The organism is Hydrogenophaga sp. T2 (genome assembly GCF_049843535.1).
GTDB classification, from domain to species: domain Bacteria; phylum Pseudomonadota; class Gammaproteobacteria; order Burkholderiales; family Burkholderiaceae_C; genus Hydrogenophaga; species Hydrogenophaga crocea.
Genome location: NZ_JBBHZJ010000004.1, coordinates 331169 through 385692, shown reverse-complemented (window position 1 = coordinate 385692; position 54524 = coordinate 331169). Strand labels below are relative to the sequence as shown.

Here is a 54524-nt window from a genome sequence, read left to right as displayed (position 1 = left end):
TGCGCCGCCGCCGATCACGGTGCAGGCGGGCAGCACGGTGGCGGTGACGGTGAAGGTGGCGCTGCTCTGGGCCCAGGCGGGCAGGGCGAGCAGGACCAGCAGGGGCGGCAGTGCCAGGCGGCGGGCCAGGCGGTGGGTGGGGCGAACGGTGCGCTTGAACATCGGATCCTCCGTGTGGGTCGGCGGCCGGGCCATGCGTGGCCTGGTGCTGCCGTCACTGTCGGCGATCCGTGAGCGTTTGTTGAGGGCGTTCGGCCCCCCTGCGGGCGCTCCCCGCGGGCGGTGTCCAGCATTCCCCGCAGGGCCGTGGCCGGGGTTTCCTCAGCCCGCCTGCCGCAGTGCCTCGGTGCGCGCCGCGTAGTCCTGGCGCAGCTGCTTGCGCACCAGGGCCGCGTCGTGGCGGCGGCGCTCGTCGGGGGTGAAGGGGCGCAGCGGCGGCACGGCCACGGGCTTGCCGTCGTCGTCCACCGCGACCATGGTGAAGAAGCAGCTGTTGGCGTGCCGCACCACCTGCGTGCGGATGTTCTCGGCCACCACCTTGATGCCGATCTCCATCGAGCTGCGGCCGGTGTGGTTCACCGAGGCGAGGAAGGTCACGAGCTCGCCCACGTGGATGGGCTGGCGGAACATCACCTGGTCGACCGACAGCGTGACCACGTAGCGCCCGGCGTAGCGGCTGGCGCAGGCGTACGCCACCTGGTCGAGCAGCTTGAGCACGGTGCCGCCGTGCACGTTGCCCGAGAAGTTGGCCATGTCGGGCGTCATGAGCACGGTCATGCTCAGTTGGTGGGCGGGGAGGTCCATGGGGGCGTTGGCGGGCTGCGAAGGGCTGGGACTGTACACGCGGCCCGCTCAGCGCGGCCCGCGCAGCGGCGGCGGCAGCGCATCGCCGGCCTGGCGGCGGCGAAACAGCGCGGCGCGCGCGAGCACGATGGTGGTCACCGGCGCGGTGATGGACAGCACGATGATGATCAGCCACACGTGCAGCGACAGCCCGTGGCCGCGCGTGCTGAAGTGCAGGATGGATGCGAGCGTGACGATCCACGCGCCCAGCGTGGACGCCAGCGCCGGCGCGTGCATGCGCGAGAAGAAATCGGGCAGTCGGCGCAGACCCAGCGCGGCCAGCAGCACCACGACTCCGCTGGCCAGCAGCAGCAGGCCCACGGCGATTTCGGACCAGGGCGGCAGCGTCATTCGATCACCTCGCCGCGCAGCAGGAACTTGGCCAGGGCCACCGAGCCGATGAAGCCGAACAGCACCATCAGCAGCGCGCCCTCGAAGTACATCTCGCTGTCGTAGCGGATGGCGAGCACGAGCATGACCAGCATGCCCACGATGTACATGAAGTCGACCGCGAGCACGCGGTCCTGCGCGCTCGGGCCCTTGAAGAGGCGCATCAGGCCGATGCCCATGGCGACGAGGTAGAGCACCAGCGTCGCGCCGATCGCGATCGAGAGGAAAGGGCTCATCCGAAGATCTCCTGGAGCGGCCGCTCGTAGTCGGCCTTGAAATGGGCGATGAAGGCGGCTTCGTCGTCGAGGTCGAACACGTGCAGCAGCAGCGCGCCGTTGTCGGGTGCGATCTCGGTCCACACCGTGCCCGGCACCACCGCGGTGATCATGGCCAGTGCGGCCAGGCCGTGCGTGTCGCGCAGGTCGAGCGGCACCACCACAAAGCGGCCGCGCGGCGGCTCGCGGCGCAGGCGCACCACGCCCGCGGCGACCTGGATCGCCGACACCACCACGTCGCGGCCCACGCGCGCGATCAGTTGCGCCAGCGTGAGCCAGCGGCTCAGCGGGCCGGGCGTGGGCCGCAGCGGCGCCATCAGCAGCGGCGCCACGATGGCCACGACCAGGCCCAGCAGCAGCTGACCCGCGCTGGTGCTGCGGTTGAGCATGAGCCAGCCCAGGAACAGGCCGAAGGACAGCCAGGGCGAAGGGATCAGGCGCTTCATGGCTGCGCTCCTTTGACCGGGTTGGGCACGGTGCGCGTGCCCAGCACGGCGTCGATGTACAGGCGCGGCGCGTGCAGCACCTCGGCGGTGGCGCGGGTGTAGCCCAGCACCGCCTCGGCCTGCGCCACCAGCAGCAGCGCGGCGGCCAGCAGCGCCGCGATCGGCAGCGTCTCGACCACGCGCAGGCGCGGCGCGGGCCGGTCCTGCGCGGTCCAGAAGTGGCGCACGCCCACGCGCATGAGCGCGATGGCCGCGAACAGGCCCGAGCCGATCAGCAGCGTGAACAGCCACCAGGCCGGCGCGCTGCCCAGATCGAGCAGGGCCTGCAGCATGCTGAGCTTGCTCACGAAGCCCGAGAGCGGCGGCAGGCCTGCGATCACCATGGCGCAGACCGTGAAGGCCACGCCCAGGAAGGCCAGCGCCGCGGGGATGGCGCGGCCGATCAGCGCCTCTTCGTTGTCGTCGAGGTTGATGCCCTTGGGCGGCTCGGCGTCGAGGAAGGCCGGCAGCGCGTAGTTGCCATCGTCGAGGTCCTCGGGGCCTTCTTCGACCTCGCGCGCGCGCTCGATCAGCTCGACCAGCAGGAACAGCGCACAGCCCGCGAGCGTGGAGCTCGCGAGGTAGAACAGCGCGCCGCTGGTGAGCGCGGGCGCGTCGAAGCCGATGGCCGCGATCAGCGTGCCCGAGGACGCGATCACGCTGTAGCCCGCGAGCCGCCCGAGCTGCTGCGAGGCCAGCATGCCGATGGCGCCGAAGGCCAGCGTGGCCAGGCCGCCCCAGACCAGCACCGGGCCGCCGAAGCCCGCCGACGCGCCGCCCGCGTCGGCCGGGAAGCACAGCGTCCACAGGCGCAGGATGGCGTACGCGCCCACCTTGGTGAGGATGGCGAACACCGCGGCCGAGGGCGCGCTGGCCGCGCCATAGGCGGGCGGCAGCCAGAAGTTGAGTGGCCACAGCGCGGCCTTGGCCAGGAAGGCGACCGCCAGGATGGCTGCGCCCGCGTGCAGCAGGCCGCGGTCGCCCGGTGCGATCAGCGCGATCTTGGCCGCGATGTCGGCCATGTTCAGCGTGCCCGTGACGCCGTAGATCACCGCCACCCCGATCAGGAACAGCAGCGAGGCCAGCAGGTTGATCGAGATGTAGTGCAGGCCCGCGCGCACCCGCGCCAGCCCGCCGCCGTGCAGCAGCAGGCCGTAGCTGGCGGCCAGCAGCACCTCGAAGAACACGAACAGGTTGAACAGGTCGCCGGTGAGGAAGGCGCCGTACAGGCCCATGAGCTGCAGCTGGAACAGCACGTGGAAGTACACGCCCGCGTGCTGCCAGCGCGCGAGCGCGAACAGCAGCGCGGCCAGGCCCACGGCGCCCGCGAGCACGGCCATGAACACGGCGAGGGGGTCGGCCACGAGCACGATGCCGAAGGGCACGGGCCAGTTGCCGGGCAGGTACACGCCGAGCGCGGCGGTGCCGTCGGCCTGCACGCGCAGCAGCAGCCACACGGCCAGCAGCAGGCCGGTCAGCGTGGACGCGGTGTTGATCACCGCCTTCAGGCGGCGGTTGCCCTCGCCCAGCATGAGCATGAGCGCGGCCGTGCCCATGGGCAGCAGCACCGGGGCCACGAGGAGGTGTGCGGTGGCGGGGATCATCAGCGTTCCTCCACACCGTCGACGTGGTCGCCGCCCGACAGGCCGCGCAGCGCCAGCAGCACCACCAGGTACAGGGCCGTGGTGGCGAAGCCGATCACGATGGCGGTGAGCACCAGGGCCTGCGGCAGTGGGTCGGTGTAGTTCGTGAGGTCGGCCGGCACGCCGGCGCGCACGATGGGCTCGGCGTCGACCGACAGGCTGCCGACGCTGAAGATGAACAGGTTGACCGCGTAGGACAACAGGGCCAGGCCGATCAGCACCTGGAAGGTGCGGGGGCGCAGCACCAGCCACACGCCCGCGCCGGCCATGACGCCGATGGCGATCGAAACGACGACTTCCATCAGACGGCTCCTTTCACGGTGGGGGTGGGCAGGGCCGGCGGTTCGGGCGCCTGGGCGTCGTCCTCCTGCGCCGCCTGCTGGCGGCGCGCGCGCAGCGACTGGTGCGCGATCGCCGTGAGCAGCAGCAGCGTCGATCCCACCACCACCGCGAACACGCCCACGTCGAACAGCGCGGCCGTGGGCAGGTGCACCTCGCCCACCAGCGGCCAGGTGACGTGCGCCGTGTGCGTGGTGAGGAAGGGGTAGCCCAGCGCCAGCGAGCCCAGGCCGGTGGCCAGCGCGATGGCCATGCCGTAGGCGATCCAGCGCGGTGGCAGCAGGCGCATGCGGTCTTCGACCCAGCGCGTGCCGCTCACCATGTACTGCGCTATGAAGGCGATGGCCACCACCAGGCCGGCCACGAAGCCGCCGCCGGGCTCGTTGTGGCCGCGCATGAACAGGTGGAAGGCGAACACCGCGGCCACCGGCAGCAGCAGGCGCACCAGCACCGCGGGCACCTCGAGGTAGCGCTGCGGGGTGTCGCCGTCTTCGCGCGTGACGAGGTCGCTCTCCACGTTCTGGGGCACCGCGCGCTGCTGCGCGGGCTGGTCGATCACCTCCATGGGCGGGCGAAAGCGCCGCAGCAGCGCGTACACCGTGATGCCCACGATGCCCAGCACCGTGATCTCGCCCAGCGTGTCGAAGGCGCGGAAGTCGACCAGCATCACGTTGACGATGTTGGTGCCGCCGCCCTCGGGCAGGGCCTTTTCGATGAAGAAGGGCGAGATCGACAGCGGCGCTTTGCGCGTGAGCAGCGCATACGACAGCGCGGCCAGGCCCACGCCGATCAGCACCGCGATCAGCAGGTCGCGGCGGCGGCGCCAGTAGGTGCGCGCCATGGCGCCGGGCTCGTCCTCGAGCCGCTTGGGCATCCAGCGCAGGCCGAGCAGGAACAGCACCAGGGTCACCACCTCGACCGCGAGCTGCGTGAGCGCGAGATCGGGCGCCGAGAACCAGGCGAAGGTGATGCACACCGCCAGACCCACCACGCCGAGCATGATCAGCGCGGCCAGCCGGTGGAACTTGGCCTGCACCGCCGCGCCCAGCGCGCAGGCGCCGCCGATCACCCACAGCAGCACGAACTCGGGCGCCAGCGGCACGCGCGGACGGTCGCCCCAGGCCAGCGGCACGATCAGCGCCGAGCCCAGGCCCGCGAGGCCGGCGATCACGATCATGGCCGCGAGCTGCGGCTGCAGCCGCCGCGTGCCGAGCCAGCGCACGCCGCGGCGCGCACCGTCCGACAGCAGGGCGATGAGGCCCTCGAACACGCGCTTGCCATCGAGCCCGAACAGGCCGGGCGCGCGGCTGCTGTCGCGGTTTTTGAAGCGCTGCCCGAACAGCAGGTACACCAGCAGGCCACCCGCGGTGGCGATCAGGCTCATCACCAGCGGCGTGTTGAAACCGTGCCAGACCGCCAGGCTGTAGGCGGGCAGGTCGCCGCCCACCACGGGCGTGGCCGCGGTGGCCAGCAGCGGCCCGATGGACCAGGCCGGCAGCGTGCCCACCACCACGCAGGCCAGCACCAGCAGCTCCACGGGCACGCGCATCCAGTGCACGGGCTCGTGGGGCTGGCGCGGGCAGTCGGGCGGGGCGCCGAAGAACACGTCGTGCCCGAAGCGCAGCGAATAGACCACCGCGAACAGGCCCGCGAGCGTGGCCAGCAGCGGCAGGCCGTGTTCGATCAGCGGGCTCGCGCTCACGAACACGGTCTCGGCGAAGAACATCTCCTTGGACAGGAAGCCATTGAGCAGCGGCACGCCCGCCATGGCCGCGCAGGCCACGATGGCCAGCGTGCCGGTGATGGGCATGCTGCGGTACAGGCCGTCGAGGCGGCGCATGTCGCGCGTGCCGGTCTCGTGGTCGATGATGCCCACCGACATGAAGAGCGAGGCCTTGAAGGTCGCGTGGTTCATCATGTGGAAGACCGCGGCCACCGCGGCCAGCGGGCTGTTCAGGCCCAGCAGCAGCGTGATCAGGCCCAGGTGGCTGATGGTGGAGTACGCGAGCAGGCCCTTGAGGTCGTTCTGGAACATGGCCGCGTACGCACCGAGCAGCAGCGTGGCCAGGCCCGCGCCGCCCACGATCCAGAACCACTCGGGCGTGCCCGCGAGCACCGGCCACAGCCGCGCCAGCAGGAACACGCCGGCCTTCACCATGGTGGCCGAGTGCAGGTAGGCCGACACCGGCGTGGGCGCGGCCATCGCATGCGGCAGCCAGAAGTGGAACGGGAACTGCGCGCTCTTGCTCAGCGCGCCCAGCAGGATGAGCAGCAGCGCGGGGGTGTACAGCGCGTGCTCGCGCACCGCCGCGCCGGCCTTGAGCACGGCGTCGAGCTCCAGGCTGCCCACGATGTGGCCCAGCAGCAGCACACCGGCCAGCAGGCACAGCCCGCCGGTGGCGGTGACGGTGAAGGCCATGCGCGCGCCGCGGCGCGCGTCCTTGCGGTGCGTCCAGTAGCCGATCAGCAGGAACGAGAACACGCTGGTGAGCTCCCAGAACACCACCAGCTGCACCAGGTTGCCCGAGAGCACCACGCCCAGCATGGCGCCCATGAAGCCCAGCAGCAGCGAATAGAAGCGCGCGGCCGGGTCGTCGGGCGAGAGGTAGTAGCGCGCGTACACGATCACCAGCAGGCCCATGGCGCTGACCAGCATCGCGAACATCCAGGCGAAGCCGTCGATGCGCACGACCAGGTCCATGCCCAGCGAGGGCAGCCAGGCCAGGCGCTCGGTCAGCACGGCGCCGTCGCGTATCTCGGGATAGAGCAGGGCGAGGGGAACGGCCACCCCGAGGGCCACCAGCGCGGCCCACAGGGACTCGAGGTTGCGCGCGTTCGTGGGCAGCAGGGCCGCCACGCCGCAACCCACGAAGGGGAGCAACAGCAACAGAAAGAGGGAAAAGGGCATCCCCCGAGTCTAAGCGGCGATGGGCCAAGCCCCTTCAAATGCCCGGCATGTGCCCTGCAAGTGCCTTGAACCTGCTTTCAGATGTCTTCATCTGACTTCAACCTGACTGCCGCGCCCCCTCGCCGAGCAGCTTCTTGCGGCGCTTCCAGAGCGTGGTGCGCGACACGCCCAGGCGCTGCGCGGCCTCGGCCAGCCGTCCGCCCGAGAGTTCGAGCGCGCGCTCGATCTGCGCCAGCTCGGCCTGCTCGCGCGCGCTGGCCAGCGTGGCGGGCGCGCCGGCGGGCTCGTCGAGCGCGCGTTCGGGGAACAGGTCGGCGCTGCCCAGGGTGTCGCCCTCGGCCAGCGCCAGCGCGCGTTCGACGCGGTTGCGCAGCTCGCGCACATTGCCCGGCCAGTCGTGGGCCAGCAGCGCGGCCTGGGCCTCGGCGGCCAGCGCGGGCGCGGCCAGGCCCTGGCGCTGCGCGGCCTGCTGCGCAAAGCCCTGCGCGAGCGCCAGCACCTCGGCCGGCCGCTCGCGCAGCGGCGGTACCCAGAGCTCGACCACCGCGAGCCGGTAGTACAGGTCTTCGCGGAATTCGCGCGCCGCGATGCGCGCACCGAGGTCGGCGTTGGTGGCGGCCACGAGGCGGCCGCGAAAGTGCAGGTCCTGGCGGCCGCCGAGCCGGCGAAAGGCGCCGTCCTGCAGCACGCGCAGCAGCGCGGCCTGCAACCGCGGATCGAGCTCGCCGATCTCGTCGAGGAACAGCGTGCCCGCGCCGGCCTCTTCGAACCAGCCCGCGTGCGCGCCCGTGGCGCCCGTGAAGGCGCCGCGTTCGTGGCCGAAGAACTGGCTTTCCATGAGCTCGCGCGGCACCGCGGCGCAGTTCACGGCCACGAAGGGCTCGGCGGCGCGCGCCGAGCGCTCGTGCAGCACGCGCGCCGCCACCTCCTTGCCCACGCCGGTCTCGCCGCGCAGCAGCACGGGCACGTCGCGGCCGGCCAGGCGATCGAGATCGGCCGCGAGCCGCGCGGTGGCCGGCGACAGGCCGAAGCCCTGGGTGGCCGCACCGGGCTCGCGCCGCGCGGGCACCAGCTCGCGGATGCGCTGCACCAGGCGTTCGACGTCGAAGGGCTTGGTCAGGTAGTCGTCGGCGCCAGCGCGCATCAGGCGCACCGCCTGGCCCACCTCGGCGAAGGCGGTGGCGAACACGATGGGCGTGTCGCCCAGGTGGGGCAGCGCGCGCCGGTACAGGTCTTCACCCGAGCCGTCGGGCAGGCGGATGTCGCTGAGCACGAAATCGGGTCGGGCCTGGCGCAGCGCGGCCAGGGCCTGCGCGGCGTTCACCGCGTGCTCGACGCGAAAGCCTTCGAGCCGCAGGCGCTGCGCGAGCGCGCCGCCGAGCACGGCGTCGTCCTCGATCAGCAGCACGTGGAGGGGGGCGTCGGTGGGGGTCATGGGCGGTCGGTGTCGGCGGCGGGGCCGTCGTCGAAGGGCAGTTCGAGCCGGATGTGCGTGCCGCGGCCCGAGTGTGCATCCACGGCCACGCGGCCGCGCAGGCGCTGCACCAGCCGCACCACCACGGCCACGCCCAGGCCCGCGGCCTGCTCGGGCGGCTGCCCGCGCTCCAGGCTGTCGGCCAGTGGCGCGGGCAGGCCCGGGCCCTCGTCGGTCACGCGCAGCAGCAGCCGGTCGGGCAGCGGCTCGCAGTGCAGGCTCACGCGGCTGCCGGGCGCCGAGGCCTCGATGGCGTTGAGCATGAGGTTGAGCAGCACCTGGCGCACCTCGCCGCCGGCCAGCGGCAGCTCGTGCGCGAGCGCGCCGTCGATCTCCAGCACCACGCCGGCGCGCTGCGCGTGCGGCTGCAGCAGGCGCTGCAGGTCGCTCAGGTCCTGCGGACCGAAGGCGCGCGGCTCGCTCGCGGGGCGGTGCGTGGCCAGCGTGGCGTCGACCACGCCGCCGAGCACGCGCAGTCCGCGCTCCATGAAATCGAGCGCTTCTTCGCGGGTGTCGGGCCGGTCGCCGAACTTGCGCAGCGTGTCCACCGCGGTGATCACGCCCGCGAGCGGGTTGCGCACCTCGTGCGCGAGCGTGGCCGCGAGGCGGCCGAGCACGGCCTCGCGTTCCTGCTCGGCCATGCGCGCGATCAGTGCCTCGCGCTCGCGCGCGGCCAGGGCCATGCGGTTGTAGGCGCGCAGCAGCCGCGCGGTTTCGCCGTCACCCGCGGGCACCTGGTCGGCCGGCACCGGCGCGGGGCCGGCCTCGCCGGCCTGCTGCAGGTGGCGCGTGAGCAGGTCCAGCGGGCGCTGCAGCCGGCGCAGCACCCACAGGCCCAGGCCGGCGCAGCCCAGGCCGATGGCGAGGTTGAACGCGGCCACGCGCCACCACAGCGCGCGCCGCTCGGCCACGTAGTCGGTGAGGTCGAGGTTGGCCACCACGGTCAGCGCGCCGGGCTGGCCGTCGCGAGCCAGTCGCTCGTCGGCCAGCGGCCGCCACACCCAGTAGCTGCTGTCGGCGGTGTCGATGCGCGCGCCCCGCGGCCGCTGAACCACCTCGGCGGGCAGCGGCGCGTCGGGCAGGCCGGCGCGGTCGGCGCGGGCCAGGATGCGGCCCTGCGCGTCGAGCAGGAACAGGTGGCGGTCCACCAGGCCCTGGTGCATGCGCAGCGATTCGTCGAGCGCGCGCCGCATGCCTTCGGTGTCTGCGCGCATCACCGGCGGCAGCAGGCCCGCGGCCATGCCGTCGAGGTAGACCTGCCCGGTGCGCCCGATCTGCGCCTCGACCTGGTTGAGCAGGCCCTGCAGCGCGATCTGCGTGGTGCCCAGCGCCGTCACGAGCACCACCGCCACCAGCGCCAGGGGCAGGCGGGCGGTCATGGGCAGGCGTTGCAGCCAGCGCATCAGGGCATGTCGGGGCATGCCCCGATCGTAGACGCCGTGGCCCTACGGCTCAGCCCAGCACCCGCAAGGGCCGTGGCAGCGCGAGGTCCAGGCGCTGCGCCACGTCCACGCGCAGGCCGAGCACGCCCTGGTCGAACCAGGCCCCTGCCGCCAGCACGAGCTGGGTGTGGGCGTCGCAGTGCTCGCGCAGCAGCGCGCGCGGCGCGCCCTCGTCGAGGCGGGCGCTCCAGCGCAGCCCGCTGGCGCGCGCCGCGGCCTCGAAGCGCTGCAGCACGTCGGCCGCCGCGCGGCGCGCCTGGGCGATGCGGTGCTCGCGCATGCGCTGCGCGTGCCAGCCGGCGCCGATCGGCACCGGGCCCACGTTCTGCAGCCGCGGCACATCGATCACGGCCACACCGTGCAGCTCGGCGCCGTGCCGCTGCGCCAGCAGCACCGCCTGCGCGATCGCGGCGTCGATGAAGGGGCCGTGCGCGAGCGCGAGCACCACGCGCCGCACCGGCGGGCCGTCCGCGTGGCCATCCCCATGCGCTTCGGCGTCCGGCTCGCCGGCGCGCGGCAGCACACCGGCCAGCGCGTCCTCGTGCGTGCCGCGCCACAGCGGCACGCCGCTCACGTAGCCCGCACGGCCGATCAGGTGGCCCGCCACCGGCGTGGTGAGCAGCAGGAACAGCACCGCCAGCGCGGCCTTGAGCAACACGCCGGGCTCGCCCAGCAGCGCGGCCACGCCCAGCAGCACCAGGCCGCTGCCGGCCACGCCGGCCTTGGTGGCGGCGTGCGTGCGCAGGAAAAAATCGGGCAGGCGCAACACGCCCACGGCGGCCAGCAGGCACAGCAGCGCGCCGGCCAGCAGCAGCAGCGCGCCCAGGGTTTCGACCAGCGCATTCATGGCATGTCTCCGGGCGCCTGCTGCGGCCCCTCGGCCAGCCGGCCGCGCGCGATGAAGCCCGCAAATGCCACCGTGGCCAGGAAGCCCACCAGCGCCACGCCGAGCGCCACGTCCACGAAGGCCGGCGCGTCGGACACCAGCGCGGCCAGGCCCGCGGCGGCCACGCCGAGCAGGCCCAGCATGTCGAGCGCGATCACGCGGTCGGCCGCGGCCGGGCCGCGCACGATGCGCACGCCCGCCGCCAGCGCGGCTGCGGCCAGCAGCAGCGCGCTCAGGGCGATCACCGCCTGCAACAGGGTGTCGTTCATTCCACGCACTCCTTCACGCGCCGCTCGAAGCCGCGCTGGATCTGGGCCACCGTGTCCTCGCCCAGGTGCAGGGCGTGCACGTAGAGCACGCGCCGGCGCGGGCACACGTGCAGGCTGGTGGTGCCGGGCGTGAGCGTGACCAGGTTGGCCAGCAAGGCCACGCCGAACTCGCTCTGCAGCGACAGCGGCACGGCCACGATGCCGCTGCGCTGCACCCGCTGCGGCCGCAGCACCGCCTGCACCACGTCGCGCACCGAGAACAGCAGCTCGCGCGCGAACAGGGCGGCCAGCACGCACCAGGCGCGCGCGCGTCCAAGCAGGGGTCTCATGGCAGCAGCTCCTCAGGCGGCGCAGGTGGGGCGGTCACGGGCGCCGCGTTCCCGAGCACCGCCTGCGTGTAGGCCTCGTGGCCCAGCAACTGGTCGGCCGAGCGCAGCGCGAAGTCCACGAAGGGCTCGCTCCACAGGCCGATGGTGAGCGTGATCCCGGCCAGCGCCGCCACCGGCGCGAGCAGCAGCACGCGCTCGCGGCCGCGGGCGTGCCAAGCGGCGGCGGCCTGCTGCGAGAGCGTCGTGGGCGCCTTCCAGAAGGCCTCGTTCCAGATCTTGAGCATCGAATACAGCGTGAGCGCGCCCACCGCCAGCGCGGTCACCGCCAGTGCCACGTGCCCGGCCTCCAGGCTCGAGCGGATCACCACGAACTTGGCCCAGAAGCCCGACAGCGGCGGCAGGCCCGCGAGCGAGAGCGCGGGCACCACGAACAGCAGCGCGAGCAGTGGCGCGCTGCGGTGCAGGCCGCCGATGCGCTTGAGGTCGTGGGAGCCACCGGCCACGCGCAGCACGCCCGCGATCAGGAACAGGTTGGCCTTGACCACGATGTGGTGCAGCACGTAGAGCACCGCGCCCGCGATGGCCAGCGGCGTGGCCACGGCCAGGCCCACGAGCATGTAGCCGATCTGGCTCACGATATGGAACGACAGGATGCGCCGCACGTCATAGTGCGCGGCCGCGCCCAGCACGCCCGTGACCATGGTGAGCGCGGCCAGCACGCCCACCACCGGGCCGATCAGGCCATGCACGCCCGCGAACACCAGGGTGAAGCAGCGCAGCAGCGCGTACACGCCGACCTTGGTGAGCAGCGCCGCGAAGATCGCCACCACCGGTGCGCTCGCCGTGTGGTACGCCGCGGGCAGCCAGAAGAACAGCGGGAACACCGCGGCCTTGGCGCCGAAGGCCAGCAGGAACAGCACCGCCAGCGTGGCCACCAGGCCCTGGTTCTGCACCTGCGGCAGGCTGCGCGCGAGGTCGGCCATGTTGAGCGTGCCCGTGAGGCCGTAGAGCAGGCCCACGCCGAGCAGGAACAGCGTGGTCACCAGCAGGTTGAGCACCACGTACTTCACGCCCGCGTCGAGCTGCGCGCGCGTGCCGCCCTGCACCAGCAGGCCGAACGAGGCGATCAGCATGATCTCGAACCACACGTAGAGGTTGAACAGGTCGCCCGTGAGGAAGGCGCCCGTGACGCCCAGCAGCAGGCCGTGGTAGAGCGCATGAAAACCCGCGCGCTCGCGTTCGCGCGCGCCGTCGGCCAGCGCGTAGACCGACACCGCCACCGCCATCAGCCCGGTGATGACCACCATGGCCGCGCTCAGCAGGTCGGCTGCGAAGCTGATGCCGAAGGGCGCGGCCCAGTCGCCGAACTGGGTGGCGATCACCGCGCCGTCGAACACGGCGCCCAGCAGCAGCAGGCTCGCGAGCAGCAGGCCCGCGCTGCCCATCAGGCTCACCGCGCGCTGCGCACGCGGCCGGCTGTGCAGCAGCGCGCACAGCGCGAGCGTGGCCAGCGGCACGGCCACGGGCAGCGTGAGCAGCAGGTGCGGCGACAACGGCGTCATGCTGTCCCCCCCTGGGCGGGCTCGGCCTCGCGCATGGCGTCGGGGTCGGTGGTGCCGAGCGCGTGGTGGGCGCGCTCGAACAGCACCACGGTGAAGGCCACGAGCGAGAACGAGATGACGATGGCCGTGAGGATCAGCGCCTGCGGCAGCGGGTTGGCGCTGACGGCCAGGCCGCTCGCGCCTTCGGGCACCAGCGGCGGCACGGCCGAACCCAGGCGGCCCGCCACGAAGATGGCCAGGTTCACCGCGTTGCCCAGCAGCAGCAGGCCCAGCACCATGCGCAGCAGGTGGCGCGACATCAGCAGGTAGAGCGCGGCCGCCAGCAGCACGCCGAAGGCCAGGGCGTAGAGGGTTTCCATGGTCAGGGGGCGGCGTCGTCGCCGAGGTAGAAGCCCACGAAGGCACAGACCGCGCCGAGCACCGCGAGGTACACGCCGATGTCGAACAGCAGCGTGGTGCCTAGGCCGAAGCCGTTGGGCCAGAAGTGCCACTGGTGCGTGAGGAAGGCGCTGTCACCCAGCAGCCCGGGCAGGCCCGAGAGCAGCGCGAGCACCAGGCCCGCGGCGGCAATGCCGGTGGGCGGCCAGCGCAGCGCGCGCAGCAGTGCCTCGCGCCCGCGCGGCAGCGCGTGCACCGTGAAGCCCGCCGCGGCCACCAGGCCGCCCACGAAGCCGCCGCCGGGCTCGTTGTGGCCGCGCCAGAGCAGGTAGAGCGAGAACAGCAGGGCCAGCGGCAGCAGCACGCGGCCGGCCACGGCCAGGATGGGCGAGTTCATTCGGTGTCCTCCGGGCGGTCGGTGGTGCGGCGGCGCGTGCCCGCGAGCACCGCGGCCGCGGCCAGCGCCGCGAGCGCGAGCACCGTGATCTCGCCCAGCGTGTCGAGCGCGCGGAAGTCCACGATGATCACGTTCACCAGGTTGCGGCCGTGGGCCTCGGGCACGCTCGCGGCGCGGAAGAAGTCGGACAGGCGCGCGTCGAAGGGCGTGGCCAGCACCGACAGCAGCACCAGCGTGGCCACCGCGGCGAAGCCGATCGCAATCAGCGCGTCGCGGCGGCGCTGGCCGGCCGGGCGCCGGTCGGGCGTGGCAAAGGGCATGCGCGCCACCACCGCGAGCAGCACCACGATGGCCACGGCCTCGACCGAGAACTGGGTGAAGGCGAGGTCGGGCGCGCCGTGGAACAGGAACACCAGCGCCAGCCCGAAGCCCACCATGCCCGCGGCCACGATGCCGCGCACGAAGCCCTCGGCGCGCACCACCGCCAGCGCGGCCAGCACCAGCAGCGCGGGCAGCAGCGCGTGCAGCGAGGCCGCGCCGGCCAGCGACGGCCAGGCCAGCGCGCCCTGCGTGAACAGCGTGGCGCCCAGGGCCAGGCCCACCACCGCGAGCGTGGCCCCCACGTAGCGGCGCAGGCTGCCGCTCTGGATGCGCTGCGTCTGCCAGGTGGCCAGGCGCGCAAGGCCGTTCATGGCGCGGTCGTAGGCGGCGTCGGGCCCGTGGCGGCGGATCGCCTCGCGCGCCACCAGCACGCGGTGCAGCCGGTCCCAGCCGCGCAGGATCGCCAGGCCCAGTGCGAAGGTCAACGCGCTCAGCGCAAGCATGGGCGTGAGCCCGTGCCACAGCGACAGCGTGGCGCCGGTGGCGTGGCCGGCCACCGCGCTGGCGGCGCTGGCCACCAGCGCGCCCGCCAGGCCCGGGGCCAGGCCGAGCACCAGGCCGAGCGCGGCCAGCAGCGCGGGGCCCAGCCACAGCGCCAGCGGCGGGTCGTGCGGCGTCTGCGGCGTGGGCCGCAGCGGGCCCCAGAAGGTGCGCACCGTGACCACGCCGGCCACGGCCACCATCACCGCGTTGGCCGCGATGGCGATGGCCACCGGCAGCCACGAAGCGGTGGCGGTGAGCTGGGCCTCGTACACCAGTTCCTTGGCCACGAAGCCCACGAAGGGCGGCAGGCCCGCCATGGACAGGCCCGCGAGCAGCGCGATGCCCGCGGTCAGCGGCATGCGTCGCGCCAGGCCGCGCAGCTGCGTGCTGTCGCGCGTGCCGGCCTCGTGGTCGACGATGCCGGCCACCATGAACAGGCAGGCCTTGTAGAGCGCGTGCACGATGAGGAAGGCCACCAGCGCGGACGCGGCCAGCGGGTGCGGCAGGGCGATCAGCGTGACCAGCGTGCCCAGCGACACCACGGTGGAGTAGGCGAGCACGCGCTTGAGGTCGGTCTCGCGCAGCGAGAGCAGCGCGCCGGTGAGCATGGTGGCCAGGCCCGCGGTGAGCAGCAGGCCGGTCCACAGGGCGTGTTCGCCGAAGGCCGGGTTGAGCCGCGCGAGCAGGTACACGCCGAGCTTGACCATGGTGGCCGAGTGCAGGAAGGCCGACACCGGCGTGGGCGCGACCATGGCGTTGGGCAGCCAGGCGTGCAGCGGCACCTGGGCCGACTTGGCGAACGCGCCCAGCGCCACCAGAACGATGATCCAGGGCGCGGCGGGCAGTTCGGCCAGGCTGCCCATGGCCAGCAGCTCGGACACGCGCAGCGTGCCCGTGGCCTGGCCCAGCAGCACCACGCCCGCGAGCAGCGCGAGCCCGCCGCCCACGGTGATCAGCAGGCCCTGCTGGGCCGAGCGGCGCGAGGCCGCCTGCTCGGGCGTGAAGCCGATCAGCAGGAAGGACGCGAGGCTGGTGAGCTCCCAGAACACCAGCAGCGCGATCAGGTCGTCGGCCAGCACCGCACCCAGCATGGCGCCCATGAACAGCGTGAGCCGCGCGAAGAAGCGCGCGAGGTCGGCGTGGCCGTGCAGGTAGCGCGCGGCGTACAGGAAGATGAACGTGCCGATGCCGGTGATCAGCAGCGCGAACAGCAGCGACAGGCCGTCGGCGCGCAGCGCGAGCGAAATGCCCAGGCTCGGGATCCAGGGCCAGAGCTCGACCACGGCGCCGGCGTCGCGCACCGGCGCCCATAGCGTGGCGAAGACCACGAACAGCGCGGCGGGCAGCAGCCAGGCCAGGCCGGCGAGCGCGGCGCGCCAGCGCAGCAGCGCCCACATCAGGGGCGCACAGAGCACAGCGGCGAAGACGGCGAGGGTGAGGAACATGGGCAGGCCGGGCAGGGTTCTGCCCAGACTGCGCAAGTGCCGTGCCGGGCCGCGCGTGCGGGCCCGGGTCTTTCAGATCAAGGACTTGCCGGCGCGCGCGCGGCCCGCGTGTTCAGGAAACTGAACGTTCGGCCTCGACCGCGTTGCCCGGGGTGAACGCGCTGCCCGGTGCGGCGCCGCGCAAGCGCTGCACCAGCGCGGCCACGTCGGCGGGCACGGCCTGGCCGCGCCAGACCACGTGCTGGTCGGGCCGGCACAGCAGCAGCGCGTGGCGGTACTCGGCCGGGCGCGCGGCCTCGGCCGACACGTCGAGCACCCGCAGCGGCACGCCCGCGGCGGCCGCGGCCTCGGTGAGGGCCGCGGCGTCGGCGCCGGGCCGGGTGACCAGCAAGGTGTAGCCGGGGCCGAAGGCGTCGTAGAGCGATCGGCCGTCCGCCAGCCAGAAGTGCGGCGCGCGGCAGCCCGGCACGGTGGACGGCGTGAAGTCGCCCATGGAGTAGGGCGGCGGCGCTTCACCGTCGCCCGCGATGATGGGCGAGCCGCTGTAGTAGTAGCCGAAGTTCAGGCCCGCGCAGCAGAACTGCTGCACGTTGAGCCGGTAGGCCTCGTCGCCGATGCGCGCGCGCTCGGCCGCGCCCGCGGCGTCGTCGGCCTCGATGTTGGGCGGCACCGCGCTGCGCGCCTTGATCATCTTCTGCGCGTGGTCCATGGCGAAGCGCGAGACCTGCTCGGTGATGGGCTGGCGCTCGGCCTCGTAGGCGTCGAGCATGGCCGGGTCGGCCCAGCCCTGCACCTGCGCGGCCAGCAGCCACGACAGGTTGAGCGCGTCGGCAATGCCGGCGTTCATGCCGTAGCCCGCGTAGGGCACCCACAGGTGTGCGGCGTCGCCGGCAATGAACACGCGGCGGTCGCGGAAGCGGTTGGCCACCAGGCGGCGGCCCACCCAGTCTTCGCGCGAGATCACCTCGTACTCGAAATCGGCGCCCACGCCCAGGATGTGGCGGATGCTCTGGTCGCGGTCGACCGCGTCGAACTCGGTCTCGTGCGGGTGCAGGTGGTTGTGCACCAGCCAGGTCTCGCGGCCGTCGATGGCGAACACCGTGCCGCAGCGGCGCGGGTTCACCGCGTAGTAGCACCAGGCGCGCTCGCCGGGCAGGCGATCGAGCAGGCCGGGCGCGCGGATGTGGGTGGACTGCACGCGCTGGATCACCGCCGTGCCCTCGAACTGCGCGCCGATCGCCTTGCGCACGCCCGAGGAGCCGCCGTCGCAGCCCACCAGGTAGCGCGCGCGCACGCGCCGGGGCGCGCCGCCGTCGAGCGCTTGCAGCGTGGCGCTCACGCCTTGCGCGTCCTGCTCGAAACCGTCCATGCGCGTGCGGTTGAGCAGCGTCACGCCGGGCAGGGCCGCGGCGTGCTCGAGCAGGATGGGCTCGAGGTAGATCTGGTTGATGCGGTGCGGCGGCTCGGGCGTGGGCCACCAGGTGTCGGGGCCACCGTTGTCGGTGAAGCGCTCGAGCCGGTTCGGGATGGGGATGCGCGTGAGCTCCAGGCCCGTCATCGTGGTGCGGAACACCACGTCGTTGGGGTGCTCGTCGGGCAGGCCGGCGCGGCGCAGCTTGTCGGCCACGCCGAGCTGGCGAAAGCGCTCCATGGTGCGCGCCGCGACGTGGTTGCACTTGACGCTGGGCGGCTCCTGGTAGGCGCGCAGCTCGGCCACGGTGACGCGCAGGCCGCGGCCCGCGAGATCCATGGCGAGCGTGAGGCCCACGGGGCCGGCGCCCACCACGAGCACGTCGGTGTCGAAAGCATCGGTAGCGGGGGTGTGCATGGCGGAGGGTTTCATTCGAGCTTGATGCCGGCGTTGCGGATCACCTGGCCCCACTTCACGGTTTCGCTTCGGATGTAGTCGCCGAAGGCCTTGGGGGTGGAGGGCGCGGGTTCCACGCCGATGTTGCGGACGCTGGCCTGGATGGCCGGGTCGTTGAGCGCGTCCACGATGGCCGCGTTGAGCTTGTTCACGATGGCGTCGGGCGTGGCCGCGGGCGCGACGATGCCGAACCAGCCCACCGATTCGTAGCCCGGCAGTCCGGCCTCGGCCACGGTGGGCACATCGGGCAGCGCCGGCACGCGTTTGGCGCTGGTGACCGAGTAGGCGATCAGCTTGCCCGCGCGCACGTGCTGCAGCGCGGCGGGCAGGTCGGTCACCGCGAGCGGGATCTGGCCGGCCAGCGCGTCGACCGCGGCCGGGCCCGATCCGCGGTAGGCGATCTGCGTGATCTTCACGCCCGCCATCTGCTCGAACAGCGAGGCCGTGAGGTGCATGGCCGTGCCATTGCCGCCGTGGCCCAGGCTCACCTTGGCGGGCTCGCGCCTGGCCAGCGCGATCAGCTCGGCCTGGGTGCGCGCGCCCAGCGAGGGATGGCCCACCAGCACGAAGGGGATCATGGCCACCAGCGAGACCGGCTTGAAATCCTTCACCGGGTCGTAGGGCATCTGCGGGTACAGGCTCACGTTGGCCGACAGGCCGCCCGCGGCGCCCAGGCCCAGGGTGTGGCCGTCGGGTTCGGCCTTGGCCACGGCGGCCAGGCCGATGTTGCCGCCCGCGCCGGGACGGTTCTCGATCACCAGGGGCTGGCCGAGCTTGGCGCTCACGTGCGGGCCGATGGCGCGCACGATGGCGTCCGAACTGCCGCCTGGCGGGAAGGTGACGATCACGCGGATCGGCTTGGTCGGCCAGGCCGGTTCCTGGGCGGCGGCGGTGCCGTGCAGCGCGAGCAGCGCCGCGGCGGCCAGGGTGGCGCGCAGCGCGTGGCGCCGGGTGGGTGCGGTCATGGTCTTGTCTCCTGGTGTTGTTCGGCGATCGCAGCACCCATTGCATCCGCTTCGCATTCATGCGTAAAGTGAAACTTATCGAACGATTGACAAGTTTTTCTCGTGAATACCGACACCCGCTTCCTGCCCACCATGCGCCAGCTGCGCGCCTTCGCCGCCGTGTACCACCTGCGCAAGGTGAGCGCCGCGGCCGAGCAGCTCGCGGTCACGCAGTCGGCGGTGAGCCTGTCGCTGCGCCAGCTCGAAGACGGGCTGGGCGCGCGCCTGTTCGAGCGCACCACGCGCACGCTGCAGCCCACGCAGGCGGCGCACGAGGCCATCGTGCTGGCCGAGCGCATCCTGCGCGATGCCGACACCCTGGGCGCGGGCATGCGCGAGCTGTCGGCGCTGCGCCGCGGCCGCGTGGCGCTGGCCATCACGCCCACGTTGGCCGAGCTGCTGCTGCCCGAGGCCCTGCTGCGCTTTCGAGAGCGCCACCCGGGCATCCACGTGGCCGTGGACGATTGCGCGCCCGACCAGTTCGTGGCCCGCGTGGTGGGCGCGCAGGCCGATTTCGGCATCGGCGTGCCCGAGCAGGCCGGCGCCGATGTGGACACCGAGACCCTGGTGCGCGACCACCTCGCGCTGGTGTGCCACCCCACGCACCCGCTGGCCGCGCGGCGCCGGCTGCGCTGGGCCGATCTGGCCGAGCAGGCGCTGATCACCGTGCGGCCCGGCTACGGCGTGCGGCCGCTGATCGATGCCAGCGCCGCGCGCGCGGGCGTGCGCTTGCGCGTGGTGCACGAGGTGAGCTTCCTCTCGACCGCCTTGTGGATGGCGCGTGCCGGCCTGGCCGCGGCCATCATGCCGGCGGCCTATGCGCGCACCGCGCCCGCGGGCGCGCTCGCGGTGCGGCCGCTGTCGGCGCCGCGCGTGTCGCGCGACATCTGCATCGTCACCCGGCGCGGCCGCGGGCTCACGCCGCCGGCGCAGGCGCTGGTGGAACAGATCCGGGCCACGCTGTAGCGCCGGAGCCTGCGCGGGGGGCGCGGCCCGCGCTCAGCGTTCCACCACCCGCTGGCCCTCGACCACCCCGTTGCCCGGGTACAGCACCACGCGTTCGCCGGGCTGCAGACCGCTTTCGACCACCGTGTGCTCGGGACCGCGCGCGCCTGGCGTGACCGGGCGCAGGCGCGCGCGCGAGGCGCCATCGACCACGAACACGCGCCAGCGGCCGTTCTCGCGCAGCAGGGCGGCCGTGGGCACGAGCAGCGCGTCGCGCAGCGCGAGCGTGACGATGCGCGCGTCCACGCGGTAGCCGTCACCGAGCGCGCGGCGTTCCGGCCAGGGCTCGTCGAGCGCGATGCGCAGGTTCACGCGCTGCTCCTCGATGCCCAGCGCCGAGACCTTGGTGAAGGCCACGGGCTCCACGCGCGCCACGTGGGCGCGCAGGGTGGGCAGACCGGCGCCGATCTGCAGCGTCACGGGCGCGCCCTCGGGCACGCGCGCGGCGTCGCCCGAGAGCAGGTCCACCACGGCCTCCAGGCGCTCGGTGTCGCCGATGTCGAGCAGCGGCTGGCCCGCGCTCACCGGGCCTTCGCTGTCGCGGTGCAGCGCGATCACGCGCCCGGCGACCGGGCTGCGCAGCGTCCACAGGCCGCTGTCGACGCGGCCGCCATCGGCCAGCGAGAGCGCGGCCTGGGCCTCGCTGCGCGCGAACGCGGCCACGCGGCGCTCGGCCTGCGCCGCGGCCACCGCCTGCTGGGCCTGGCGCTGCGCGAGCTCGGCCTGCTCGCGCGCGGCCGGCGAGACGAAGCGCGCATCGGCCAGCGCCGCCTGGCGCTGCACATCGAGCCGGGCCTGGGCCAGCGCCACTTCCTGGCGCGCCACCTGGGCGTCGGCCGCGGCCAGCGCGGCCTGTGCGCTGCCCAGGCGCTGCTGCAGCACGGCGCGGGTGCGCGCGTCGATCAGGCCCGGGGACGCGGGGCGCAGCACCAGCACCGCCTCGTCCGCGGCCACGCTGTCGCCCACGCGCAGGCCGGGGCGCTGCAGTTCACCGGCCGTGGGCGAGGCCAGCGTGTAGCGCTGCTGCAGCCGCAGCACGCCGTCTTCTTCGATCGTCTGCTCGAACGGGCCGCGCTGCACGGCGGCGGTCTGCACCGGCAGCGGCGCGGGCCGCAGGGCCCAGGCCAGCAGGGCGGCGAGGGCCAGCGCGGCGGCGCCGATCGGCAGCCAGCGCCGCCACGGGAAAGCAGGGGAGGTGGGGGAGCTGGGAGAGGCAGAAGCGTTCATTCGCGCACCTTGAGAACGGCCACGAGGTCGAAGCGGTCGACCCGGCGGCGCACCAGCAGGGCGCTGGCCGCGCCCGCGGCCAGCACGATGATCGCGGCCCAGGCGTAGGTGGCGGGCGCGATGACGACGGGGAATTCGATGTTGTCGGAGGACATGAGCCGCATCAGCAGCGCGGCCAGGCCGCGGCCCGCGAGCAGGCCCAGCGGCAGCGCCAGCAGCAGCTCGAACGCGAGCTGGCCCAGCAGCAGCACCGAGACCTCGCCGCGCGTCATGCCCAGCACGCGCAGGCTGGCCAGGTCCCAGGCGCGTTCGGACAGCGCGATGCGCGCGGCGTTGTAGGTGATGCCCACGGCCATGGCCACCGCGAACAGCGTGAGGATGGCGCTGAACGCGCCCATGTTGTAGGAGGTGCGTTCGTCGAAGGCGCGCTGCACCGAGCGCTTGTCGAACACCGCGGACACGCCCGGCGTGGCCTTGATCGCGGCCCAGAACGCGGGCAGCGCGCTGTCGTCGACCAGCAGCGCGGCGTCGGACAGGCCGGCGCCGTCGCGCGCGGCGCGGTGCAGCGCGGCCAGCGACATCCAGGCCTGCTGGCCCATCAGCGTGTGCACCACGGCCACCACCGGCAGCTCCACCTGTTCGCGGTGGCCGAGGCGAAACGCCACGGTGACGCGGTCGCCCGTCTGTGCGCCGATGTCGCGCGCGAGCAGCTGCGACAGCACGATGCCCTCGTCGGGCAGCGCCACCGGGCCCCGGCGCGCGTCGACCACCGGCAGCAGCGGCGCGTGCGGCGGCAGTCCGGTGAGCGCGACCTCGCGCGAGCGTGCGCCGCGCAGCACCCGCACCGGCTCGCTGCGGTAGGCCTCGGCCATCAGCACGCCTGGCAGGCGGCGCAGCTCGGCCGCCACCGCGGGCGCGGCGTGGGGCTGGAAATGCAGCACCACGTTGCCGGGCTGCACCTGGCGGAACTGCACGTCTTCGATGTGGGCGATGGCGTCGAGCCAGAACGCGCCTGCGATCTGCAGGGCCATGGCCATGGCCACGCCGGCCACCGTGAAGGCGCTGCGCCAGGGGCGGTTCTCCACATCGCGCAGCACCATGAGCGCGCGGGCGCGCACCCGCGCACCCGGGGCCAGGCGCTCGGCCAGCGTGCGCCGGTAGGCGGGCGGCGCGGGCGGCTGCATGGCCTGGGCCGGGCGCAGCCGCACCACGGCGCGGATCGCGGTCCACGCGCCCAGCGCGGCGGCCGCGGCGGCGACCGCCACCGCCACGCCCACCAGCGGCGCGGACGTGCGATAGGCCAGCGCGTCGAAGCGGAACACCGGCTCGTACAGGCCCAGCATGGCGCGCCCGATCAGCCCGCTGAGCGCCAGCCCCGCGACCACGCCCAGCCCGGCCACCAGCAGCGCCATGCCGACGTAGTGCGCCGCGATCGTGCCGTCGCCATAGCCCAGGGCCTTGAGCGAAGCGATCTGCGCGCGCTGCGTGGCGACCTGGCGTGCCAGCACGCCGTTGAGGATGAACATGGCCACCGCAAGGAAGATCGCCGGCAGCACCGTGCCCATCACGCGCAACTGGTCAAGCTCGTCGTCGACCACGCGCGCGGAGAGCTGGTCGCGCCGCAGCACCGCACCCAGCGAGCCATAGGGCTCGAGCAGGCGGTCGAGCGCGGCCACCACGGCGGGCTCGCTGGCGCCCGGCGCCAGCCGCAGCACCGCCTGGTTGAAGGCGCCGCGCAGGTCGAGCAGCTCGGCCAGGCGGCGCGCGTCCACCCACCAGATGCCGAAGCTGCGCTCGTCGGGCGCGCCGCCGCTGCCCGCGAACACGTACTCGGGCGAGATCGCCAGGCCCACCACCTGCACCGCCAGCAGCCGGCCGTTGAGCACGGCGTGCACGCGCGCGCCCGGGCGCAGGCCGCGGGCCCGCGCAAAGCTCTCGCTCACCACGGCCTCCAGCGCCGGGCCGGCCTCGGGCCAGCGGCCCTCGCGCAGCCGCGTGGCATTGAGGGCCTGGGTGCCCAGCGGCGCGCGCACCAGGTCGAGCGCCACGAAGCGGCCGGTCACGGGCGCGCCCGGGTCGCCGAGGTCGATCTGCGCGTCGAAGGCCAGGCCGGTCTGCACCTCGGCCACGCCGTCGATGGCGGCCACGCGCGCGGCCAGCGCGGTGGGCGCGCGCTTGAGGGTCACGAACACGTCGGCCAGGCGGTGGCTGCGGTAGAAGTCGTCGCGCGCCTGCAGCAGCGAGGCGTGCACCGAGAACAGGCCCACGAACCCTCCCACCCCGATGGCCACCACCAGCGCGATGGTCAGCACCTGCGAGCGCAGGTTCCACAGATCGCGCCAGAGCTTGAGGTTGAGCGCCCGCATGGTCACGCGCTCACCACTGCAGCGCCGCGGCCGGCACGCGCGCCGGGTTGGGCCGGTCTTCGACGATGCGGCCGTCGGCCAGGCGCAGCACGCGGTGCGCCATCTGCGCGATCGGCGCGTTGTGCGTGATGACCACCGTGGTGGTGCCGAGCTCGGCGTTGACGCGCTCGATGGCCTGCAGCACGCGCACGCCGGTGGCGCAGTCGAGCGCGCCGGTGGGCTCGTCGCACAGCAGCACCGCGGGGCGCTTGGCGATGGCGCGCGCGATCGCCACGCGCTGCTGCTCGCCGCCCGAGAGCTGGGCCGCGAAGTGGTTCATGCGCTCGGCCAGCCCGACCAGGGCCAGCGCGTCCTCGGGCGCCATGGGGTCGGCCACGAGTTCGGTCACCAGGGCCACGTTTTCGCGCGCGGTGAGGCTGGGAATGAGGTTGTAGAACTGGAACACGAAGCCCACGTGTTCACGCCGGTAGGCCGTGAGCTCGGCGTCGCTGGCGCCGGTGAGCTCGCGCGTGCGGCCCGCGTGCGTCCACTGCGCGGTGCCGCTGCTGGCCGAGTCGAGCCCGCCCAGGATGTTGAGCAGCGTGCTCTTGCCGCTGCCCGAGGCGCCCAGCAGCACCACGAACTCGCCGCGGTGGATGTCGAGGTCGACGCCGCGCAGCGCGTGCACGGCCGTGGGCCCCTCACCGTAGGTCTTGGTGAGGCCGCGCGCGCAAAAGACCGGGGGCGGTGCGTCGGGCATGCACCTGATTGCAGCATGGGCACCGCCGCGCGCGGTTGACGCTGATCAAGCCTTGGGGCACGGTGTCGCTTTGCCTGGAGGTGGGCCATGGACGCCGATTCCGCTGCGGCCAGCGCGGCCGCGCGCACCGAACACGATGCCTGGGGGGCGATTCACATCCCGGCGGGCGTGCCCTGGGGCGCGCAGACCCAGCGCGCGCTGGAACACTTCGCCATCTCCACCGAGCGCATGCCGCCCGAGCTGGTGCAGGCGCTGGCGCTCATCAAGCGTTGCGCCGCCCAGGTGAACGCGGCCCTCGGCGCACTCGACGCGCCCGTGGCCCAGGCCATCGTGCAGGCCGCCGAGGCGGTGCTGGCCGGCCGCTGGGACGACGCGTTTCCGCTCGCGGTGTGGCAAAGCGGCTCGGGCACCCAGAGCCACATGAACATGAACGAGGTGATCGCGCACCTGGCCTCGACGCCGGCGCGTGCCGTGCACCCCAACGACGAGGTGAACCTGGGCCAGTCCTCCAACGATGTGGTGCCCACGGCCATCCACGTGGCCGCGCTGCGGGGCGTGACGCAGTCGCTGCTGCCCGCGCTCGACGCGCTGCGCGAGGCCATCCTCGAGCAGGCCGCGCGGGTGCCCGGTCTGCTCAAGACCGGCCGCACCCACCTGCAGGCGGCGTTGCCGCTCACGCTCGACCAGGAGATGGGCGCCTGGGCCGCGCAGCTTGCGCAGGCGCGCCAGGGTGTTGATCACGCGGTGCAGGCCGCGCTGGGCCTGGCCATCGGCGGTACCGCGGTGGGCAGCGGCGCCAACACGCATCCGCAGTTCGGCGAGCGCATGGTGCAGTCGCTGGCCGAGGCCACGGGTCTGGCGCTGCGCCGTGCCGACGACCCCTTCGCCGCCCAGGCCGCGCACGACGCGCTGCTGCAGCTGCACGCGAGCCTGCGCGGGCTGGCCGTGGCGCTGCGCAAGATCGCCGACGATGTGCGCTGGATGGGCAGCCCCTGGCTCGGCGAGCTGCGCCTGCCCGCCAACGAGCCGGGCAGCTCCATCATGCCCGGCAAGGTCAATCCCACGCAGTGCGAATCGCTGCTGATGGTGACGGCCCAGGTGATGGGCAACGACGTGACCATCGGCTTCGCGGCCACGCTCGCGCAGTTCCAGATGCACGCGGCCAAACCGGTGCTCGCGCTCAACCTGCTGCAGAGCATCCGGCTGCTGGCCGACGGCATGCGCAGCTTCGAGCGCCACTGCGTGCGCGGGCTCGAGGCCGACCGCGGGCGCATCGAGGCCGCGCTCTCGCCGGCCATGCTGCAGGCCACGCTGCTGGCCCGGCACATCGGCCACGAGGAGGCCGCCGTGCTCTACCGCGAATCGCAGGTCACGGGCCGGCCGCTGCGCGAGCTGGCCCTGGTGCGCGGCGGCGTCAGCGCCGCGCAGTTCGACGACTGGGTCAAGGGCGGCTGATCAGACCCGCTCGACGATGAGCGCAATGCCCTGGCCCACGCCGATGCACATGGTGCACAGCGCGTAGCGGCCGCCGGTGGCGTGCAGGCGGTTCACCGCGGTGGTGACCAGGCGCGCGCCGCTGGCGCCCAGCGGGTGGCCCAACGCGATCGCGCCGCCCCAGGCGTTCACGCGCTCGTCGTCGTCTTTCAGGCCGAGCTGCCGCAGCACCGCGATGCCCTGCGCGGCAAAGGCCTCGTTGAGTTCGATCACGTCGAGCTGCGCGAGCGTGAGGCCGGTGAGGGCCAGCACCTTCTCGGTGGCGGGCGCGGGGCCGATGCCCATGATGCGCGGCGCCACGCCGGCCGTGGCCATGCCCACCACGCGGGCCTTGGGGCTCAGGCCGTTCTTCGCGGCGCTGGCCTCGTCGGCCAGCAGCAGCGCGCACGAGCCGTCGTTCACGCCGCTGGCGTTGCCCGCGGTCACCGAGCCCTCGGGCTTGACCACGCCCTTGAGCTTGGCCAGCGCTTCCAGGCTGGTCTCGCGCGGGTGCTCGTCCTGGCTCACCACCACCGGGTCGCCCTTTTTCTGCGGGATGCTCACGGGCACGATCTCGCGCGCGAGGTGGCCGGCCTTTTGCGCGGCCACGGCCTTGAGCTGGCTGGCCAGGGCCATGCGGTCCTGCGCTTCGCGCTCGATCTTGAAATCGACGGCCACGTTCTCGGCCGTCTCGGGCATGGAGTCGACGCCGTACTGCGCCTTCATGAGCTTGTTCACGAAGCGCCAGCCGATGGTGGTGTCGTAGACCGCGTTGGCGCGGCTGAAGGCGCTCTCGGCCTTGGGCATCACGAAGGGGGCGCGGCTCATGCTCTCCACGCCGCCCGCGATCATCAGGCCCGCTTCACCGGCCTTGATGGCGCGCGCCGCGCTGCCCACGGCGTCCAGGCCCGAGCCGCAGAGGCGGTTGATGGTGGCGCCGGCCACCTCGATCGGCAGGCCCGCGAGCAGCGCGGCCATGCGCGCCACGTTGCGGTTGTCTTCGCCGGCCTGGTTGGCGCAGCCGTAGAGCACATCGGTGACGCTGGCCCAGTCCACGTTGGGGTTGCGCTCCATCAGCGCCTTGATGGGGATCGCGGCGAGGTCGTCGGTGCGCACGCTGGAGAGCGCGCCGCCGTAGCGGCCGAAGGGGGTGCGGATGGCGTCGCAGATGAAGGCTTGGCGTTGGGTCATGAAGGCTCCGGGGAAAAAACGGTTCAGGCCGCGGGGGCGGCGGGGGCTGCGATCGGCAGGCCCACCAGGCGCTGCAGCTCGTCGAGCGTGAGGCCCTCGACCGCGTCGATCAGGCGCAGGCCCTGGGGCGTGCACTCGAGCGTGGCGAGGTCGCTGTAGATGCGCTTGACGCAGGCGATGCCGGTGAGCGGGTAGCTGCATTGCGCCACCACCTTGCTCGCGCCCTGCTTGGTGAGCAGGTCCATCATCACCCAGGTCTGCTTGGCGCCGATGGCCAGGTCCATGGCGCCGCCCACCGCGGGAATGCTGCCGGGCTCGCCGGTGCTCCAGTTGGCCAGGTCGCCCGTGGCCGAGACCTGGAAGGCGCCGAGCACGCAGATGTCCAGGTGGCCGCCGCGCATCATGCCGAAGCTGTCGGCGTGGTGGAAAAACGCGCCGCCGGGCAGCAGCGTGACGGGCTGCTTGCCCGCGTTGATCAGGTCGTAGTCCTCATGGCCCGCGGCGGGGGCGGGGCCCATGCCGAGGATGCCGTTCTCGCTGTGCAGGATCACCTCGCGCCCGGCGGGGATGTGGTTGGCCACCAGCGTGGGCTGGCCGATGCCCAGGTTCACATAGGCGCCGTCGTGGATGTCTTGCGCGACGCGCTTCGCGAGCTCGTCTTTGGTGCGGCGGGTGTAGGGGCGAGCCGTCGCCGGGCCGCCCCAAGACGGCTCAGCCCCCTCGGGGGGCAGCGACCCGCGCAGCGGCGGAGCGTGGGGGTTGTCGTTTTTCATGCGGCCTCCTTGAAGCCGCCGGCCTGCGTGGCGACGCGCGGAATCTGCACCACCGCGCTCACATGGATGCCGGGGGTGACGATGGTTTCGGGGTCGAGCGCGCCGAGCTCGGCGATCTCGAACACGCTGGCCACGGTGCGCTTGGCCGCGGTGGCCATCACCGGGCCGAAGTTGCGCGCGGCCTTGCGGTAGGTGAGGTTGCCCCAGCGGTCGCCGCGCTCGGCCTTGATCAGCGCCACGTCGCCGTGAATGGGGTACTCGAGCACATAGGGCCGGCCGTTGATGATCCGGGTTTCCTTGGGGCTGCCGTCGGCGTTCTTTGCCAGTTCGGTGCCGTAGCCCGTGGGCGTGAAGAACGCGCCCACGCCCGCGCCCGCGGCGCGCAGCCGCTCGGCCAGGTTGCCTTGGGGCACCAGTTCGAGCTCGAGCTGGCCGCTGCGGTAGAGGCCGTCGAACACGTGGCTGTCGGCCTGGCGCGGAAAGCTGCAGATGATCTTGCGCACGCGGCCGGTCTTGAGCAGGGCGGCCAGGCCGTGGTCGCCGTTGCCGGCGTTGTTGTTCACCACGGTCAGCTCGCGCGCGCCCTGTTCGATCAGGCCGTCGATGAGTTCGTTGGGAATGCCCGCGGTGCCGAAGCCGCCGATCAGCACGGTGGCGCCGTCGCGCACGCCCTGCAGGGCTTCGGCCACCGAGGTGGCGATCTTGTTGATCAAGGGGGTCTCCGGGTGGGGATGTGTTCTAATGACGAACACTTGTTCGATTGACGAATCATTCTAAGCGCCGCGCCCCGACCATGGCAACCCACGCCCACCGCGCCCCCGACGCGCCCACGCCCGGTGACGGCTATGTGCAGTCGTTCGCGCGCGGGCTCGAGGTGATCCGCTCGTTCAACGCCGAGGCCCCCGAGCAGACGCTGTCGGAGGTGGCGGCGCGCAGCGGCCTCACGCGCGCGGGGGCGCGGCGCATCCTGCTCACGCTGCAGGCGCTGGGTTATGTGGAGAGCGACGGCAAGCTCTACCGGCTCACGCCGCGCATCCTCGACCTGGGCTTTGCCTACCTCACGTCCATGCCGATCTGGAACCTGGCCGAGCCGGTGATGGAGCGGCTCTCGGACAGCGTGGGCGAGAGCTGTTCGGCCGCGGTGCTCGACGGCGCCGACATCGTCTACGTGCTGCGCGTGCACACGCACAAGATCGTGGCGCTCAACCTCAACGTGGGCACGCGGCTGCCCGCCTGGTGCACCTCGCTGGGCCGGGTGCTGCTCGCGGGGCTCGACGACACGGCGGTGAAGGCGCGGCTGAAGGCAAGCGCGATCCAGGCCAACACGCGCCACACCGAAACCGATCCGGGCGAGCTGCTGGCGCGCGTGCAGCAGGTGCGCCGCCAGGGCTGGGCGCTGGTGAACCAGGAGCTCGAAGAGGGTCTGATCTCGATCGCCGCGCCGGTGCGCAGCCGCACGGGGCAGGTGGTGGCCGCGCTCAACGTCTCGGGCCAGGCCAACCGCACCAACGCCACGGTGATGAAGGAGCAGCTGCTGCCGCGGCTGCGCGAGGCGGCGGACGAGGTGTCGGCCTTGCTGGCGAGGACGGGGCGGCGCTGAGGGCCCGCGCCCGGCTCACCGCGTCCCCAACACCCCCCGCGGCGCACACCCGAACTGCTTGGCGAACATCTTGCCGAAGGCCGATGCGCTGGCGTAGCCGAGCTGGTCGGCCAGTTGCCCCACGTTCAGCCCCTGGTCGGCCAGCGCGAAGGCGCGCATCAGCCGCAGCTGCTGGCGCCAGCGGTGCAGGCTGAGCCCGGTTTCCTGCGGGAACAGGCGGATCACGCTGCGTTCGGACAGGCCCACGCGCCGCCCGAGCTCGGCGATCGGCTCGGTGTTTCCCGGGTCGGCGATCAGCAGCCGGCACAGGCGCGCCAGGCGCTTGTCGGTGGGCAGCCTCAGCGACAGCGGCCGGCGCTCGAGCCGGCCCACCTCGTCGACGATCAGGTCCATCACCCGGCCCTCGGGGCTGTAGAGCCCGTAGGCCGGCGGGATCGACATGGCCCGCAGGATCAGCTCGCGCAGCAGCGGCGTCACCGCGAGCACGTGGCAGTCCTCGTCCTGCCCGGGCACGGTGCCGGTCCAGAAGTAGAGCGTGCGCATTTCCACCGCCGTGTCCATGCGGATCTCGTGCTCCACCTGCGCGGGCATCCACATGGCGTGGCTGGGCGGGATGGTCCAGAGCACGCCCTGGGCGCGGATGGTCATGACGCCCTGGGTCGCGTAGATGAGCTGGTCGCGGTCGTGGCGGTGGGCGGCAATGACCACGCCCGCGGGATCGGAGCGCGCGAGCGCGGCCACCGGGCGCGGCGCGCGGTTGGCGGCCTGGGCGTTCGGGTGGGGGCTGGCGGGCGCGGCCCGGGGCGCGCGATCGGAGGTTGGCGGTTCTGGACGCATATCTGGCGGTCTTGATTGTGCCGGCCATCGCGCGGCCCCCGAAGATCGCGCCATGCACAACCGACCGACGCAGATCCTCCTCAACATCGGGCACGCGCTCGACCACCTGATGCTGCTGATCTTCGCCACCGCGGTCACCCGCATCGCGGCCGATTTCGGGCTCGCGCGCTGGGAAGACCTCATGCCCTATGGCGTGGCGGCGTTCTTCTTCTTCGGCGTGGGCTCGCTGCCCGCGGGCAAGCTGGGCGACCAGTGGGGCCGGCGCAAGATGATGCTGGTGTTCTTCTTCGGCATGGGCCTGGCGTCGCTGCTGGTGGCGGCCACGCAGACGCCGCTGCAGATGGCGTTTGCGCTCGCGCTGCTCGGGGCCTTCGCGTCCATCTACCACCCGGTGGGCATTCCCATGCTGGTGCAGGGCGCGCCGCGGCCGGGCTGGACCATCGGTGTCAACGGCCTCGCGGGCAACCTCGGCGTGGCCGGGGCGGCCGTGGCCACGGGCTTTCTCATGCAGTACGCGGGCTGGCGCACGGCCTTCGTGGTGCCGGGCCTGGTGTGCCTGGCGTGCGGCCTGCTGTTTGCGCTGCACGGCACGCGCGAAGCCGCCGCGCCCGCCGCGAAGAAAAAGGCCGCAGGCCACGCGCCCGACGGCGTGTCGCTGGCGCGGCTGTTCCTGGTGATGACCATGGCCGCCACCAGCGGCAGCCTGCTGTTCAACCTGTCCACCAACGCGAACTTCGAGCTGCTCACCGACCGGCTGCACGGCATCGCGCAAGACCCCGCGCGCATCGGCGTGCTGCTGGCGGCCGTGTACACCGCGGCCTCGGTCACGCAGCTCGTGGTGGGCTACCTGATCGACCGCCACGCGCTCAAGACGCTCTACATGGGCGTGATCGCGATCCAGGCGCTGCTGCTGGTGCTGGCCACCACGCTCAGCGGCTGGGCGTTCCTGGCCATCCAGTTCCTGTTCATGGCGGCCATCTTCGGCGCCATCCCGTTCACCGACGCGCTGATCGTGCGCTACGTGGACGACGCCATGCGCTCGCGCGTGGCGGGCATGCGGCTCGCGGTGTCGCTGGGGGCGAGTTCGGTGGCGGTGTGGCTGATCGGGCCGGTGGTGAAGAACGCGGGCTTCACCGCGCTGCTGGGCGTGATGGCCGCGACCTCGGTGGTCACGCTGCTGGTGCTCACGCAGTTGCCGGGTGCGCCCGTTCAGGGGGCGGCCGCGCACCAGCGGTAGACCCCGCCCTGCCAGCGCTGCGCGAAGCCCGCGGGGCAGTCGCCCGCGGCGATCGGCAGCACGAGATCTTTCAGGCCCTGGGCGCGCGCGTAATCGCCCCAGGCGGCGGCCTGGGCGGGCAGGGCGCGCACGGCGGTGTAGCGCGCACGCCACTGCGCGTGGAAGGCCGGCGCCCACATGGCGGCAGCGCCCTGTTTCCAGTCGACCCAGACCGGGTGCCGGGTGCGCCAGAAGAACGACTCGAAGCTTCTGTCCAGCGGCACCAGGAACACGCGGCCCGCGGGCGCGGCCCGCACCGCCGCCACGAGCGCGTCGAGGTCGCGCGTCTGGGCCGTCACCGGCACCTTGGGCGGGCGATGGTAGGCCGCATGCAGGTGTGTGGCGGCGGTGATCAGCACGAGCAGCGCGAGCGCCAGCGTGCGCGCGGCCTCGCCGCGCCGCCACAGCCACAGGAACACGGGCAGGGCCAGCCAGCGCAGCGTGTGCAGCGCGCCGCCGGCCTGGCTCCAGAGGTCGAAGCCCAGCATGGCGAGCGCGAGCGCGGCCACGGCCCAGGGCGCGACGCGATGCAGCGCCGCGTGCGCGCTCCAGCGCGCCTGGCCCATCGGCACCGCCAGGCCCAGGCCCGCCACGGCGAGCAGCAACTCGGCCGGCTCGCGCACGCCGTCGAGCAGGCCCAGCAGCACCAGCAGGCCGAGCACCGCGCGCGCCGGTTCGCGCGCCTGCGCAGCCAGCGCCGTGCCAGCGGCCAGCATCAGCACCACCGAGAAGAACTGGATCAGGCCGTCGATGCGCAGCAGGTGCAGGTTGAACACCAGCCGGTGCGGCCAGGCGTAGGGCAGCACCAGGCCCACGGCGAAGACGGCCAGCGGGGCCAGCAGCGCGGTGCGCCAGAAACGCGGCGCGGGCAGCACCGCGGTGGCCAGCCAGCCACCCGCCAGCAGCAGGCCGAACTGCGCCGCCTTGCGGCGGTCGATCGCTTCGGCCAGGAAGTGGTCGGGGTAGTAGAGGCGGATGTAGGCGAGGTAGTCGAAGTCCACCACGGCGCCGTGCAGGGTCTGCCCGATCGCGAGCAGCACCGGCGTGGCCGCCAGCAGCCAGCCCGCGGCCAGGCGCGCCACGGGCGCGGGGCGCCAGGCCTCGGCGCCGGCCTGCCACCACAGCGCGGCCAGCACCGCCAGCAGCCAGAGGCCCACGAAGGCGTTGATGGCGAAGCAGATGCCCGCACACAGCCCCGCCAGCAGCCAGCGGCGCGACTGCATCGCCAGCAGCGCGCCCAGCAGCGGGCCCCAGGTCATCTCGGAGTGCGAGAAGTAGCCGATGAACAGGCCGTGGTCGCCGATGGGGGACGAGCCCGATATCCAGGGGCTGCACACCGTGGCCAGCAGCGCCAGCGCGGCCAGGCGCGGCGTGCCCAGCAGGCGCGCCTGCCACAGCGCCAGCGCCACCACGGCCGCGGCGCGCGACAGCGCGTGGGCGAGGTGGACATCGCGCTCCAGCGTGTCGGGCGAGGTCAGCCGCTGCATGAGCATCCACACGCCCGATCGGAAGTGGCGCAGCGACTGCGTGAAGGCGTCGTTCGCGAGTTCGGGCGCGTCGAACCAACGCAGCGCGAGCGGGATGTGGAAGACGTTGTTGCCGATGCCGAAGGTGAAGCCCGTGAACACCAGCGAGAGCGCCAGGGCCCCGAGGGCCGCGGCCCAGAGCAGGGGGGCGCGGGCTGCGCCGGGCGTGGGCGGGGGGGCGAGGGGGCCGGCGGCGTCGGTGCGCGTTGCGCTCATGTCGGAACCTGTTCTGTCCGCGGCTGAAGGCGCCCGGCGGCGCGCGAAATGCTATCACGCACCCCCCTCTGAAAAACTGATTTCCGCGCGCCGGGTTGCGGCGCGGGGCGGGCCTTGCACACACTCGGCCGCCTCGACAGACCACAACAGGAGACAAGCACGTGAGCGCCACACTCGGATGGATCGGCCTCGGCCGCATGGGCGAAGCCATGGTGAAGAAACTGCTGCAGGCCGGGCACACCGTGCAGGTGTGGAACCGCACCCGCAGCAAGGCCGAGCCGCTGGCCGAATACGGCGCGACCGTGGTGAACAGCAAGCTCGATCTCGCGGGCTGCGACACCGTCTTCACCATGGTGTCCACCACCGACGACCTGAAAGAAGTGCTGTTCGGTGACGGCGGTGTGCTCACCGGCGCCACCCGGCCCAAGACCGTGATCGACAGCTCGTCGATCTCGCAGGAAGGCTCGGCCGAGATCCGCGAGCGGCTCGAGGCCATGGGCGTGAACTACCTGTGCGCGCCCGTGTCGGGCAACGCCAAGGTGGCCAAGGCCGGCAAGCTGCTGCTGGTGGCCTCCGGCCCCAAGGCCCTGTACGACGCCAACGAGCCCTACCTCGCCGCCATGTCGCGCAAGGCCATGTGGGTGGGCGAGGGCGAGCTGGCCCGGGTCTGGAAGATCGCGCACAACACCATGTTCGGCGTGATCATCCAGAGCCTGTGCGAGATCACCGTGCTGGCCGAGAAGGCCGGCATCCCGCGCCACGTGTTCCTCGAGAGCATCAACGACTCGGTGCTGGGCAGCATGTACACGCGCTACAAGACGCCGGTGCTGACCAACCTGACTTTCGAGCAGGTGACCTTCACGCCCAAGCTGCTGCTCAAAGACATGGACCTGGGCCTGGGCGCGGGCAAGGCGCACGGCGTGCCCATGCCCTCGGCCGCGGCCACGCGCGAGAGCATCGCGCGCATGGTGGGCCGGGGCCACGACGACGTGGACTTCGCGATCCTGCTGCAGGAGACCGCGGCCGACGCGGGCCTGACGATCGCGCCGCTCAACGTGGCGGTCGGCGACGGCCTGAGCAGCTGAGGCGGGGCCGGCCATGGCAGCGCGTGCACAGCGCACCCTGATCCGCGGCGCCAGCATCGTCACCATGGACGCGCAGGGCGACCTGCCCGTGGGCGACCTGCTGGTGGCCGGCGACACCATCGAGGCCATCGCGCCGCAGCTCCACGTCGACGACGCGCAGGTGGTCGACGCCAGCGGCTGCATCCTGGTGCCGGGCTTCATCAACGCCCACATGCACACCTGGCAGACCGCGCTGCGCGGCGTGGCCGCCAACTGGACCCTGCTGCAGTACTTCAAGAACATGCACGCGGGCCTGGCCACGGTGTTCGCGCCCGAAGACCTGCACATCGCGACCCTGGTGGGCGCGCTCAACCAGCTCAACTGCGGCACCACCACGCTGGTGGACTGGTGCCACAACAACCCCACGCCCGCGCACAACGACGCGGCGGTGGACGCGCTGCTGCAATCGGGCATTCGCGCGGCCTTCTTCCACGGCACGCCCAAGCCCGACCCCAAGCCCGGCCAGACGCCGTTCTGGGAGGTGCCGCACCCGCGCGCCGAGGTCGAGCGGCTGCTCAAGGCCCACCAGGGCCGGCCGCTGCTGCAGATCCACGCCGCGGTGCTGGGCCCGCACTACAGCACGCTCGACGTGGCGGTGCACGACTTCCGCATGGCGCAGGAGCTGGGGCTGATCGCCTCGCTGCACCAGGGCGGCGGGCCGGCGCGCACGCCCGATGGCTGGGAACGCCTGGAGGCCCTGGGCCTGCTGGGCGAGCAGATCAACATCGTGCACGGCCACGCGCTCACCGACGAACAGCTCAAGCGCTTCTGCGACCTGGGCATGAGCTTCTCGGCCGCGGCCGAGAGCGAGATGTCGCAGGGCCATGGCCACCCGCTCACCGGGCGGCTGCGCGGCTTCGGGCGCGCGCCCTCGCTGGGCGTGGACCTGGAGAGCGTGATGAGCGGCGACATGATCAGCCAGGCCCGCATCGCGCTGGGCATCCAGCGCAGCCTGGACAACGTGGCGCACCGCGCGGCGCACGGCACCATCCCCGACACGTCCACCATCACCACGCGCGAGGCCCTGGCCTGGGTCACGGTGGAGGGCGCGCGCATGCTGCGCCAGCTCGACCGCCTCGGCACCCTGGCCCCGGGCAAGCAGGCCGACCTGGTGCTGATCCGCGCCGACGATCTCAACATGCAGCCGGTGCACGACCCCGTGAGCGCGGTGGTGTTCCAGGCCACGCTGGCCAACATCGACAGCGTCATGGTGGCCGGCGAATGGCGCAAGCGCGACGGCCGCCTGCTGGGCGTGGACCTGCCGCCGCTGCTGGCCGCGCTGCGCGCCTCCGGACAAAAAATCACGCAGGCCATGGGCCTGACTTGACCCACTCCCGCCGCGCTGCGCGCGACCCCCTCAAGGGGGCGGCACCCGCGGCGCGGCAAAGCCGGTTCCCCGGTGCCACCGGATCGCGCCGCTGGCGGCGCAGTCGGGTGGCCTGTTTCAACCATCAGGAGACAAGCAGATGAAGAAATCGTGGAACAGGATCTGGTTGCTCGCCGCCATCGGCGCGCTGGCGGCCGGTTCGGCCTGGGCGCAGAGCGGCAACAAGCCCATCACCTTCCTGGTGCCCTTCACCGCGGGCAGCGGCACCGACATCGTGGCGCGGCTGGTGGCCGAGACCATGCAGCGCAACATGGGCCAGACCATCGTGGTGGAGAACCGCCCCGGCGCGGGCGGCAGCATCGCCTCGGCCCAGGTGGCGCGCGCCGAGGCCGATGGCCACCTGGTGCTGATCCCCTCGTCCAGCCACGCCGTCAACCCGGCCGTGTACCCCAGCCTGCCCTACGACACGCTGCGCGACCTCACGGGCGTGACCGCGCTGGCGGCGCTGCCCAACGTGATGGTCACGTCCGCCGGCAAGGGCTACAAGAGCGTGGCCGACGCGGTGGCCGCCGCCAAGGCCAAGCCGGGCCAGCTCAACTACGCCTCGGCCGGCGTGGGCAGCGCCACCCACCTCAACGCCGAGAAGTTCCGGCTGCAGGCCGGCATCGAAGCCACGCACGTGCCCTACCGCGGCACGCCCGAGGCCCTGGCCGACGTGATGGGCGAGCGCGTGGACTGGTTCTTCTCGCCGCTGTCCTCGGCGCTGCCGCTGATCCGCGACGGCAAGGTGGTGCCGCTGGCCGTGAGCACGGCCACGCGCCACGCCGCCTTGCCCAACGTGCCCACCACGGTCGAGGCCGGCGTGCCGGGCTCGGACTTCGTGTTCTGGGTCGGCATGGTGGTGAGCGCGAAGACGCCGCCGGCCATCGTCGAGCGGCTGCACGCCGAAGCCACCAAGGCCCTGGCCGACCCCGCCGTGGTCGAGCGCCTGGGTCGCCAGGGGGCCGTGCCCTATCCCATGAGCACGGCCGAATTCAACCAGTTCATCCGCACCGAGATGGACGCTGCCGCCCGCATCGCGCGCGCGGCCAACCTCAAACCGCAATGAGCCAAAGCATCCACGTCATCGGCGTCGGCAAGATGGGCCTGCCCATGGCCCGCCACCTGCTCGCCGCCGGCCACGCCGTGTCGGTCGAAGACCCCTCGGCCGAGCGCCTGGCCCTGGCCCGCGAGGCCGGCCTCGCCGTGGCCGACGGCCTCGCGCAGGCCGCGGTGGTGGTTTCGTCGCTGCCGCACGATGGCGCGCTGCTTGCCGTGGCCGAGCGCGTGGCCGCGAACGCGGCCCGCGGCGCCGCCTGGATCGACACCAGCACCGTCTCGCCCGCGGCCTCGGCGCGCACGGCCGAGGCCTGCGAGCGCGCCGGCGTGATGCACCTGCGCTGCACCGTCTCGGGCAACAACCACATGGCCGATGCGGCCCAGCTCACGGTGATGGCCTCGGGCCCGCGCGCCTTGCACGAGCGGCTGCTGCCGCTGCTGCGCTGCTGGGGCCCGAACCACTTCTGGCTCGGCGAGGCCGAGCAGGCCCGGCTCATGAAGCTGGTGGTCAACCTCATGATCGCGCAGACCAGCGCCATGCTGGCCGAGGCGCTCACGCTGGGCCAGAAGGGCGGCCTCGCCTGGCAGGACCTGTGGCAGGTGATCGGCGCCAGCGCCGTGGCCTCACCCATCGTGAAGGCCAAGAGCGTGCAGCTTTCGCAGAACGACTACACGCCCACCTTCACCGTGGGCCAGATGAACAAGGACATCGACCTCATCCTCGCCGAGGGCGCGCGGCTGCAGGTGCCGCTCACGCAGACCGCGGCCACGCGCCAGCTCATGGCCTCGGCGCAGGCGCAGGGCGACGCCGAACTCGATTACGCGGCCATCATCCGCGTGCTGCAGCGGGCCTCGGGCCTGGCGGTGTGAAGCCGCGGGAGAATCGGACCATGCGTTCCTTCGTTTACCAGGGTCTTCCGTCGCGCGTGGTGTTCGGCGCGGGCGCGCTCGCGCAACTGCCGCAGGCCATCGCGGCCATGGGCGCGCAGCGCGCGCTGGTGCTGTGCACGCCCGAGCAGCGCGCCAGCGCCGAGCGCGTGGCGCAACTGCTCGGCGAGCGCGCCGCGGGCATCTTCGACCGCGCCGTCATGCACGTGCCGATCGAGACCGCGCGCGAGGCGCGCGAGGTGGCGCGCCAGCTCGGCGCCGACTGCGCCGTGGCCATCGGCGGCGGCTCCACCACCGGTCTGGGCAAGGCCATCGCACTGGACTCGGGCCTGCCCATCCTGGCCATTCCCACCACCTACGCGGGCTCCGAGATGACGCCGATCTACGGCATCACCGAGGCCGGCCTCAAGAAGACCGGCAAGGACCTGAAGGTGCTGCCGCAAAGCGTGCTCTACGACCCCGAGCTCACGCTCACGCTGCCCGTGGGGCTGAGCGTGACCAGCGGGCTCAACGCCATCGCGCACGCGGCCGAGGGCCTGTACTCGGCCGAGGGCAACCCGGTGATCGACCTGATGGCCGAAGAGGGCATCGCCGCCATCGGCCGCGCGCTGCCCGGCATCCGCGCCAACCCGGCCGACCTCGAGGCGCGCGGCGACGCGCTGTACGGCGCCTGGCTGTGCGGCATCGTGCTGGGCTCGGTGGGCATGGCGCTGCACCACAAGCTCTGCCACACGCTGGGCGGCAGCTTCAACCTGCCGCACGCCGAAACCCACACCGTGGTGCTGCCGCACGCGCTGGCCTACAACGCGGCCGCCGCGCCGCAGGCCATGGCACGCATCGCGCGCGCGCTCGGCCGCGGCCCGGCCGAAGCCCCGCAGGCGGTGTACGACCTGGCGCGCGACAACGGCGCACCGGTGGCGCTGCGCGACATCGGCATGAAAGCCGAAGACCTCGACCGCGCCTGCTCGATCGCGATGCAGAACCAGTACCCGAACCCGCGCCCGCTGGAGGCCGGTCCGCTGCGCGAGCTGTTGCAGGCGGCGTGGGAAGGCGCGCGGCCGGCAGCCTGAGGCCCGAGGCGCCGCGCGTTCAGCCCGCGGTGCCGCCTTCTCCCGGGGCGGTGTCGCCCTCGGGCAGCCGGCGCGCCAGCACCTTGTCGATGGTGCGCCCGTCCATGTCCACGATCTCCAGTCGCCAGCCCTCCCACACCGCGTGGTCGCCCTCGCGCGGCAGCCGGCCGGTGAGCAGCATGAGCATGCCGCTGAGCGTGTGGTAGCGGCCGCGTTCTTCGTCGGGCACGCGGTCGAGCGCGAGCCGGTCCTTGAGCTCGGGCACGGGGATGTGGCCGTCGAGCAGCCAGGAGCCGTCCTCGCGCTGCATGGCCCATGAGGTCTCGGGGTCGCGCGGCTGGAATTCGCCGGTGATGGCCTCGATCAGGTCCTGCAGCGTCACGATGCCCTGCACCTCGCCGTACTCGTCGATCACGAAGGCCATCTGCACGTCCGAGAGGCGGAAGTTGTCGAGCAGCTCCATGCCCGTGATGGTCTCGGGCACGTACAGCGGTGGCTGCAGCGGCTGCTGGTCGAGCGCGCGGTTCTCGCCGCGCAGGGCCTGCGTGAGCCACAGGCGCGCGTTGAGCACGCCCTGCAGTTCGCCCAGGTCGCCCTTGACCACGGGGAAGCGCGAATGGCGGCTGCTTTCCACCCGGGCCATGTTCACCTCGAAGGACTCTTCGAGATCGAGCACCACCACGTCGCTGCGCGGCACCATGAGCGAGCCGATCTGGCGGTCGTCGAGGCGGAACACGTTGCGCACCATGGCGTGTTCGTGCGATTCGATCACGCCCGCGCTCGTGCCCTCGGCGAGCATGGCGTGGATCTCTTCCTCGGTCACGGCGGCGGCGCTGTTTTCCTTCACGCCCAGCAGGCGCAGCAGCGCGCGCGTGGACACCGACAGCAGCAGCACGAAGGGCTTGGTGGCCTTGGCCAGCCAGTCGATCGGGCGCGCCACCAGGCGCGCGAAGGTTTCGGGGTGGGTCTGGCCCAGGCGCTTGGGCACCAGCTCGCCCACCACGATGGAGAAGTAGGTGATGACCACCACCACCAGCGCGGTGGCGCCGATCTGGCTCGCCTGCACCGGCGCACCCAGCGATTGCAGCCACAGCGCCAGCGGCCCGGCGAGCGCGGCCTCGCCGACGATGCCGTTGAGCACGCCGATCGAGGTGATGCCGATCTGGATGGTGGAGAGGAAACGGTTCGGGTCTTCGCCGAGCTTTAGGGCCGCGGCGGCCGCGCCGTCGCCCTCGTCGATGAGCTTTTGCAGGCGCGCCTTGCGCGCGGTCACGAGCGCCAATTCGGACATGGCGAAGACGCCATTGAGAAGAATCAGCGCGATCAGTAAGGCAATTTCCATGGTGGGGGAGGGTGGTGGAGAAATCAGAGGGGCGCGAGCACGCCGGTGGCGAGCAGCAGCAGCACCAGGGCGCCCAGCGCGATGCGGTACAGCACGAAGGGCCGATAGCCGCGCGTGGACACGAGCTTCAAAAACCAGACGATGACGGCGTAGCCGACGCCGAAGGCGATCAGCGTGGCCAGGGCCGTGGGCCCGGCGGCGATGGGCGTGGCCGTGCCGGCGCTGCGCACCAGCTGGTACAGGCCCGAGGCCGCCACCGCCGGCAGCGCCAGCAGGAACGAATAGCGCGCCGCCGCCTCGCGCGTGTAGCCCATGAGCAGGCCTGCGGTGATGGTGCCGCCCGAGCGCGACACGCCGGGGATCAGCGCCATGGCCTGCGCGAAGCCGAACACCAGGCCATGCCCCCAGCCGAGCTCGCGCAGCGTGCGCGTCTGCGGGGCGCGTCGGTCGGCCCAGCCCAGCAGCAGGCCGAACACGATGAGCATCGTGGCGGTGATGGCGAGGTGGCGCAGCGAGGTCTCGATGGCGTCCTTGAACAGCAGCCCCAGCCCCGCGATGGGCAGCGTGCCGACCAGGATCAGCCAGCCCATGCGCGCATCGGGGTCGCGGCGCAGCGCGGGCTGCGTGATCGAGCCCCACCAGCGCACCAGGATGCGCGCGATGTCGTGGCGGAAGTACACCAGCACCGCGGCCTCGGTGCCGAGCTGGGTGATGGCGGTGAAGGCCGCGCCGGGGTCGGTGCCCGAAGGCAGCAGCGGGCCGAGGATGCGCAGGTGCGCGCTGGAGGACACCGGCAGGAACTCGGTGAGTCCCTGGACGATGCCCAGGATCGCGGCTTCCAGCCACGGCAACCAGGTGTCCATGAGGGGTGAGGGCAAGGGGCACGGCCACGCGGGCCGGTGCCGGGCCGCCAGCGACGCCCGGTGGGGCGCTGCGGGGCTGGCGGGGCGGGGGTGAAGCGCTTCAGGCGCGCCGCGGCGGGCGGAACGGCGCTTCGAGCACCGGCGCCGGCAGCACGCCGGCGTGCCACTGCGGCTGCAGCGGCGTGAGCACGTGCGCGAACGCCAGGGTGGCGGGGCGCTGGAGCGTGTCGGGCAGGTCGGGGAGCTCGTCGGCGAGCGCGTGCTCCAGGTCGGCCAGGCCCTTGGTGCTCGGGGCCGACACATCGTGCGCGGGCGCGGCCAGCGAGGCCGCGGCGGGCGTGTCGACGGGGTGGGAGGGGATGGCGAAGCCGATCACGCCCCAGAGGAAGTGAACGGCAAACAGCGCGATGAGCCAGCGGCGCATAAGGCCCGCATTCTACGGAAGACGCCCGGACGGGGCCTGGCCCGGGGGCATCAGGTGGCGTGCACCGCCGGGGCCGCGGCGCCGCTGGCCGGCGGCGCGAGCACGTGGCGGGCCATGGCCTGCGCGAGCTCGGCCTCGCCGAGGAACACCGTGTCCACGCCCTCGGCCATCAGGCGCTCGGCCTCGTCTTCGTTGTGCGAGCGCACCACGATGCGGATCTCGGGGTTGAGCGTGCGCGCGGTCTCGATCATCTGGTGCAGCGAGAGCGTGTCCTGCGCGGCCACCACCAGCATGCGCGCGTTCGCGATGTGCGCCTGGATCAGCACCTCGGGCTCGCCCGCGTTGCCCCAGACCGCGGCCATGCCGCGCGCGCGCAGGCCTTCCACGATGTCGCGGTTCTGGTCGGCCACCACGAAGGGCTGGCCCACGGCGCGCAGCGCATCGGCGATGCGCCGGCCCACGCGGCCGTAACCCACCAGCACCACCTGGCGCGAGAGGTACTTGGCCTCGGTGCTGCGCGGCAGCTCGGCCAGCGGGTCGTCGCGCGCCTCGAGCCGGCGCACCAGCAGCGAGTGCGCCCGCAGCAGCTCGCGCAGGGGCCCGATGGCCTTGAACAGCAGCGGGTTGAGCGCGATGGAAATGAGCGCGCCCGCGAGCACCAGGCTGTGGCCTTCGTCGGGCATGAGGCCGAGCTGCGCGCCCAGGCCCACGAGGATGAACGAGAACTCGCCGATCTGCGCCAGGCTGGCCGAGACCGTGAGCGCGGTGTTGAGCGGGTAGCGCAGCGCCAGCACCAGGGCCGCGGCCGCGAGCGACTTGCCCACGATGATGATGGCCACCACGCCCAGCACGTGCACCGGCTCGTTCACCAGCACGTAGGGGTCGAACAGCATGCCCACCGACACGAAGAACAGCACCGCGAAAGCGTCGCGCAGCGGCAGCGATTCCTGCGCCGCGCGGTGGCTGAACTCGGACTCGCGCAGCACCATGCCCGCGAAGAAGGCGCCGAGCGCGAACGACACGCCGAACAGCTCGGCCGAGGCGAAGGCGATGCCCACGGCCGCCGCCACCACGCACAGCGTGAACAGCTCGCGCGAGCCGGTGTGCGTGACCTGCCACAGCACCCAGGGGAAGAACTTGCGGCCGATCAGCAGCATCACGGCCACGAAGCCGCCCACGCGCAGCAGCGTGAGGCCCAGCGTGCTCCAGACCGATTCGGCGCCCGCCCCGTTGTCGGGCGCCACGCCGCCCAGGAAGCCCGCGAGCGGGGGCAGCAGCACCAGCACCAGCACCATGGCCAGGTCTTCGACCACCAGCCAGCCCACCGCGATGCGCCCCGTCATCGAGCCCAGGATGCCCAGGCTTTCGAGCGCGCGCAGCAGCACCACCGTGCTCGCCACCGAGAGCGAAATGCCCAGCACCACCGCGGGGCCGAGGTCCCAACCCCACCACAGCGCCATGCCCATGCCCATGAGCGTGGCCACCAGCATCTGCACCACCGCGCCGGGCAGCGCGATCTTGCGCACCGAGAGCAGGTCGTCGAGCGAGAAATGCAGGCCCACGCCGAACATCAGCAGCATCACGCCGATCTCGGCGAGCTCCGCCGCGATGCCGGCATCGGCCACGAAGCCGGGCGTGTGGGGGCCGATGATCACGCCCGCGAGCAGGTAACCCACGAGCGCGGGCAGCCGCACCTTGGTGCAGAGAAAGCCCAGGACCAGCGCCAGGCCGAGACCGGCGGCGATCGTGTTGATGAGCGTGAGCTGGCCGTGCATGCGGTCAGTGTCGCGCAAAAGTCATGCCGGCTGGGGGCCGTGGGCCTTGAAGACCTCCAGAAAACGTTTGAGGCGCGCGGGCTGGAAGCGCGCGTACGGGTACACCAGGTGCACCGGCAACGGCGCGGCGGCCCAGCCCGGGGCCAGGTGCAGCAGCCGGCCGTCGCGCAACTCGTCGCTCACCAGCCAGGCCGAGACCACGGCCGCGCCCAGGCCTTCGAGCGCGGCGCTGCGCAGCGCGTAGAGGCTGTCGGTGCTCAGGCGCGGGCGGATGGCGATGGTCTGCGCCGGGCCGCCGCCCACGGGGCTGAGCACCACGTCGTCGCGGTAGAAGGTTTGCAGCGCGAGCCAGGGCAGGGCGCGCAGCGCCTCGGGCGTGCGCGGCACGGGCCGGCCGCCCAGCAGGGCGGGCGAGCCGATCACGATGCGCGGCAGCTCGTAGAGCGGCAGCGCCACCAGCTTGGGGTCGCTGATCTCGCCGACCTGCACCGCGCAGTCGATGCCCTCGGCCACGAAATCGGGGTGGCGGTCGCTGAGCAGCCATTCCACGCGCACGCCGGGGTGGGCGCGCAGGTAGCGCGCCAGCGGCGCCACGAGCTGCGTTTGACCGAGTGCGTGCGGCACCAGCACCTTGAGCGTGCCGCTGGCCGCGCTGCGCGGGCCGCGCAGCGATTCCTGCAGCGCCTCCCATTCGTCGATCAGCGCGCGCGCCATGGCCAGGCAGCGCTCGCCATCGGGCGTGAGCGTGATCGCATGGGTGCTTCGGTGCAGCAGCCGCACGCCGAAGTGGCGCTCGAGCGCCTGCAGCCGGCGGCTCACCGTGGGTTGGGTGGTGTCCAGGCGCTGCGCTGCGGCCGACAGGCTGCCGCTTTCCACGATGCGCACGAAGGTCTGCAGCAGTTCGAGCCGGTCGCCGGCGAGAGGGCTTTCTTTCATGCGTTGGGCGTATGAGGATTGTTCGTGCCGCAGTCTATCCGCGCCCGATGTCCAGGGGAACAATCGCGCCCATCGTTCAAATCTGGTTGCTCATCCCATGTCTTCCATTCCTGTCACGCATGCCATCGACGCGTCCCCCGCGCCCGCGGCCGCGCCACCGCTCGCGCTCACCCTGTTGCTGGCCACCGGCGCCGGCGTCAGCGTGGCCTCGCTCTACTACAGCCAGCCCATGCTGCCCGCCATGGCCAGCGGCCTGCACGCGGGCGAGGGCGCGATCGGCGCCGTGCCCATGCTGACGCAGCTCGGCTACGCGCTGGGCATCCTGCTGCTCGCGCCGCTCGGCGACCGCCACGACCGCCGACAGGTGATGCTGGTGAAGGCGGTGCTCCTGGCCCTGAGCCTGCTCGCGAGCGCGCTGGCACCCGGCATCGGCTGGCTGCTCGTGGCCAGCCTGTGCGTGGGCCTCACGGCCACGCTCGCGCAGGACTTCGTGCCCGCGGCCGTGTCGCTGGCGCCGCCCGAGCACCGCGGCAAGGCCGTGGGCACGGTGATGACGGGGCTGCTGCTGGGCATCCTGCTCTCGCGCGTGGTGGCCGGCGCGGTCTCGGCGGCCGCGGGCTGGCGCACGCTGTTCTTCGTGTCGGCCGCGGCCTTGCTGTTGCTGGCGCTCGCGGTGCGTGCCTGGGTGCCGGCCTTCGCGCCCACCACGCGGCTGGGCTACCGCGCGCTGCTCGGCTCGATGGTGGGCCTGTGGCGCGCCCACCCCGTGCTGCGCCGAGCGGCCGTCGCACAAGGCCTGCTGGCGCTGGGATTCAGCGCCTTCTGGTCGACGCTGGCGGTGATGCTGCACCACCAGTTCGGCCTGGGCAGCGGCGTGGCCGGCGCCTTCGGCCTCGCGGGAGCCGCGGGCGCACTCGCCGCCCCCATCGCGGGCCGGCTCTCGGACCGCCGCGGCCCGCGGCGGGTGGCCATCCTGGGCGCTGCCATCGCGGCCCTGGCCTATGCGGCCATGGCCGGCATGGCGCTGCTGCCGGTGGCCGGGCAGCTCGCGCTGCTGGTGGTGGCGGCAATCGGCTTCGACTTTGGCGTGCAGGCCGCGCTGATCGCGCACCAGAGCACCATCTACGGCCTCGACCCGGCCGCACGCAGCCGCCTCAACGCGCTGCTGTTCACCGGCATGTTCATCGGCATGTCCGGCGGCGCGCTGATCGGCACGCTCGCGCTCGCGCAGTGGGGCTGGCTGTCGATCGCCGCGATCGGCGCGCTGAGTTCGGCGGCGGCGGCGGTGTGGCGCTGGCGGGGGTGAGGCCGCGTCACAGGCGGGTGCGCCAGTAGCCGGGCTTGCGCCGAAACGGCGCGATGGCGAGGATCACCAGGCGGTAGCCCACCATGCAATAGACCACCGAGTGGGGGAAGTCTTTCGGGAACACCCGCCGGGTTCCGTGGCGGTAAGGGCTGCCCACCCCCGGCATGGCGACGGCGATGCGGGCAGCGGCCTCCACCTGTGCCAGGAAGCGCTCACCCAGACCGGATGATTGCTGCTCGTAATACGCGGCCTGCTCCTGAAGCTCGCGCAGGGCTTCGGGATGAAAGACCGCCAGGGTCATGTGCCGAGCGAGCGGCGCACGCGGGCAAAGCCTTCTTCGATCGGCACCAGTGCCACGCTGCCTTGCTCGACATCGGCGATGCGGCGCTTGAGCTCGATGTCCCAGCTGGCTTCCACGTCGGCCACGTGCGGATCGAGGCTGGCCAGCAAGGCTTCGGCCAGCTGGGCCCGCTCTTCGGGCGCAAGCGACTGGGCGCGTGCGGTCAGTTCGGCGAGCAGGTCATGGGGCATGGCGGGCTCCAGTGGGGCTGGACAGTTTAGCAGTGCAGGCCTGGGCGGGCACCCCGCTTGCCGGTCGCGGCGGTCCGGTGGCCGGACGCTGTTCGACCCAGCCACGAGGAGCCTTCCCATGACCCACCTGCGCACCGACGCCGACGCTTGCAACCTGCTCGGTGCCGAACACCGCGCCGCTGGCCGAGGCCGCGGGGGAGCACGCCAGCGCCAAGGCGCTGATCGCCGGCTCGACCTCGTGGCCCTGCGCGACGCCCCGCAGGCGCGCAAGGACCAACTCATGGGCGTGACCGCGGGCTGAGCCCGCGCGCGCCCGCACACCGCGCTTCGTTCAGCGCGCTTCGTTCAGCGCGCTCAGTACACCGCGAAGCGCCCGGTCCACTTGCGCTCGTAGTCCATGCGCGCGAAGTGCTCGGCCATGAAGTCGATGAAGGCGCGCACCTTGGCGCTCAGGTGCTTGCGGCTCGGGTAGGCGAGGTTGATGGTGAGGTGCGGCAGGTCCCAGTCTTCGAGCACCGGCACCAGGCGGCCGGCCACGATGTCGTCGTAGACGATGTAGCTCGGCTGGATCAGGATGCCCATGCCGTCGAGCGCGGCGGCGCGCACGATCTGGCCGTCGTTGGTTTCGAGCAGGCCCTTGATCTGCACCGTCTGCTGGCGGCCGCTGTCCACGTGCGTGAAGCGCAGTTCGTTGGGCGTGTTGGCGTGCAGGTACACCAGCAGCTTGTGGCGCTGCAGGTCGTCGAGCCCCTTGGGAAAGCCGTGTTTGGCGAGGTAGCCCGGTGAGGCCGCGAGGATGCGCCGCGTCTGGCCGAGCCGGCGGATGGTGATGTTGCTGTCGGGTTCGTACTCGCGCGTGCGGATCGCCACGTCGATGTTGTTGTCGATGATGTCGAGGTAGCGGTTGGCCGCCTCCACGTGCACGCTCACGTTGGGGTAGCGCTCGGTGAAGCCGCGCAGCAGCGGCGCGATGTGGTGCATCGCAAAGCTCAGCGAGGCGGTGACGCGCAGCACGCCCGTGGGGTTGAGCGCGGCGGCGTTCACGTCGGACTCGGCGTCGCGCAGGTCGCCCAGGATGTTGCGCGCGCGCTGGAAGAACTCCTGGCCGGTGTCGGTGAGGTAGAGGCGGCGCGTGTTGCGCTCCACCAGGCGCGCGCCCAGGCGCTCTTCGAGCGCGGCCAGGTGGCGGCTCGCGCTCGCGTTGCTCAGGTTCAGCGCTTCGGCGGCGCGCGACAGGCTGCCGGTTTCGGCCACCTGCACGAACAGTTCGATCTCGGTCCAGCGGTCCATCGCTTTCGAGTGTGTCTCCGGGTTGTCCCTGGTTTTCTTGCGCGCGGCGGAAAAGTCTTTTCGTTCCGCGGCATTGGTTTTCCATTTCGTGCCGCCTACATTCTGCCGCCACGGTGGCCTCACGGCACGCCCCACGGAGACAAGACGGTGCGCAACCTCAACCAGGACAACATCACCCAGGCGGTCATCGCCCGCCTGGCCGCCACGCCCGACCCGCGACTGAAGCAGGTGCTGACCAGTCTGGTGCAGCACCTGCACGCCTTTGCGCGCGAGGTGAAACTGACCGAGGCCGAGTGGGCCTACGGCATCGACTTCCTGACCCGCGTGGGCCACACCTGCACCGACCAGCGCCAGGAGTTCATCCTGCTGTCGGACACGCTGGGCCTGTCCATGCTCACGGTGGCGCTCAACAACCAGAAGCCCGAAGGCTGCACCGAGGCCACGGTGTTCGGCCCCTTCCACGTGGAAGGCGCGCCCGAGGTGCCGCACGGCGCCGACGTGGCCAATGGCGCGCCCGGCAAGCCCTGCGAGGTCAGCGGCCACGTGCGCGGCCCGCGCGGCGAGGCCGTGGCCGGCGCGGTGATCGACGTCTGGCAGGCCGATGCCGATGGCCTGTACGACGTGCAGCGCGAAGGCCTGGAGCAGCCCCAGGGCCGCGCCGTGCTGCGCAGCGGCGCCGACGGCGGCTTTCACTTCAAGACCGTGGTGGCCGAGCCTTACCCCATTCCCACCGACGGCCCGGTGGGCGAGATGCTCACCGCCACCAAGCGCCACCCCTGGCGCCCCGCGCACCTGCACTTCCGCATCCAGGCCCCGGGCTACCAGACCCTGGTCACGCACGTGTTCCGCAACGGCGATCCCTACCTCGATTCCGACGCCGTCTTCGGCGTGCGCAGCTCGCTGCTGGCCGACTGGGTGGAACAGCCCGACGGCCGCATCACCCTCGATTTCGATTTCGTTCTCGCCCCTCAGTAATACCCACCGGAGACAAGACCATGACGATGAAGAAGCGGACTTTCGTGGCCACCGCCCTGGCGGCGGCGCTCATGAGCGCCGGCCTGGGCACCGCCCAGGCGCAACAGACCTTCAAGCTCACCATCGCGTCCAGCCACCCCACCTCGCTGCCCTGGGTGGGCCTCATGAGCACGCTGTTCGTGCCCGAGGTCAACAAGCGCGTGGAGGCCCTGGGCAAGGGCTACAAGATCGAGTGGAAAGAGTCGTACGGCGGCCAGCTCTACAAGATGAACGCCACGCTGGCCAGCGTGGGCTCGGGCATTGCCGACATCGGCTGGGTGTTCGCCAACCTCGAAGCGGCCAAGATGCCGCTGACCCAGTTCGCCACCGTCACGCCCTTCGCCACCGGCGACATCCGCATGCTGCTGCAGGTGGCCAACGAGATGAACGAGAAGGTGCCCGCGCTCAAGGCCGAATGGGACAAGAACAACGTGGTGTTCCTGGGCGCCAGCGGCGTGGACACCTACCACCTGTTCACCAAGATGCCCATCAACACCTACGCCGACCTCGCGGGCAAGAAGATCTCGGCCCCGGGCGCGGTGGGCGTGTGGCTGCGCGGCTCGGGCGCGGTGCCGGTCGACGGCTCGCTCACCAGCTACTACACCGACATCCAGACCGGCGTGAGCGAGGGCACGATCTCGATCGCCACCGGCATCCTGCCCAACAAGATCTACGAGGTCGCGCCCTACGTGACCACGGCCGACATCGGCGCGCTCTACAACGGCGGCATGGCCATCAACAAGGACAGCATGGCCGCGCTGCCCCCGGACGTGCAGAAGATCATCAAGGACGTGGGCCTGGAGTACTCGCGCGTGCTGGGCGACACGCTGGCGCAGCGCTACGAGGCCGCGCTCAAGGCCATCGGCGAGCAGGGCGCCAAGCAGGCGGTGCCGGTGAAGATCGCGCCCATGGCCCCTGGCGAGCGCGAGAAGTGGGCGCGCTCCATGCCCAACATCGCGGCCGACTGGGTCAAGGCCAACGCCTCGCGCGGCCCGGCCGCGCAGATCATCAAGACCTACATGGAGGAGTTGCGCAAGCGCGGCGCCAAGCCCGTGCGCGACTGGGACAAGGACCTGTGATCGGCCGTTCATGAGCTACGAAGCCAACACCGATCTCGAGGAGGCCCCGGTCTCCTCGGCCCCTTCCAGTCCGTTCGGCCATCTCATCGATGGCCTGAACGGCCTGGGCTCCATCGTGATCGCGCTCGTGATGGTGCTGATGTGCGCCGACGTGTTCATGCGCAATGCGTTCAACCAGCCCATCGACGGCGTGGCCGAACTCGTGGCCGCATCCATCATCGTGATCGTGTTCCTGCAGCTGCCCGCCACGCTGCGCCACGGCCGCATGAGCCGCGCCGACCTGTTCATCGACCCCTTCGTGGCCAAGCGCCCGCGCGCCGGCATGCGCCTGCGTGCGCTGTTCTCGCTCGGCGGCATCTTCGCCTGCGGCGTGATCGCCTACGCCACCTGGCCGCTGTTCCAGCGCGCCTGGGCCAACAACGAGTTCTTCGGCATCGAAGGCGTGTTCACCTTCCCGACCTGGCCCATGCGCATCGTGGTGTTCGTGGGCGCGGCCCTGGCCGCGCTGCAGTACGCGCTGCTGGCCTGGCAGGACTGGCGCGACGCCGGCCACGCACAAGGAGCAGGCCATGAGTGATCTGCTGCTGGGCTTCATCGCCATCGGGGGCATGCTGGCCCTCATCGTCCTGGGCATGCACATCGGCGTGGCGCTCATCGTCACCTCGTTCGCCACCGTGTGGTTGATGCGCTCGCCCGAGATCGCCGCGCGCTTCGTGGGCGCGGCGGCCAACGACGCCATCCGCGACTACCTGTTCGGCGTGGTGCCGCTGTTCGTGCTCATGGGCATGTTCGTGAGCGTGAGCGGGGTGGGGCGCGACACCTTCGACGTGTTCCAGTGGCTGTTGCGCAAGCTGCGCGGCGGCCTGGGCCTGGCCACCGTGGGCGCGAACGCGGTGTTCGCGGCCATCACCGGCATCTCGATCGCCTCGGCCTCGGTGTTCACCAAGGTCGCCACGCCTGAAATGATGCGGCACGGCTACACGCCGCGCTTCTCGGTGGGCGTGGTGGCGGGCTCGTCGGTGCTGGGCATGCTGATCCCGCCCTCGCTGCTCATGATCATCTACGGCGTGATCGCCGAAGAGTCGATCGGCCGCATGTTCCTCGCGGGCATTCTGCCCGGCGTGCTGCTGGCGCTGCTGTTCTGTGCCCTCATCCTGGGCATGGCCTACCTGCGCCCGGCCAGCATGTACACCTCGGGCCAGGCGGCTTCGGCGGCCGAGCAGGACACCGAGACCTGGGCCAGCGCGGCGGTCAAGTTCTTCCCCATCCTGGTGCTGGTGCTGCTGGTGCTGGGCGGCCTGTACAGCGGCTTCTTCACGCCCACCGAGGCCGGCGCCGTGGGCGCGGCCGGCGCCTTCGTGATCGCGCTGGCGCGCCGCCGCCTCACCTGGCGCAAGCTCTGGAACGTGCTCACCGAAACCGGCTATGTCTCGGTGTCGGTGCTGTTCCTGATCGTGGCGGCCTCGCTCTACAGCCGCATGCTCGCGCTCACCGGCATGCCCGCGGCCATCACCACCGGCATCACCGACATGGGCCTGGGCCCCTGGGGCTTTCTGGTGGCCTACCTGCTGATCGTGATCGCGCTGGGCTGCATCATCGACTCGGTCTCGATCATGCTGATCATGCTGCCCATCGTGCTGCCCATCGCGGCCAGCTTCGGCATGGACAAGATCTGGTTCGGCGTGCTCACCGTGGTGGCGGTCGAGATCGGTCTGCTCACGCCGCCGTTCGGGGTCTCGGTCTACACCGTCAAGAGCGCGCTCAACAACCCCAGCATCACCATCAAGGACATCTTCGCCGGCACCTTCCCCTTCGTGCTCGCCATGGTGTTCTCGCTGTTCATCCTCGCCATCTTCCCGGGCCTGTCCACCTGGCTCGCCCGCATGTGAGTCGCCATCCATGATCTACGTCTTCCACCTCCTCGACAAACCCAACGGGCTCGAACTGCGCCAGCGCATCCGCCCCGAGCACAAGGCCTACCTGGCCGCCGTGGCCGACCGCATGGCCTTCGCGGGCCCGCTGCTCGCCGACGACGGCGTGACCATGGTCGGCAGCGTGCTGGCGATCGACTTCGACAGCCGCGAGGCCGCCCTGCGCTGGCAGGCCGACGAGCCCTTCACCAAGGCCGGCCTGTACGCCAGCGTGGCGGTGCATGCGTTCCAGAACCTGTGGCCGCAGAAGGTGGGCTTCCCGCCCCAGGCCTGAGCACCCATGGCCCTCGTCAAGCACATCGTCATGTGGAACATCCTCGGGGCCAGCCCCGAGGAAAAGGTGCGCAACACCGAGCGCCTCAAGACCGCCTTCGAAGGCCTGCGCGGCCGCATCCCGGGCCTGCGCACGCTGGAGATCGGCGTCGACTTCAGCGGTGTCGACTACGCCTGCGACGTGGTGCTGTACTCCGAGTTCGACAGCGCCCAGGCACTCACCGATTACGCTTCGCACCCCGAACATTTGCGCGTGCGGCAGGAACTCGAAGGCCTGCGCATCGCGCGCCACCAGGTGGACTACACCCCGAACTGAAAGGACCTCGCCCTGTGACCCCGCTCGATACCCAAGCCCTCGACACGATCTTCACCCAGGCCCGCACGGCCAACGGCTTCATCGACAAGCCCGTGCCCGAGGCGCTTCTGCGCCAGGTGTATGAACTGGCCGCGCTGGGCCCCACGTCGATGAACTGCCAGCCCACGCGCTACGTGTTCCTCAACACCCCGGCCGCGCGCGAGCGCCTGCTGCCGGCCATGCTGCCCGGCAACCTCGACAAGACGCGCAGCGCGCCGGTCACCGTCATCGTGGCCACCGACACGAAGTTCTACGAGCACATGCCCAAGGTCTGGCACCGCGAGGGCGCCAAGGAAATGTTCGAAGGCAACGCCGGCATGGCCAGCGCCACCGCCACGCGCAACGGCACGCTGGGCGGCGCCTACTTCATCATCGCGGCGCGCGCGCTCGGCCTCGACTGCGGCCCCATGAGCGGCTTCGACATCGCCAAGGTCGACGCCGAGTTCTTCCCCGACGGCCGCTACAAGACCAACTTCCTCATCAACCTCGGTTACGGCGACGACAAGCTGCTGTTCAACCGCAACCCGCGCCTGGGCTTCGACGAAGCCTGCCAGGTGCTCTGAGCGGCCCCACGCTCAGCCGGCATGTCCGGACGCCGCTCGCCGGATCACCGAGGCCATGTGCTTCACGGTGGGCGAGCGGTTCACCCCCTTCTTCCACAACAGGCCGGGCGTGCGGATCGGCGAGGGGTCTTCCAGCGGGATCAGCCGCAGGTCGGGCGAGGGCGTGAACGCGCTCTCGGCAATGATGCCCGCGAGGTCCGTCTGGCGGATCAGCTCGATCATGGGCGCGATCGAGTTGAGCTCGGCCACCACCAGCGGCTGCGCGCCCGCCGCCTCGAAGCATTCGTCCAGCAGGCCGCGCGTGCTGAACTGCCGGGGCAGCAGCACCACGCGGCGCTGGTGCAGCTCCACCATGCGCACGCGCCGCCGCCGCGCCAGCGGGTGCGAAGCGGCCACGCACAGGCGCAGTTCCTCGTTGTAGAGCGGCTCGAACCAGAGCTCGGGCCGGTCGGCCGGCCGGTAGGACACGCCGAGGTCGAGGTGGCCGCTGGACAGGCGCCGTGCGATCTGCTCGGCCGACAGCTCTTCGACCGCCACCTTCACGTTCGGGTGGTAGGCCAGGAAGGCCGACACGCACAGCGGCACCAGCCGCGTGTTGAAGCTGTGCGTGGCCGCGATGCGCAGCTCGCCCGCGAGCGCGTCGCCCGGCTGGGTCAGCGCCTGCAGGCCGCGGTCGATCTGTTGCAGCGCGGGCACGAAATGGCTGCGCAGCAGCTCACCGGCCTCGGTCAGCGCCACCTTGCGGTTCGTGCGGTCGAACAGCACCTGGCCCAGCTCTTCCTCGAGCTGGCGGATCTGGTGCGACAGCGTCGACTGCGTCACATGCAGCCGCTCGGCCGCGCGCGTGAAATTGAGCGTGTCGGCCAGCGTTTCGAAGTAGCGAAGGTGGCGCAGTTCCATGGGGGAAACCCTTGAAAGACGATCGATGCCATCGATCATAGCCGTCGAAATTCATCACTTCCATCGCGGTCGCCGGGTGCCTAGACTGCGGACGGATTTCCCCTCAGGCGCACCAGAACAAACGCATTGGAGACACGCATGGCCCAGCTCGAAGCCGAAGACATCACCCAGGCCGTCATCGATCGCATGGCCGACTGCCAGGACCCGCGCTTCAAGCAGGTCATGACCGCGCTCGTGAAACACGCGCACGCCTTCATCCGCGAGGTGCAGCTCAGCGAGGAGGAGTGGATCAACGCCATCCTGTTCCTCACCGAGACCGGCAAGATGTGCGACGACAAGCGCCAGGAGTTCATCCTGCTGTCGGACACGCTGGGCATCTCCATGCTCGTGGTGGCGCTCAACCAGCTCAAGGCCGCACGCGCCTTCCAGCAGGGCGGCGGCGGCGCCGAACAGCCCACCGAGGCCACGGTGCAGGGCCCGTTCTACTGGGAAGGCGCGCCCGCGCTGCCGCTGGGCGCCGACATCGGCGAGAACATGCCCGGCGAACCCGCCTACTACCAAGGCCGCGTCACCGACACCGAGGGCCGGCCCATCGCGAATTGCTGCCTCGATGTGTGGTCGGGCGACGGCGAGGGCGTGTACGACATGCAGATGGGCGACGAGGCCGGCATGCGCCTGCGCGCGCGCTTCCACACCGACGAGGACGGCCGCTACCGCTTCTGGTCGATCAAGCCCAGCTTCTACCCCGTGCCCGACGACGGCCCGGTGGGCGGCATGCTGCGGCGCATGGGCCGCCACCCGAACCGGCCCGGCCACATCCACATGAAGGTGTATGCGCCCGGCCACCAGAGCGTGACCACGCACCTGTTCGTGGCCGACAGCCCCTACCTCGATTCCGATGCCGTGTTCGGCGTGCGCAACAGCCTGATCGTGCCCTTCACCACGCACCCGCCGGGCACCGCGCCCGACGGCCGCGCCATGGACCGCCCGTACCACAGCGCCACGTACGACTTCCGCCTCGTGCCCGCGCGCTGAGCGCGCCGCACCCGTTCCCCGCTTTCACTGGAGACCGTCTTGAAGATCGGCAAGGCCACCGTGCCGCAATCGGCCATCTGCGCCCACAACCCCGAGGCCATCGTCGTGCGCGGCGAGGACCTGTGCAACGGGCTCATCGGCCAGATCGGCTTCGGCGACTACTTCTTCCTGCTGCTCACCGGCCGCCGGCCCGACGCGCCCGCGAGCGCCGTGCTCAACGCCACGCTGGTGGCCATCGCCGAGCACGGCCTGGTGCCCAGCGTGCAGGCCGCGCGCATGACCCTGGCGGCCGCGCCCGATGCGCTGCAGGGCGCGGTGGCTGCGGGCATCCTGGGCTGCGGCTCGGTGATCCTGGGCGCTTCCGAAACCGC

56 protein-coding genes (2 of these 56 running past the window's edge) are annotated in these 54524 nt (G+C 72.1%); 20 read left to right on the top strand and 36 right to left on the bottom strand.

Features of this window, described 5'->3' with window-relative positions; translation table 11 throughout:
* The 19 genes from WDZ95_RS12055 to WDZ95_RS11965 all read right to left on the bottom strand — a co-directional run.
* A protein-coding gene (locus tag WDZ95_RS12055; protein ID WP_425778697.1) for a Csu type fimbrial protein crosses the window boundary here: on the bottom strand, nt 1-162 show its 5' end (the start). Its footprint begins 351 nt before the window's first position; 162 of the gene's 513 nt are visible here — the first part of the coding sequence; it begins with the start codon at nt 160-162; the stop codon falls past the left edge of the window.
* Between the two features lie 159 nt (nt 163-321).
* Nucleotides 322-804, bottom strand: coding sequence for an acyl-CoA thioesterase (locus WDZ95_RS12050; RefSeq protein WP_166225261.1), 483 nt, complete (start codon nt 802-804; stop codon nt 322-324).
* A 48-nt stretch (nt 805-852) separates the two neighbouring features.
* Nucleotides 853-1194: a Na+/H+ antiporter subunit G gene (locus WDZ95_RS12045; RefSeq protein WP_425778695.1), complete on the bottom strand. Its 342-nt coding sequence runs from the start codon at nt 1192-1194 to the stop codon at nt 853-855.
* Nucleotides 1191-1469: a K+/H+ antiporter subunit F gene (locus WDZ95_RS12040; protein ID WP_425778693.1), complete on the bottom strand. Its 279-nt coding sequence runs from the start codon at nt 1467-1469 to the stop codon at nt 1191-1193. Before WDZ95_RS12040 ends, WDZ95_RS12045 begins: the two co-directional genes overlap by 4 nt.
* Nucleotides 1466-1954 carry a Na+/H+ antiporter subunit E gene (locus tag WDZ95_RS12035; RefSeq protein ID WP_425778691.1) on the bottom strand — a complete coding sequence of 163 codons (489 nt, stop codon included), beginning with the start codon at nt 1952-1954 and terminating at the stop codon, nt 1466-1468. The genes WDZ95_RS12040 and WDZ95_RS12035 overlap by 4 nt, the downstream gene beginning before the upstream one ends.
* Nucleotides 1951-3597, bottom strand: coding sequence for a monovalent cation/H+ antiporter subunit D (locus WDZ95_RS12030; protein WP_425778689.1), 1647 nt, complete (start codon nt 3595-3597; stop codon nt 1951-1953). The genes WDZ95_RS12035 and WDZ95_RS12030 overlap by 4 nt, the downstream gene beginning before the upstream one ends.
* The gene (locus WDZ95_RS12025) at nt 3597-3938 is read right to left on the bottom strand and encodes a Na+/H+ antiporter subunit C (protein ID WP_425778687.1); all 342 of its coding nucleotides are present in this window, start codon (nt 3936-3938) and stop codon (nt 3597-3599) included. The genes WDZ95_RS12030 and WDZ95_RS12025 overlap by 1 nt, the downstream gene beginning before the upstream one ends.
* Nucleotides 3938-6883 (bottom strand): monovalent cation/H+ antiporter subunit A, encoded by a 2946-nt coding sequence (locus tag WDZ95_RS12020; RefSeq protein ID WP_425778685.1) that lies wholly within the window; start codon nt 6881-6883, stop codon nt 3938-3940. The genes WDZ95_RS12025 and WDZ95_RS12020 overlap by 1 nt, the downstream gene beginning before the upstream one ends.
* Nucleotides 6884-6980: 97 nt before the next feature.
* A complete protein-coding gene (locus tag WDZ95_RS12015) occupies nt 6981-8318 on the bottom strand; it encodes a sigma-54-dependent transcriptional regulator (protein WP_425778683.1) in 1338 nt (445 codons plus the stop codon).
* Complete coding sequence (locus tag WDZ95_RS12010; RefSeq protein ID WP_425778681.1) at nt 8315-9778, bottom strand: sensor histidine kinase; 1464 nt, start codon at nt 9776-9778, stop codon at nt 8315-8317. The genes WDZ95_RS12015 and WDZ95_RS12010 overlap by 4 nt, the downstream gene beginning before the upstream one ends.
* A gap of 31 nt (nt 9779-9809) precedes the next feature.
* A complete protein-coding gene (mnhG, locus tag WDZ95_RS12005) occupies nt 9810-10646 on the bottom strand; it encodes a monovalent cation/H(+) antiporter subunit G (RefSeq protein WP_425778679.1) in 837 nt (278 codons plus the stop codon).
* Nucleotides 10643-10954 (bottom strand): monovalent cation/H+ antiporter complex subunit F, encoded by a 312-nt coding sequence (locus WDZ95_RS12000; RefSeq protein ID WP_166225283.1) that lies wholly within the window; start codon nt 10952-10954, stop codon nt 10643-10645. Before WDZ95_RS12000 ends, mnhG begins: the two co-directional genes overlap by 4 nt.
* Nucleotides 10951-11283 carry a Na+/H+ antiporter subunit E gene (locus WDZ95_RS11995; RefSeq protein WP_166225286.1) on the bottom strand — a complete coding sequence of 111 codons (333 nt, stop codon included), beginning with the start codon at nt 11281-11283 and terminating at the stop codon, nt 10951-10953. Before WDZ95_RS11995 ends, WDZ95_RS12000 begins: the two co-directional genes overlap by 4 nt.
* A complete protein-coding gene (locus tag WDZ95_RS11990; protein WP_425778676.1) occupies nt 11280-12845 on the bottom strand; it encodes a Na+/H+ antiporter subunit D in 1566 nt (521 codons plus the stop codon). The genes WDZ95_RS11995 and WDZ95_RS11990 overlap by 4 nt, the downstream gene beginning before the upstream one ends.
* Nucleotides 12842-13204, bottom strand: coding sequence for an NADH-quinone oxidoreductase subunit K (locus WDZ95_RS11985; protein ID WP_425778674.1), 363 nt, complete (start codon nt 13202-13204; stop codon nt 12842-12844). Before WDZ95_RS11985 ends, WDZ95_RS11990 begins: the two co-directional genes overlap by 4 nt.
* 2 nt (nt 13205-13206) lie before the next feature.
* Nucleotides 13207-13620, bottom strand: coding sequence for an MnhB domain-containing protein (locus WDZ95_RS11980; protein WP_425778672.1), 414 nt, complete (start codon nt 13618-13620; stop codon nt 13207-13209).
* Nucleotides 13617-15929, bottom strand: a complete 2313-nt coding sequence (mbhE, locus tag WDZ95_RS11975) for a hydrogen gas-evolving membrane-bound hydrogenase subunit E (RefSeq protein WP_425778670.1) — start codon at nt 15927-15929, stop codon at nt 13617-13619. The genes WDZ95_RS11980 and mbhE overlap by 4 nt, the downstream gene beginning before the upstream one ends.
* 112 nt (nt 15930-16041) lie before the next feature.
* Nucleotides 16042-17757: an FAD-dependent oxidoreductase gene (locus WDZ95_RS11970; protein ID WP_425778668.1), complete on the bottom strand. Its 1716-nt coding sequence runs from the start codon at nt 17755-17757 to the stop codon at nt 16042-16044.
* A gap of 11 nt (nt 17758-17768) precedes the next feature.
* Complete coding sequence (locus WDZ95_RS11965; protein ID WP_425778666.1) at nt 17769-18761, bottom strand: Bug family tripartite tricarboxylate transporter substrate binding protein; 993 nt, start codon at nt 18759-18761, stop codon at nt 17769-17771.
* A gap of 102 nt (nt 18762-18863) precedes the next feature.
* On the opposite strand from WDZ95_RS11965, the gene WDZ95_RS11960 reads away from it, so the two are divergent.
* Nucleotides 18864-19766 (top strand): LysR family transcriptional regulator, encoded by a 903-nt coding sequence (locus WDZ95_RS11960; RefSeq protein ID WP_425778664.1) that lies wholly within the window; start codon nt 18864-18866, stop codon nt 19764-19766.
* 33 nt (nt 19767-19799) lie between these two features.
* On the opposite strand, the gene WDZ95_RS11955 is transcribed toward WDZ95_RS11960, so the two are convergent.
* Genes WDZ95_RS11955 through WDZ95_RS11945 form a run of 3 tightly spaced genes read right to left on the bottom strand, consistent with a single transcriptional unit; the run spans nt 19800 to nt 24137 of the window.
* Nucleotides 19800-21032 (bottom strand): efflux RND transporter periplasmic adaptor subunit, encoded by a 1233-nt coding sequence (locus WDZ95_RS11955; RefSeq protein WP_425778663.1) that lies wholly within the window; start codon nt 21030-21032, stop codon nt 19800-19802.
* Nucleotides 21029-23398: an ABC transporter permease gene (locus tag WDZ95_RS11950; RefSeq protein ID WP_425778661.1), complete on the bottom strand. Its 2370-nt coding sequence runs from the start codon at nt 23396-23398 to the stop codon at nt 21029-21031. The genes WDZ95_RS11955 and WDZ95_RS11950 overlap by 4 nt, the downstream gene beginning before the upstream one ends.
* 10 nt (nt 23399-23408) lie before the next feature.
* Nucleotides 23409-24137: an ABC transporter ATP-binding protein gene (locus WDZ95_RS11945; protein WP_425778659.1), complete on the bottom strand. Its 729-nt coding sequence runs from the start codon at nt 24135-24137 to the stop codon at nt 23409-23411.
* 87 nt (nt 24138-24224) lie between these two features.
* Here WDZ95_RS11945 and WDZ95_RS11940 point away from each other — a divergent pair, with 87 nt between their 5' ends.
* The gene (locus tag WDZ95_RS11940; protein ID WP_425778657.1) at nt 24225-25592 is read left to right on the top strand and encodes a class II fumarate hydratase; all 1368 of its coding nucleotides are present in this window, start codon (nt 24225-24227) and stop codon (nt 25590-25592) included.
* Here the strand turns inward: WDZ95_RS11940 and pcaF are convergent, their stop codons facing one another.
* From pcaF to WDZ95_RS11925, 3 genes are read right to left on the bottom strand one after another with little or no spacing between them, the layout of a single operon-like run.
* Nucleotides 25593-26801, bottom strand: coding sequence for a 3-oxoadipyl-CoA thiolase (gene pcaF, locus WDZ95_RS11935; protein ID WP_425778655.1), 1209 nt, complete (start codon nt 26799-26801; stop codon nt 25593-25595).
* A gap of 23 nt (nt 26802-26824) precedes the next feature.
* Nucleotides 26825-27574 carry a 3-oxoacid CoA-transferase subunit B gene (locus WDZ95_RS11930; RefSeq protein WP_425778653.1) on the bottom strand — a complete coding sequence of 250 codons (750 nt, stop codon included), beginning with the start codon at nt 27572-27574 and terminating at the stop codon, nt 26825-26827.
* Nucleotides 27571-28287: a 3-oxoacid CoA-transferase subunit A gene (locus tag WDZ95_RS11925; protein WP_425778651.1), complete on the bottom strand. Its 717-nt coding sequence runs from the start codon at nt 28285-28287 to the stop codon at nt 27571-27573. Before WDZ95_RS11925 ends, WDZ95_RS11930 begins: the two co-directional genes overlap by 4 nt.
* Before the next feature lie 80 nt (nt 28288-28367).
* Here WDZ95_RS11925 and WDZ95_RS11920 point away from each other — a divergent pair, with 80 nt between their 5' ends.
* Nucleotides 28368-29174 (top strand): IclR family transcriptional regulator, encoded by an 807-nt coding sequence (locus WDZ95_RS11920; protein ID WP_425778649.1) that lies wholly within the window; start codon nt 28368-28370, stop codon nt 29172-29174.
* A 15-nt stretch (nt 29175-29189) separates the two neighbouring features.
* On the opposite strand, the gene WDZ95_RS11915 is transcribed toward WDZ95_RS11920, so the two are convergent.
* The gene (locus tag WDZ95_RS11915; RefSeq protein WP_425778647.1) at nt 29190-30011 is read right to left on the bottom strand and encodes an AraC family transcriptional regulator; all 822 of its coding nucleotides are present in this window, start codon (nt 30009-30011) and stop codon (nt 29190-29192) included.
* Between the two features lie 52 nt (nt 30012-30063).
* Here WDZ95_RS11915 and WDZ95_RS11910 point away from each other — a divergent pair, with 52 nt between their 5' ends.
* The gene (locus WDZ95_RS11910; protein WP_425778645.1) at nt 30064-31248 is read left to right on the top strand and encodes an MFS transporter; all 1185 of its coding nucleotides are present in this window, start codon (nt 30064-30066) and stop codon (nt 31246-31248) included.
* Here WDZ95_RS11910 and WDZ95_RS11905 read toward each other — a convergent pair.
* Entirely contained in the window at nt 31221-33029 is a 1809-nt protein-coding gene (locus WDZ95_RS11905) for a hypothetical protein (RefSeq protein WP_425778643.1), read from the bottom strand. The genes WDZ95_RS11910 and WDZ95_RS11905 overlap by 28 nt on opposite strands.
* A gap of 95 nt (nt 33030-33124) precedes the next feature.
* Between WDZ95_RS11905 and WDZ95_RS11900 the strand changes: the two genes are divergently transcribed.
* The 5 genes from WDZ95_RS11900 to WDZ95_RS11880 all read left to right on the top strand — a co-directional run bounded on the left by WDZ95_RS11900 (nt 33125) and on the right by WDZ95_RS11880 (nt 38536).
* A complete protein-coding gene (locus WDZ95_RS11900) occupies nt 33125-34114 on the top strand; it encodes an NAD(P)-dependent oxidoreductase (protein WP_425778641.1) in 990 nt (329 codons plus the stop codon).
* A 13-nt stretch (nt 34115-34127) separates the two neighbouring features.
* A complete protein-coding gene (locus WDZ95_RS11895) occupies nt 34128-35480 on the top strand; it encodes an amidohydrolase family protein (RefSeq protein WP_425778639.1) in 1353 nt (450 codons plus the stop codon).
* Nucleotides 35481-35619: 139 nt separating this feature from the next.
* The gene (locus tag WDZ95_RS11890) at nt 35620-36588 is read left to right on the top strand and encodes a tripartite tricarboxylate transporter substrate binding protein (protein WP_425778637.1); all 969 of its coding nucleotides are present in this window, start codon (nt 35620-35622) and stop codon (nt 36586-36588) included.
* Complete coding sequence (locus tag WDZ95_RS11885) at nt 36585-37448, top strand: NAD(P)-dependent oxidoreductase (protein ID WP_425778635.1); 864 nt, start codon at nt 36585-36587, stop codon at nt 37446-37448. Before WDZ95_RS11890 ends, WDZ95_RS11885 begins: the two co-directional genes overlap by 4 nt.
* 20 nt (nt 37449-37468) lie before the next feature.
* Nucleotides 37469-38536, top strand: a complete 1068-nt coding sequence (locus tag WDZ95_RS11880; protein WP_425778633.1) for a maleylacetate reductase — start codon at nt 37469-37471, stop codon at nt 38534-38536.
* 19 nt (nt 38537-38555) lie between these two features.
* Here WDZ95_RS11880 and WDZ95_RS11875 read toward each other — a convergent pair whose 3' ends face one another.
* The 5 genes from WDZ95_RS11875 to WDZ95_RS11855 all read right to left on the bottom strand — a co-directional run bounded on the left by WDZ95_RS11875 (nt 38556) and on the right by WDZ95_RS11855 (nt 43876).
* The gene (locus WDZ95_RS11875; protein ID WP_425778631.1) at nt 38556-39878 is read right to left on the bottom strand and encodes a hemolysin family protein; all 1323 of its coding nucleotides are present in this window, start codon (nt 39876-39878) and stop codon (nt 38556-38558) included.
* Between the two features lie 23 nt (nt 39879-39901).
* A complete protein-coding gene (locus WDZ95_RS11870; RefSeq protein ID WP_425778629.1) occupies nt 39902-40741 on the bottom strand; it encodes an undecaprenyl-diphosphate phosphatase in 840 nt (279 codons plus the stop codon).
* Nucleotides 40742-40841: 100 nt separating this feature from the next.
* Nucleotides 40842-41165 carry a hypothetical protein gene (locus WDZ95_RS11865; protein WP_425778627.1) on the bottom strand — a complete coding sequence of 108 codons (324 nt, stop codon included), beginning with the start codon at nt 41163-41165 and terminating at the stop codon, nt 40842-40844.
* A gap of 50 nt (nt 41166-41215) precedes the next feature.
* Nucleotides 41216-42940, bottom strand: a complete 1725-nt coding sequence (gene ybaL / locus WDZ95_RS11860) for a YbaL family putative K(+) efflux transporter (protein WP_425778625.1) — start codon at nt 42938-42940, stop codon at nt 41216-41218.
* A 21-nt stretch (nt 42941-42961) separates the two neighbouring features.
* A complete protein-coding gene (locus WDZ95_RS11855) occupies nt 42962-43876 on the bottom strand; it encodes a LysR family transcriptional regulator (RefSeq protein WP_425778623.1) in 915 nt (304 codons plus the stop codon).
* Nucleotides 43877-43973: 97 nt separating this feature from the next.
* On the opposite strand from WDZ95_RS11855, the gene WDZ95_RS11850 reads away from it, so the two are divergent.
* On the top strand, nt 43974-45182 hold the full coding sequence (locus tag WDZ95_RS11850; protein WP_425778621.1) for an MFS transporter: 1209 nt from the start codon (nt 43974-43976) through the stop codon (nt 45180-45182).
* A gap of 7 nt (nt 45183-45189) precedes the next feature.
* Here WDZ95_RS11850 and WDZ95_RS11845 read toward each other — a convergent pair whose 3' ends face one another.
* Nucleotides 45190-45483, bottom strand: a complete 294-nt coding sequence (locus WDZ95_RS11845; protein WP_425778619.1) for a type II toxin-antitoxin system RelE/ParE family toxin — start codon at nt 45481-45483, stop codon at nt 45190-45192.
* Nucleotides 45480-45713 carry an addiction module protein gene (locus tag WDZ95_RS11840; protein WP_425778617.1) on the bottom strand — a complete coding sequence of 78 codons (234 nt, stop codon included), beginning with the start codon at nt 45711-45713 and terminating at the stop codon, nt 45480-45482. The genes WDZ95_RS11845 and WDZ95_RS11840 overlap by 4 nt, the downstream gene beginning before the upstream one ends.
* 118 nt (nt 45714-45831) lie before the next feature.
* Between WDZ95_RS11840 and WDZ95_RS11835 the strand changes: the two genes are divergently transcribed.
* On the top strand, nt 45832-46014 hold the full coding sequence (locus WDZ95_RS11835; RefSeq protein WP_425778616.1) for a hypothetical protein: 183 nt from the start codon (nt 45832-45834) through the stop codon (nt 46012-46014).
* 53 nt (nt 46015-46067) lie between these two features.
* Here WDZ95_RS11835 and WDZ95_RS11830 read toward each other — a convergent pair whose 3' ends face one another.
* Nucleotides 46068-47003, bottom strand: a complete 936-nt coding sequence (locus tag WDZ95_RS11830) for a LysR family transcriptional regulator (RefSeq protein ID WP_166225378.1) — start codon at nt 47001-47003, stop codon at nt 46068-46070.
* Nucleotides 47004-47150: 147 nt separating this feature from the next.
* Between WDZ95_RS11830 and WDZ95_RS11825 the strand changes: the two genes are divergently transcribed.
* The 7 genes from WDZ95_RS11825 to WDZ95_RS11795 are packed head-to-tail and all read left to right on the top strand — an operon-like array spanning nt 47151 to nt 52218.
* Nucleotides 47151-47978 (top strand): intradiol ring-cleavage dioxygenase, encoded by an 828-nt coding sequence (locus WDZ95_RS11825; protein ID WP_166225381.1) that lies wholly within the window; start codon nt 47151-47153, stop codon nt 47976-47978.
* Between the two features lie 20 nt (nt 47979-47998).
* Complete coding sequence (locus tag WDZ95_RS11820; RefSeq protein ID WP_425778613.1) at nt 47999-49096, top strand: C4-dicarboxylate TRAP transporter substrate-binding protein; 1098 nt, start codon at nt 47999-48001, stop codon at nt 49094-49096.
* Nucleotides 49097-49106: 10 nt separating this feature from the next.
* On the top strand, nt 49107-49673 hold the full coding sequence (locus tag WDZ95_RS11815) for a TRAP transporter small permease subunit (RefSeq protein WP_425778611.1): 567 nt from the start codon (nt 49107-49109) through the stop codon (nt 49671-49673).
* Complete coding sequence (locus tag WDZ95_RS11810) at nt 49666-50985, top strand: TRAP transporter large permease (RefSeq protein ID WP_425778609.1); 1320 nt, start codon at nt 49666-49668, stop codon at nt 50983-50985. Before WDZ95_RS11815 ends, WDZ95_RS11810 begins: the two co-directional genes overlap by 8 nt.
* A 10-nt stretch (nt 50986-50995) precedes the next feature.
* A complete protein-coding gene (locus WDZ95_RS11805) occupies nt 50996-51301 on the top strand; it encodes a YciI family protein (protein WP_166225390.1) in 306 nt (101 codons plus the stop codon).
* 6 nt (nt 51302-51307) lie between these two features.
* Nucleotides 51308-51616: a Dabb family protein gene (locus WDZ95_RS11800; protein WP_425778607.1), complete on the top strand. Its 309-nt coding sequence runs from the start codon at nt 51308-51310 to the stop codon at nt 51614-51616.
* Nucleotides 51617-51630: 14 nt separating this feature from the next.
* Nucleotides 51631-52218 (top strand): malonic semialdehyde reductase, encoded by a 588-nt coding sequence (locus WDZ95_RS11795; protein WP_425778605.1) that lies wholly within the window; start codon nt 51631-51633, stop codon nt 52216-52218.
* Between the two features lie 12 nt (nt 52219-52230).
* On the opposite strand, the gene WDZ95_RS11790 is transcribed toward WDZ95_RS11795, so the two are convergent.
* Nucleotides 52231-53118 (bottom strand): LysR substrate-binding domain-containing protein, encoded by an 888-nt coding sequence (locus tag WDZ95_RS11790; protein WP_287468174.1) that lies wholly within the window; start codon nt 53116-53118, stop codon nt 52231-52233.
* Nucleotides 53119-53256: 138 nt separating this feature from the next.
* On the opposite strand from WDZ95_RS11790, the gene WDZ95_RS11785 reads away from it, so the two are divergent.
* Nucleotides 53257-54153 carry a dioxygenase gene (locus WDZ95_RS11785; RefSeq protein WP_425778603.1) on the top strand — a complete coding sequence of 299 codons (897 nt, stop codon included), beginning with the start codon at nt 53257-53259 and terminating at the stop codon, nt 54151-54153.
* A 39-nt stretch (nt 54154-54192) separates the two neighbouring features.
* Nucleotides 54193-54524, top strand: the 5' portion of a protein-coding gene (locus WDZ95_RS11780; protein ID WP_425778601.1) for a citryl-CoA lyase. The gene runs 487 nt beyond the window's last position; 332 of the gene's 819 nt are visible here — the first part of the coding sequence; its start codon is at nt 54193-54195; its stop codon lies beyond the right edge, outside the window.

Bases quoted from the DNA above. Each gene is read 5' to 3' on its own strand.
- WDZ95_RS12050 (WP_166225261.1), bottom strand. From the start codon at position 804: ATGGACCTCCCCGCCCACCAACTGAGCATGACCGTGCTCATGACGCCC.
- WDZ95_RS12045 (WP_425778695.1), bottom strand. From the start codon at position 1,194: ATGACGCTGCCGCCCTGGTCCGAAATCGCCGTGGGCCTGCTGCTGCTG.
- WDZ95_RS12040 (WP_425778693.1), bottom strand. From the start codon at position 1,469: ATGAGCCCTTTCCTCTCGATCGCGATCGGCGCGACGCTGGTGCTCTAC.
- WDZ95_RS12035 (WP_425778691.1), bottom strand. From the start codon at position 1,954: ATGAAGCGCCTGATCCCTTCGCCCTGGCTGTCCTTCGGCCTGTTCCTG.
- WDZ95_RS12030 (WP_425778689.1), bottom strand. From the start codon at position 3,597: ATGATCCCCGCCACCGCACACCTCCTCGTGGCCCCGGTGCTGCTGCCC.
- WDZ95_RS12025 (WP_425778687.1), bottom strand. From the start codon at position 3,938: ATGGAAGTCGTCGTTTCGATCGCCATCGGCGTCATGGCCGGCGCGGGC.
- WDZ95_RS12020 (WP_425778685.1), bottom strand. From the start codon at position 6,883: ATGCCCTTTTCCCTCTTTCTGTTGCTGTTGCTCCCCTTCGTGGGTTGC.
- WDZ95_RS12015 (WP_425778683.1), bottom strand. From the start codon at position 8,318: ATGACCCCCACCGACGCCCCCCTCCACGTGCTGCTGATCGAGGACGAC.
- WDZ95_RS12010 (WP_425778681.1), bottom strand. From the start codon at position 9,778: ATGCCCCGACATGCCCTGATGCGCTGGCTGCAACGCCTGCCCATGACC.
- mnhG (WP_425778679.1), bottom strand. From the start codon at position 10,646: ATGAATGCGCTGGTCGAAACCCTGGGCGCGCTGCTGCTGCTGGCCGGC.
- WDZ95_RS12000 (WP_166225283.1), bottom strand. From the start codon at position 10,954: ATGAACGACACCCTGTTGCAGGCGGTGATCGCCCTGAGCGCGCTGCTG.
- WDZ95_RS11995 (WP_166225286.1), bottom strand. From the start codon at position 11,283: ATGAGACCCCTGCTTGGACGCGCGCGCGCCTGGTGCGTGCTGGCCGCC.
- WDZ95_RS11990 (WP_425778676.1), bottom strand. From the start codon at position 12,845: ATGACGCCGTTGTCGCCGCACCTGCTGCTCACGCTGCCCGTGGCCGTG.
- WDZ95_RS11985 (WP_425778674.1), bottom strand. From the start codon at position 13,204: ATGGAAACCCTCTACGCCCTGGCCTTCGGCGTGCTGCTGGCGGCCGCG.
- WDZ95_RS11980 (WP_425778672.1), bottom strand. From the start codon at position 13,620: ATGAACTCGCCCATCCTGGCCGTGGCCGGCCGCGTGCTGCTGCCGCTG.
- mbhE (WP_425778670.1), bottom strand. From the start codon at position 15,929: ATGTTCCTCACCCTCGCCGTCTTCGCCGCTGTGCTCTGTGCGCCCCTG.
- WDZ95_RS11970 (WP_425778668.1), bottom strand. From the start codon at position 17,757: ATGCACACCCCCGCTACCGATGCTTTCGACACCGACGTGCTCGTGGTG.
- WDZ95_RS11965 (WP_425778666.1), bottom strand. From the start codon at position 18,761: ATGACCGCACCCACCCGGCGCCACGCGCTGCGCGCCACCCTGGCCGCC.
- WDZ95_RS11955 (WP_425778663.1), bottom strand. From the start codon at position 21,032: ATGAACGCTTCTGCCTCTCCCAGCTCCCCCACCTCCCCTGCTTTCCCG.
- WDZ95_RS11950 (WP_425778661.1), bottom strand. From the start codon at position 23,398: ATGCGGGCGCTCAACCTCAAGCTCTGGCGCGATCTGTGGAACCTGCGC.
- WDZ95_RS11945 (WP_425778659.1), bottom strand. From the start codon at position 24,137: ATGCCCGACGCACCGCCCCCGGTCTTTTGCGCGCGCGGCCTCACCAAG.
- WDZ95_RS11940 (WP_425778657.1), top strand. From the start codon at position 24,225: ATGGACGCCGATTCCGCTGCGGCCAGCGCGGCCGCGCGCACCGAACAC.
- pcaF (WP_425778655.1), bottom strand. From the start codon at position 26,801: ATGACCCAACGCCAAGCCTTCATCTGCGACGCCATCCGCACCCCCTTC.
- WDZ95_RS11930 (WP_425778653.1), bottom strand. From the start codon at position 27,574: ATGAAAAACGACAACCCCCACGCTCCGCCGCTGCGCGGGTCGCTGCCC.
- WDZ95_RS11920 (WP_425778649.1), top strand. From the start codon at position 28,368: ATGGCAACCCACGCCCACCGCGCCCCCGACGCGCCCACGCCCGGTGAC.
- WDZ95_RS11915 (WP_425778647.1), bottom strand. From the start codon at position 30,011: ATGCGTCCAGAACCGCCAACCTCCGATCGCGCGCCCCGGGCCGCGCCC.
- WDZ95_RS11910 (WP_425778645.1), top strand. From the start codon at position 30,064: ATGCACAACCGACCGACGCAGATCCTCCTCAACATCGGGCACGCGCTC.
- WDZ95_RS11905 (WP_425778643.1), bottom strand. From the start codon at position 33,029: ATGAGCGCAACGCGCACCGACGCCGCCGGCCCCCTCGCCCCCCCGCCC.
- WDZ95_RS11895 (WP_425778639.1), top strand. From the start codon at position 34,128: ATGGCAGCGCGTGCACAGCGCACCCTGATCCGCGGCGCCAGCATCGTC.
- WDZ95_RS11890 (WP_425778637.1), top strand. From the start codon at position 35,620: ATGAAGAAATCGTGGAACAGGATCTGGTTGCTCGCCGCCATCGGCGCG.
- WDZ95_RS11885 (WP_425778635.1), top strand. From the start codon at position 36,585: ATGAGCCAAAGCATCCACGTCATCGGCGTCGGCAAGATGGGCCTGCCC.
- WDZ95_RS11880 (WP_425778633.1), top strand. From the start codon at position 37,469: ATGCGTTCCTTCGTTTACCAGGGTCTTCCGTCGCGCGTGGTGTTCGGC.
- WDZ95_RS11875 (WP_425778631.1), bottom strand. From the start codon at position 39,878: ATGGAAATTGCCTTACTGATCGCGCTGATTCTTCTCAATGGCGTCTTC.
- WDZ95_RS11870 (WP_425778629.1), bottom strand. From the start codon at position 40,741: ATGGACACCTGGTTGCCGTGGCTGGAAGCCGCGATCCTGGGCATCGTC.
- WDZ95_RS11865 (WP_425778627.1), bottom strand. From the start codon at position 41,165: ATGCGCCGCTGGCTCATCGCGCTGTTTGCCGTTCACTTCCTCTGGGGC.
- ybaL (WP_425778625.1), bottom strand. From the start codon at position 42,940: ATGCACGGCCAGCTCACGCTCATCAACACGATCGCCGCCGGTCTCGGC.
- WDZ95_RS11855 (WP_425778623.1), bottom strand. From the start codon at position 43,876: ATGAAAGAAAGCCCTCTCGCCGGCGACCGGCTCGAACTGCTGCAGACC.
- WDZ95_RS11850 (WP_425778621.1), top strand. From the start codon at position 43,974: ATGTCTTCCATTCCTGTCACGCATGCCATCGACGCGTCCCCCGCGCCC.
- WDZ95_RS11845 (WP_425778619.1), bottom strand. From the start codon at position 45,483: ATGACCCTGGCGGTCTTTCATCCCGAAGCCCTGCGCGAGCTTCAGGAG.
- WDZ95_RS11840 (WP_425778617.1), bottom strand. From the start codon at position 45,713: ATGCCCCATGACCTGCTCGCCGAACTGACCGCACGCGCCCAGTCGCTT.
- WDZ95_RS11835 (WP_425778616.1), top strand. From the start codon at position 45,832: ATGACCCACCTGCGCACCGACGCCGACGCTTGCAACCTGCTCGGTGCC.
- WDZ95_RS11830 (WP_166225378.1), bottom strand. From the start codon at position 47,003: ATGGACCGCTGGACCGAGATCGAACTGTTCGTGCAGGTGGCCGAAACC.
- WDZ95_RS11820 (WP_425778613.1), top strand. From the start codon at position 47,999: ATGACGATGAAGAAGCGGACTTTCGTGGCCACCGCCCTGGCGGCGGCG.
- WDZ95_RS11815 (WP_425778611.1), top strand. From the start codon at position 49,107: ATGAGCTACGAAGCCAACACCGATCTCGAGGAGGCCCCGGTCTCCTCG.
- WDZ95_RS11810 (WP_425778609.1), top strand. From the start codon at position 49,666: ATGAGTGATCTGCTGCTGGGCTTCATCGCCATCGGGGGCATGCTGGCC.
- WDZ95_RS11805 (WP_166225390.1), top strand. From the start codon at position 50,996: ATGATCTACGTCTTCCACCTCCTCGACAAACCCAACGGGCTCGAACTG.
- WDZ95_RS11800 (WP_425778607.1), top strand. From the start codon at position 51,308: ATGGCCCTCGTCAAGCACATCGTCATGTGGAACATCCTCGGGGCCAGC.
- WDZ95_RS11790 (WP_287468174.1), bottom strand. From the start codon at position 53,118: ATGGAACTGCGCCACCTTCGCTACTTCGAAACGCTGGCCGACACGCTC.
- WDZ95_RS11785 (WP_425778603.1), top strand. From the start codon at position 53,257: ATGGCCCAGCTCGAAGCCGAAGACATCACCCAGGCCGTCATCGATCGC.